Genomic DNA, 57,671 nt, shown 5'->3' on the forward strand with positions numbered 1-57,671 from the left:
TTTTTCTTTGTTGTCTTCCGTGTGACATCTACGCTTCTCAGGTGTGTCTCACGCGACAGATATATTAGAATACCACTACAATTCATAATTGTCAATAATGTTTTTATAATTTCTTCAATTCCGAATATTCTGATAATTATTTCTTACAATAAGTTCATCGTCTGATTTACACTTTTTACGCCAATTACTTCTATTCCTTCTACTTTACCAATTGATTTCAACGACACTTCCGGGACCACGCACACCTTGAATCCAAGCTTCTTAGCCTCTGCAACTCTCTGTTCAGGCATGGTTACTGCACGCACCTCACCACTGAGCCCAACTTCACCAAACACAATCGTATCTTCACTTACAGGACGATTTTTATAACTTGACGCAACTGCCATTATAATTCCAAGATCTACTGCCGGCTCATTCATACGGATTCCTCCGGCAATATTTACATACGCATCATAACCGGATAACGGCAATCCGACTCTTTTTTCCAGAACCGCCATCAGCAGATTCACTCTGTTATAGTCAATTCCTGCTGCCGTTCTTCTCGGCATTCCAAAGTTACTTTTACAAACCAGCGCCTGAATTTCCATCAGCATTGGTCTTGTTCCTTCCATTGCACAGGCAACAACCGATCCCGATGCATTTTCCGGTTTGCCACTCAGCATAAATTCTGACGGATTCTCAACTTCTACAAGGCCTTCTTTTCTCATTTCAAACACGCCAATTTCATTCGTGGAGCCAAATCTGTTTTTTACTCCTCGAAGTATTCTGTAAGAAGCATGTCTGTCCCCTTCAAAATAAAGTACGGTATCTACCATGTGCTCCAGAACTCTTGGTCCTGCAACTGTACCTTCTTTTGTCACGTGACCGACAATAAAAATCGCAATATTCATACCTTTTGCCAATTGCATAAATACGTTCGTAGATTCCCGCACCTGCGAAACGCTCCCCGGCGCCGATCCAATCTCTTCATTGTACATTGTCTGTATAGAATCAATCACTACCACATCCGGCTTTTCCCGTTCGATTGCTGTCTGGATCAGATTCAGACTTGTCTCACATAACAGATAAAGATTTTCTGAAAATTCACCCATCCTGTTCGCACGCAGTTTTATTTGTTTCAGAGATTCTTCTCCTGAAATATACAACACCTTTTTATTCATTGCAGAAAGTTTCTGACAAACCTGTAAAAGTAATGTCGATTTACCAATTCCGGGATCTCCGCCAACCAGGACCAGTGATCCTGGCACAATTCCTCCGCCAAGCACCCTGTCCAGTTCTACCAGTTCTGTTTTCATTCTCTCATCTTCGTCTGTTGTCACACTCGACAAAGTTACTGCCTGTACCTGTTTTTCCTTCGAACTTTTCTGTCCTTTTATCGATACTACCTTTTCTTCTGCAAATGTATTCCATTCCTTACACATCGGGCACTGCCCAAGCCACTTTGACTCTTCATGCCCACAGTTCTGACAGAAATATACACTCTTCTTTGCTTTTGCCATTCTAACGCTCCTACAATTTGGTAAAAAAAGAGCTGCTCTCTCGCAGCCCTTTTTGACTTTTCTGTTTCACTTTGTTTCCATCAATATCAATAATCGTTCGGGATTATTTTTTAATGATCTTAACTTTCATCGAACGCTCTGGTTCCAGTTCAGCGCTGACGCTCAGCTTACCACTCAGATTCGTCTTCATATCTCCGACATTCACATCATCCAGATATACTACATACTCGGTATCTGCCTCCAGTTCCAGTGTAAACTGAGCATCCTGCATTGCTGATACAGAAAATGTAACGACTTGTTCAGATGCATTAAAATTCGTAACTGCTGTTCCCGGTACGGATTCATATACGAACATTTCGTTCTTCTCCAGTTTGGTAATCTCAGAAAATGTCTTTACTTTGTAAATGTCTCCCTGAAATTCAAAACCGTCCAGTTTGGTCTTACTCCCTAATGTATAATCTCCAAAGCTTAATGTTCCATCATTCTCAGCTCTTAATAATTCTTTCACAGCTGCCATTTCATGTGTCCTCCTACAGTTCTTCTTTCGTATCCCTATTATATATCAAAACATTTTTATTTTGTAGCTTTTGGGATAAATTTTATTTCTTTTTTAGACATTCCGACTACTATTTCGGAGTCTTTTTTTACTTCTCCATTCAGAAGTGCTTCTGCCAGCGGTTCCTCCAGCTGGTTCTGTACCGCTCTTCTGAGCGGTCTTGCGCCATATTTTTGATCCATTCCCGTTTCTGCAATATACTCTTTCACAGATTCACGGATCGTCAGTTTAATTCCAAGCTGTTCTTTCGCACGCTTCGTAAGTTCGCGGCACATCATTCCGACAATCTTCTTGATTTCTGCTTTTCCAAGCGGATGGAACACAAGAATCTCATCAATACGGTTCAAAAATTCCGGGCGGAAGATCAGTTTGATCTCACGCATGACATTATCTTTCATCCGCTTATAATCATCGGCCGCATTTTCCTTCACATTAAATCCAAGCTTCTTCGGATCAATGATCGCCTGTGCTCCGGCATTCGATGTCATAATAATCACGGTATTACGGAAATCTACTTTTCTTCCTTGTGAATCTGTAATATGTCCATCATCTAAAACCTGTAACAATATATTAAATACATCCGGATGCGCTTTTTCAATTTCGTCGAACAATACAACCGAATATGGATGTCTGCGCACCTGCTCGCTCAACTGACCACCATCTTCATGCCCGACATATCCCGGTGGAGATCCGATTAGTTTTGCCACGCTGTGTTTTTCCATATATTCGGACATATCTACCCGGATCATAGACTCTTCACTTCCAAACATTGCTTCCGCCAACGCTTTTGAAAGCTCTGTCTTTCCTACACCAGTTGGTCCGAGGAACAAGAATGAACCGATCGGGCGGTTCGGATCTTTCAAACCGACACGTCCACGTCTTACTGCCTTTGCCACCGCCGTAACGGCTTCTTCCTGACCGACTACACGTTTATGAAGCGTTGCCTCCAGCTTCTTAAGTCTCACGCTTTCTTCTTCCTTAAGTCTGTGTACCGGGATCTTCGTCCATTCAGCTACAACATCTGCAATATCATCTTCTGTGACAGTAAATTTACTTTCCTTATTCTTCCGCCGGAAGCGCTCCTGCGTCCGTTCTAATTTCCTCTGGATCTGCTCTTTTTCCTGGTTCTTCTCTCTGGCTTCCGACATATCACCGCTGCGGATCGCATTTTCCAGATCTGTCTTTACTTTTGCAAGACGTTCCTCCAGATCATATACAGATGCCGGTGCCTTGAATCCACGCAACCGTACTTTCGCGCACGCTTCATCAAGAACATCGATGGCTTTATCCGGCAAAAAGCGATCACTGATATAGCGCTCAGATAACTTCACCGCAGCATCCAGCGCTTCTTCATCAATCTCTACCTGATGATGCTTCTCATAACCGGCTCTTAATCCTTTTAAAATCTCTGTGCACTTCTTCTCATCCGGCTCTTCAATCATAACCGGCTGGAATCTGCGCTCCAATGCAGCATCTTTCTCTATATATTTGCGATATTCAGAAATCGTTGTTGCACCAATAAGCTGCAGTTCTCCTCTCGCAAGCGATGGTTTTAAAATATTAGAAGCATCCATCGCACCTTCTGCACCGCCTGCGCCAATGATCGTATGCACTTCATCCAGAAATAAAATGATATCTCCAGCATTCTCTACTTCACGGATCAGCCGTTTCATACGTTCTTCAAATTCTCCGCGGTACTTCGTGCCTGCAAGCATTCCCGCAAGATCCATCGTATAAATCCGCCTGTTCTTCATACTTTCCGGAACAATTCCTGCAGCAATTCGGGCTGCAAGACCTTCGATCACTGCGGTCTTTCCTACCCCCGGTTCGCCGACTAGGCACGGATTGTTCTTTGTTCTTCTGCTCAAGATCTCCATCAGACGCTCAATCTCTTTCTCTCGTCCGATCACCGGATCTAATTTGCCTTCTTCTGCACGCAGTGTCAGATCTGTTCCATACTGATCCAGCACGGAATCCTTTCTTCCACCTGCATCTGCTGCCATATCCTCCATCATCTCTCTCGGATCAACACCGGATACAAGCCAGATATCCTGTGATATCTTCTGCAGACTGATATTTAACGTCTGCAATATTCTTGCCGCCACACAGTCTGCATCATGCACAAGCGCAAGGAGCATGTGTTCTGTTCCTATCTTATCTGCATGCACGCGCACTGCTTCTATCTTACTCTCTTCTAACACAAATTCCAATCTTGGACTGTTCTTAATACTTCTGCTGTCAATCGTCTGTATACCTGCAACCGGAGTTACAAGTTCATTAATAACCTGCACGAGACGTTCTTCATCCACACGGTTCATTGCCAACACCTGTCCTGCAACACCTGTAAATACTTTCTGTAATGCAAGCAGTAAATGCTCAGTTCCTATATAAGGATGATGCAGCTCCTTCGCAATTGTCCTGGACAGGCGAAGCGCCTCTTTTGCCTGTTCTGTATAAATCATTCTGTCTTTCCTTTCCCGTATTCATCAAAAATCTCATCAACCAGAGTATGAACTTCTTCTCTGGTTATATTCTTACAGCATCCCTTTGCCAGAAGGATTCTTAACTGTCCTTCCAACTTCAGAAGCGCTCTCGCTTTGTCTACGTCAATGGCGATCACAGCACCTCGTCTGCGGTCAAGCTGTATAAAGCCTTCCTGCTTTAAAATAGAATATGCCTTGTTCACCGTATGCATATTAATCCCTATATTGTCTGCAAGACGTCTGACCGACGGAAGCGTATCACCTTCTTTGATCATCTCTGTTGCAATTCCCATAATGATCTGGTTCTGCAACTGTACATAGATTGCTTCATCGCTGTTAAAATCAACTTCTATCAGCACATTATCACCTTTTTCATTTTGTTATACAACCACTATAACACAATTAAAGAGAGCTTACAATAAAAACTGTAAGCTCTCTTTCGCAACTTTGAAGGAATTAAGTTTGGAAATTTCTCTCTTATACGAGTGTATGGATATCTGCATATTCGTAGCAGTCATAACTGTCTGCAACGTTCTTACATGTCAGTTTTCCATCGTATGTATTAATTGCTGAGAAAATCACTTCGTTATCTTTACAAGCCTGCTCCAGACCTTTTCCTGCAATCTGAAGTCCATAGCTTAATGTTGCATTCGTAAGTGCAATTGTAGATGTTCTCGGAACTGCTCCAGGCATATTTCCTACACAGTAATGTACGATTCCGTCTTCAATAAAAATCGGATCATCATGATACGTAACTTTTGTTGTCTCACCGCATCCGCCCTGGTCAACTGCCACGTCAACAAATACAGCACCTGGTTTCATCTCTTTTAAATATGCTTTTTTAAACAGCTTCGGTGCAGATTTACCAGGAATCAGAACAGAACCGATTACAAGATCTGCCTCTTTTACTGCATGTTCGATATTGGAATCATTAGATGCAAGTGTCTGGATTCTTGCTCCAAAAATATCATCCAGATATGCAAGTCTCTTTAAATTGATATCAAGGATTGTTACATTGGCACCCATACCTACTGCGATCTTGCATGCGTTCGTTCCTACAGAACCACCGCCTAAGATTACAATATTAGCCTTTGGTGTACCTGGAACACCTGCCAGGAGAACACCTTCTCCGCCAAAACGTTTTTCGAGGTATTTCGCGCCTTCCTGAATACTCAGACGGCCTGCAATCTGGCTCATCGGTGCAAGAAGCGGAATACTTCCGTCACGCTCGATCAATGTCTCATATGCAACGCCTTTTACTTTTCCATTCAGGAGTGCATCTGTCTGCGGTTTGTCCGCTGCCAGATGTAAATATGTATAAAGAATCAGGCCTTCATGGAATAATGGATATTCTTCCGGAAGAGGCTCTTTTACTTTGATCATCATCTCAACGGTGTCCCATACTTCTTTTGCGGAATCAATCATGATTGCGCCCGCATCTTCATACTCTTTGTCTGTAAAGCCGGAGCCAACCCCTGCGCCTTTTTCGATATAAACTTCATGTCCTGCATTTTTGTAACTCTTTACATTGTTAGGGGTCATACCTACACGAAATTCATTGTTTTTGATTTCTTTTACGCATCCAACTTTCATTTTTACTACCTCCTGTTTTACTGATGTCGTTTCTTTTTAGTTTCCGGGATAATATTTTTCATCTTTTATTTTTTATGAAGAATATTATTCATTTATCTCTAAAATTATACTAACACAAGCCTTTCTATTATGCAATAAAAGTTATTTATTTCACGAAAGTTTTATTTTCGTTAATAATATGTCAATTGTACCGACAATTGCACTTGCATATTTAGGCTTTTCATGATTAAATTTAAGTTAGAAATATCTCATTTCTATTTATATGTAAAATTATATGTAAAAAAACTGAGGAATAGACTATGAAAGAACTAAGAGAAACAATACATAATGCAACTCTGACAAAAACGCAGAAGCTGATTGCCAAATATGTTCTGGACAATTCAGCCGATGCCTGCTTTATGACTTCAACGGATATCGCCGACACTCTTGGCGTAAGCGAATCTTCTGTCGTACGGTTCAGCCGCTCTCTGGGTTACAGTGGATTTATGGAATTCCAGAAATCCCTGCGAAAGGATTATCAGGATAAGGTGCTGAGCATTTCCAGCTCCATTACTGTACCTTCACAGCGAGTTGCCAAGCAGGCAAAATTGGAAACCAATTCAGATTATATTAAAAGACATTATAAAAATACAACGAAAAATCTGGATACTATTTTTTCGCAGAATGCAACTTCTGCTTTTGATGAAGCTGCAAATATTATTATCAACAGCAGACACAAATATATCGTTGCATCCCGCGGCAATGCATGTCTGGGCGATTATTTTCTTCTGTACCTGAAGCATATGGTACGCGGAGTGGAAAGCACTTCTTCCGCTTCCATCAGCCCGATTGATCATATGTGTAATATTTCAAAAGAGGACTGCCTGATCGTATTCAGCTTTCCAAGGTACTCTTCCATGGATAAACTTGCTGTACAGATGGCATGTGATGCCGGCGCACAGATTATTCTTTTCACAGACAAGCCAAGTGCACTTCTCGCACCTTATGCCACTGTTCTGATTACAGTTCCGGTTGACAGCAATGCTTTTTTCAATTCTCTTGTCGCACCACAGTTTGCATGTGAAGCACTGCTTGATACGATCAGCCACCATGTGAAGGGCATTGAGAAGCGGCTGAAAAAAATCGACCAGTACTTAAGTGAGCTGGGCACATATTAATATGTTTAACGTCAAAACACGCTCTGCGAGTTTTATTCGTTGATTAGCGGTCGTCAGATGCCGCCATAACAAGAAGCCAGCTTCCGGTTAGCGGATGATGTATCCTGATACAGAGACACATCATCCGCTAACCGGAAGCCGGCTTTTATGTTTTTAATAAATACTATATTTTATTTTACATTGCATCGTCAATCGCTTTACCGATATCATGACGCATATATTTGTTTGCAAATTCCACCCATTCTGTTGCTGCATAAGCATTTGCACGGGCTTCTTTTAAATCTTTTCCTTTTGCAGTAATTCCAAGAACACGTCCTCCGTTTGTGACAATCTGTCCATCGTTTTCTTTCGTCCCTGCATGGAAACAATAATATCCGTCTGCATCATCGAATTTTTCCAGACCGTGGATTGGAATTCCTTTTTCGTATTTGACCGGATATCCATCACTTGCCAGGACGACACATACTGCTGCATTGTCTTCAAACTGCAGATCTACCTGATCAAGCGTTCCATCTATGCAGGCTTCTACCACTTCCAAAATATCATTCTTCATACGTGGCAGGACAACCTGCGCTTCCGGATCTCCGAATCGGGCATTGTACTCCAACACTTTCGGACCAGCTTCTGTCAGCATGAGTCCGAAGAAAATCACACCTTTAAATGGTCTTCCTTCAGCTTTCATGGCATCAACCGTTGCCTGATAAATATATTTATTACAGAAATCTTCTACCTCTTTTGTGTAGAACGGGCTTGGCGAGAATGTACCCATTCCGCCAGTATTAAGTCCTGTATCTCCGTCTCCTGCACGTTTATGATCCTGTGCAGAAGTCATTGTCTTGATTGTATTTCCATCTACGAAAGAAAGAACAGAGACTTCACGTCCAACCATGAACTCTTCAATCACCATTTCGTTACCGGCAGAGCCAAATTTCTTATCCAGCATAATCGTCTTCACGCCTTCTTTTGCCTCTTCCAGTGTATTGCAGATCAGTACACCTTTTCCAAGTGCCAGTCCGTCTGCTTTTAATACAACCGGCATCTTTGCTGTTTTCAGATAATCAAGTGCCTTATCCGGATCTGTAAAATTCTCATAAGCAGCCGTTGGAATATTGTATTTTTTCATCAGATCTTTGGAAAATGCTTTTGAACCTTCCAGAATTGCTGCATTCTTTCTTGGTCCGAATGTACGAATACCTTCTGCTTCCAGCGCATCTACCAGTCCGCCTACCAAAGGATCATCCATTCCGACGATAACGAGATCGATGTCCTTTTTCTTTGCAAAAGCTACAATTTTGTCAAATTCCATCGCTCCGATTGGCGCACACTCTGCAATCTGTGCTATTCCTGCATTCCCCGGAACACAGTATATCTTATCTGCCTTCGGGCTCTTTGCTACACAATAAGCAATTGCATGTTCTCTTCCGCCGCTACCTACGATCAATACATTCATCTTCTCGTCCTCCACTTATTCATTCACTGTTGCAATTCTTTCTGTCACACTTACTTTTCCATTAGCGATCAGGTCAATCGCTCTTGGCAGGATCTGCCACTCTGCCTGCTCCATCACACGTCGCTGAAGTATCTGCGGAGTATCTCCATTCTGTACTTCCACCGCTTTTTGCAGGATGATCGGTCCTGTATCAGTTCCTTCATCTACAAAATGCACGGTCGCACCGACCACTTTCACACCTCTTGCAAGTGCCGCTTCATGTACTTTCAGTCCATAATATCCAGTCCCGCAAAAAGACGGGATCAGAGACGGATGTATATTAATGATACGGTGTTCATATTTACGGATCATCTCCGGTGGAATTACAACCAGAAATCCAGCCAGTACGATAAGATCCGGTTCCATCGCATCAACCACATCAAGCAGTGCCCTGTTAAATTCTGTTCTGTCTGAAAACTGCTTAGGTGAAATGCACTGCGCAGCAATACCATTCTCCTCTGCCCTTGTCAGTGCATATGCATTCTGATTATTGCTGATCACACCTGCAATCCGGGTATTTGTAATCTTGCCGGAATGAACTGCGTCAATGATCGCCTGAAGATTCGTTCCTCCGCCGGATACCATTACAACTACATTTAGCATAAGGTAACTCCTTTTTCTCCCGCTTCAATATGTCCTACAACATACGGTTCATCTCCTGCTGCCTTGATTGCTTCCATTGTCTTATCAACATCTGCCGGATCAACTGCAACGATCATACCCAATCCCATATTGTATGTATTGTACATCATCTGCTCTTCAATATCGCCTTTCTCAGCAAGCAGTTTGAAGATTGGTGGTACCGGATAGCTGTCTTTTTCTACAACTGCATGCATACCGTCAATGAGCATACGAGGAATATTTTCATAAAATCCACCACCGGTAATATGGCTGCAGGCTTTTACTGTTACACCGACATTTTTCACATTCTTCAAAGCTTTTACATAGATTCTTGTCGGAGCAAGTAACGCCTCTCCAAGCGTCTTGCCAAGTTCATCATAATAAGTATCCAGAGATTCTTTTGTCATCTCAAAAACTTTGCGGACGAGAGAAAAACCATTACTGTGTACACCGCTGGACGCCATACCAATCAGTACATCGCCTGCTTTTAAATTCTCCCCTGTAATCATATCTTTCTTATCGCAGACACCAACTGCAAAACCAGCCAGATCATAGTCATTCTCCGGCATAAGTCCCGGATGCTCTGCTGTCTCTCCACCGATCAGCGCCGCCTCTGACTGAAGGCATCCTTCTGCAACACCACTTACGATTGCTGCGATCTTCTCCGGATAATTCTTGCCACACGCAATATAATCCAAGAAAAATAACGGTTCTCCACCTGCACATGCAATATCATTGACGCACATTGCTACTGCATCGATCCCGATCGTATCATGCTTGTCCATGACCATGGCAAGTTTCACTTTTGTTCCACATCCATCTGTTCCGGATAAGAGCACCGGCTCTTCCATCTCTTTAATCTTTGTAAGAGAAAATGCTCCTGAGAATCCTCCCAGTCCGCCTAAAACTTCCGGACGCATTGTTTTCTTTACATGCTCCTTCATCAGTTCTACTGATCTATAACCTGCCTCAATATCGACACCAGCTTTTTTGTAATCCATAACTCGTCTCCTTTGTGTATGTTTTATTTATTTAAATATGCTTCGTATCCGATTTCATCCAGTTTTGCAGCTTTTGCCTGTACTGTCTCTTTCATCTCTGTTGTATAAGCTTTAAGCTTTTCAAGAAGCTCTGCGTCTGAAACTGCAAGAATCTTAGCTGCAAGAATTGCTGCGTTCATACCACCATCAATTGCTACTGTGGCAACCGGGATTCCAGGTGGCATCTGTACAATTGAAAACAGTGCATCTTCACCCGCCAAGTTCTTACCTGACATCGGCACTCCCACAACCGGCATCGGGAATAATGCCGCACACATTCCCGGAAGATGTGCTGCCATACCTGCACCTGCTATGATTACTTTAATTCCTTTTCCTTCTGCGGATTTCGCCCAGTCGAAGAAAACATCTGGTTCTCTGTGCGCTGAGATAATCGTCATCTCATAATCAATCCCTAATTTTTCCAACATCGCTGCAGCTTTGCTCATTACTTTTAAATCCGAGTCGCTGCCCATCACAATTCCTACTTTTGGCATTTTTCTCTTCCTTTCTGTTCTTCTACTATTCAAAATATTACATTATTTATCTATATTTTTCAATGGCTCATTTAAAATCTCCGTACCCGGCAGAACAAACCTTCCATGTTCCAGAAGTAAAATATGACCGCCGTCTTTTTTATTTACTTCGATCTTTCCAAGTTCTTCGTACGGAATGGTAATATCTGTATGGCAGTGATAGTACGCCTTTCCCAAATCCTCTTTTCTCTGGATTGAGACCGAATTATCTCTTGCTATGATTTCTTTCCCATTTGGATTGTAAACCGCTATATCCTCACACCAACTATAGCAGGTATCCCCCACTGCAAAATGTGGTCCCATCTTCTCTGCGATCAGAATCGGCATTTTATCCTCAATGCCATATTTTTTTGCCGCCTGATAAGCAGTCGTATTTGTTCCGATTGCGAATTCTCCAAGTGCCAGTGTGTCATGACGATATAAAACATTATCCCGGATATATTCCTTATTCTCCAGCTCGCGTTCGAAATTGCTACACCGATAATCTGCAACCATTCCATTGGAAAATGTAATTTCCAAATCTTTGTACTGTAACTCATTCAGATAAACTTTGCTCACATGCAGTACACCGTTTGTTCCTTCCAGTACCGGTGATGTAAATACTTCTCCCACCGGAATGTTCACATCAGCAACACAGTTTTCAAAAATTGTCTCTTTTTCCGGATCACTCAGCGTGTGTAGCTGTACAGTAAGGTCAGTGCGGTTCCCATTTTCCCCGCAGATATGCACGGACTCTCCTCGGTCCAGTGCATCGATCAGTGTCTGCTGAACCTGTTCATACAATCCCGCATCCAGCGTATTGATCCGGATAATCTCCTGGAATATCTCCTCGTAATCTTCTCCGATCTCCGGCACCGGATACGCAATGATCGTAAAACTTCTCTCATCTCCCGGAATATAAGTGTTCGTAAGCCGACTCTGACGTCCGTCAAAAAATACGGACAACTCCTGCTGTTTCTCGCTTAATTTCAGAGCTGTTTCTTTCTGCTCCGGCACAAACGGAACTTCTCCAAACATCTCTATGCATGCCGGTCCTGCAAAAGCTCCCGCTTCTTCTTTCAGATGTTCGTAAGTAGTCGCGATCACTTCTAATTTGCGTTCCACAAATTTCTTATCCAAAAATAACGCCTGGTCATTTCTGTGATCATACTCATATTGTTTATTTGCAATAGCTCCATAGTATCCAATCTTCAAATGCTGTCTCTTCGTCAGCATGCTGACACCACTCCGGTAAATAACCGGCTTAAGCCCCATTTTATCAAAATTCTCAATTGCTTTTTTGACAACACGTTCAAAGCCTAATACATAACGGATATTGACCGTCTTTTTCTTAGACAGATCTTTTCCGGTATTCACAAAACCGATCCGGTATCCTTCTGTGTATACATCTGCCATCTTCTGAATTGTTGTTTCATCCAGTGACAACAGATATTTTGCAGTTGTCAGCTCACTGTCACTGATATACTCTCCAAAGCGATACAGATAACGAAGATCTGCAAGATCACTTCCAAGGATCAGATCTGCTGCAAAAGACTGTGTCGCATCTACCTGCTCATGGATGCGGTCTGCCACAAAAACATCACAGTAATCGCTGGCGTACCAGTACAGGATCTCCTTTAACACATGTGGCTCCGGCATTTCTTCTTCCTCGAACTGATTATATACCTCTATAAAAAGTTCAAACAGAATATCTAAATATTCTGTTTTCTTTTCATATACATACACGATTGCTGCACGTATTTCCGCATACAGCGCACTGAGTGTGCTTCCATACGCTTCTCCAAGCTGCGCCACCGCATAATCCGGATTTGCATAGCTCTCCCGGTAATGTTCCGGAAGGATATCGCTGTAAAGCTTCTTGTTCCATGCTGCCAGTTCTTCTATCTGCATCCCATCAAATGTATGATCCTCTATTTTCTTTTTCGTCCCATCAATAAGATGAATAAATTCCGCAACTTTTACAAAATAGTCACGGAACTTCACATCCACCGTTCTTTCTTCCTTAATATCGCCAATTCTGTCTACCACCAGATTGTATCTTTCTTCCACCATCTAAACAAGCCCCCTGATAAATATTGCGCACATGCCAAGGAAAAGTGCGCTGCAGACTGCAATTCCCACTTTGCACGTAATGTAATTTTTATCTCTTTCTCTCAGTCCTGTAACGCCCTGATAAATGCCATATCCTGCCATCACCATAGTAAACAGTCCTGCAAAACCGACCAGGATATTTACATTTCCTTTTAAACAAAATGAAATCCAGATCATAAAGACCAGAAGCAGAAATGACAGCGCTGCAAGTATACATGATTTCATTCCTTTTCTGGAATGTCTCCTTGGTGACTGTCCGAATCTGGTCCGCATCATTTTTCTTTTCTGTTTATTTTTTACGACCATGTATCCTCCTTAGTGCCACACAGATGATAAATATCAGATATCCTGCCACACCGCCAAGCGTATTAAGCAACAGATCATCCACATCAAAACATCCGACTTTCGTGATCAGCTGAAAACTTTCAACGCACAAGCTCAACCCGAAACTGTAAAACAATGTAGCCAGAAAACTTCTGTGTTTGCTTGCCATCGGCATAAAAAATCCAAACGGAATAAAAATCACAACATTTCCAAACAGATTCGTAAATGTTGCAAACATGCCTACCTGATCCCGATAATACCAGAATCTTTTAATTTCTTTAAATAATACGAGATTATAATGATACTCCTGCATCTGACCGGTACGTCCGTACCAGTCAGAAAAAAGCAGGAAATAGATAATAAAAATAATATATAATACGAATAATATCTTCCCTAATATACGAATTCTCTTTCTACTGCCCGAATTCACTTTGTACACTCCCCTTATTTATCTGTCCATGCTTAAAATGTAAGCTTCTTCTTCTCTTTCAGCAGACGGGCACCGCTAATGATCGTAATAATTCCCGTGACAACACCTACCACTGCTACGATAACTCCAACTGCAATATTAGAAACTCCTGCAAAAGTCATGGATTTGTATATCTTCTCATTCATAGTGAAATCCTCCGTTATTATTTCGCTCCATATTGTTTATAATATGCGTCAATTGCTGCTTTTAATGTATCATCGATCACAATTTTTCCGTTACACTCTTTGTTATACAGACACTCTGTAACTTCTTCCATTGTAACGATCGCTGCAGTATCGAATCCGTACAGGTCTTTGATCTCGTCGAGTGCGCATTTTTCTCCGCCTTTTCCAACCTCCATACGGTTTAAAGAAACCATAAGTCCCACGATTGTAACATCAGCGGCGCCTTTTACCTTAGGAACTGTCTCTTCCATGGATTTACCGGATGTTGTAACATCTTCGATCATGATCACACGGTCGCCGTCTTTTAATTTGCTTCCAAGAAAGCTTCCTTTATCTGCACCGTGATCTTTCTCTTCTTTTCTGTCAGAGCAATAACGTACTTCTTTTCCATATAATTCACTGTATGCAATTGCAGTTACAACCCCAAGTGGAATACCTTTATATGCCGGTCCGAACAACACATCAAAATCATCTCCGTATGTATCATGGATTGCTTTTGCATAGTATTCTCCGAGTTTCTTAAGCTGGGAGCCTGTCACATATGCTCCTGCATTCATAAAGAAAGGGGATTTTCTTCCACTCTTTAATGTAAATTCTCCAAATTTCAGCACATCGCTTTCTACCATAAATTCAATAAATTCTTGCTTGTATGCTTCCATATCTCTTAAAACCTCCATATTTATGGGCTTTTTACGCCCTCATTTTCTATTTTTATCCCCTACTACACCATTTTTACACCATTTCATACTCAACTACACCTTTTCTCAAACTTTTCCATTTCTAAGAACAGCGTATCTTCTGTTACGTGGCAATACAAGTCCATTGTCATTTGTAATGTGCCATGTCCCAAGAGTTTCTGCAAGGTTTTCGGGTTCATGCCACATTCGATTGCTCTTGTGGCAAAAGTATGCCGAAGTGTGTGCAATGTAAAGGGGGAAAAATCTATACCTGCTTTGTTTATGTTCTGAATAACCAACTGCATACATTGATTGATTAAAAACTGTTGTGTCGGCTGATTATTCTTTGTAACAAAAACAAGATTTTGAAATTCTTCCTTTGCAGTTTTGCCTTTTAGAATAATTTCCTGTTTTTGCAGTTTTTGACATTTTAAACTATTGATTGCTTTTGCAGTCAATGGAATGGTTCTTTTTCCGTTATTTGTTTTGGTGTCGTGCATTTCAAATACATATTTTCCATTTTTACTGAAATAACACAATGTATGCCTTACATGGATAACTTTTTTCTTAAAATCTATATCTTCCCATTGTAAAGCTGATAACTCTCCCACTCGCAATCCTGTTTCTAACGCTAAAATAAACAAATTTTCATAAAATGTTCCTTTTGCCTGTTCCAAGAAAAACTCTGTTTCCCTTATTGTCAGAACACGCCTTTCTTTTTTCTCTTCTTTGGCAATCACAGTATTTATCTGTTTTGCGACATTCTTTACAAGTAAATCTGTGTCAACTGCCTTATTCAGCATATCTACCAGTATCTTTTTAGAATTTTTCCTTGCATTGTCTGTTTTCAATTTATTAAACGCTTCTTGCATAACAATTAGGTTCAACGACGTTAATTTTCTCCACCCTAATTCTCCTTGAATACGCTTATAGTGGGTAATATAAGAACCTTTTGTAGAACTTCTGCAATTCTTCTTACAAGTGTTTAGCCAAATATCGAACCATTCATCTAATGTCATATTTTTATCTACAACATTGATTGCTTTTTCATCATTATACTGTTCGGTTCGCAACTTATGTCTTACCTCATTTAAAGTTTTCGCATAAATTGTCTGTCTTTTACCGAAACGATTGATAAATCGGGCTTGATATAATCCGTCTTTTCTTTGAGATATACCATTCCCTAATTCTTTCCCGTTAAGTGATTTACCCATCACTGCCTCCTTTCCTAGCAAAATCGGGAAAAGAACTATTAAATCTTCTCAATTTTATCATATATTTCCTGTTATTTCAATCGAGGAACTTCCTTAAAAATGTACGAAAAACTGTCAAATAGTCCTTTTCTTACTCTACAACTTGATTATTCAGCCATTTATCTAATCTTACTTTGTGAGCATACAGACGATTTCCAATCCTCACCGTAAAATTATTATATGGATTATGTAAAAGCTCCCTTGCTTTTGTATCACCAATCCCTAGATATTCTGAAAGTTCCTTTACGTTTAATAATGCTTTCTCGATACGATTACCCCCTTTCCTCTAATCTTCTTGCTTTTATATAATCATCATACAACTGCTTCTGTGTGATATTCATTTCTCCATTTGCTACAAGATTACCGATATAATCTCTTTTCTCTATCTTTCCAACCTCAGCAAACAGTTTCAAAGACGGTGCAACATACTTTTCTAACCACTCCCACACCTTTTGCAAACTTTTCTTCTGTGGCTGTATGGTAAGTTTCACCTTGCCTATATCTTTCATCAGTTCCGCCCATGCTTGATAGGTTGGATAAAGCCTTTTTCGTGTTGTCATGCTGTCTGTCGGCTTTTCTAAAAATCGTATTTTGCTGTTTAATACTTCCATTGCCAGTCCTGCCACATCTCTATATCTCAATAATTCCTGTACGACACTTACCGCCATTTCCTGCCGAAATCTCAATTCATATCTGTTCCAATTTTCGTCTAGTTCTATTCCATACTTTTTATTCTGTTCATATCCCTTTTCATAAAATACCAATCTCAAATTACTGGCTGAACTACCGAGATAAAGACTGCCACCCTTGCTCTGAAACACTTCCTCTTTCAGTTCTCCCGAGTCGTGAAAATCTATATCCCTTAGTTTTGTAGAAAGCAATCCCTCTTTTGTCCTTACAATTAAATCGGGAATACTCAAATACGGTTTTCTATCATCTATCGCCAAATCAATCCGAGGAAAATTGATGTGATACTGACAAACTCTGTTTAAGAAATCAAACCATGTTTCCTCATTGAGTTGTAAAAAATTCTCATAGTTGCGACAGCCTTTCCCACTCATCAAAATCTGAAAGCCTTGATACTGTGCATTTCCTGTCGGCTTTAGCACCTTGATATTATCGAAGATTGCCACAACCTCATGTCCTGCAATCCCCTTTTCATAGCCTGTTACCGTCATAAGTTCCATAGGTATTCTCAGCACATCTTCTATGACCGCTTCTAACGGAACTTCCTTAATGGTTATCTGACACCAATCTATCAAGGCACTTAATTCTTCTTTCTGCCGTATTACTCCCCTGTTAGTGTAGGGGAGTTCTGGAAGAAAACTTCCGCTTCTTTCTTCCAAATTTATCAAACCTCCTTATCTGCAACGGCGTTGCCATTGCCCTGCCCTCAACCTGCCGTTTGGTACGTCAGAACGAGGACAGGAACTTTGACCGCCTACATAGTTTTGTTTGGAACAGGGCGGATACCTTTACAGGTAATCTTCTCCACTAATACAGGGAAGTTTCCTCTCTGCACATAAGGGGCATAAACTGGTTCTTCCAGTTCCACCACAGCATAAGGCTCAATCTTCGGAAGTTCCGTTGCTTCCAAGCGAATATCCACGCTGTTCCCAAGTTTCATGCTTCCAAGATGAAGTTTTAAGGCTTCCACTTCCTCTGTTTTCTTCTTACTGTCTTTATCATAGCGGTAACAGTTATCCGCACCCATGAAACGAAGTTCTCCAAAGGCTTCTTTTACCTGTTCTTTTGTCAATGTAATCTGCATACACATTCCTTTCTCCCCGTTGAACCGATAGGTCAGTTTCTCATATTTTCATTTTACTATTACGACGTCGTTTTTTAGTTCAGTTATTTCTGAACTTAATTGTATATTAGCACAGGTATATCCGTTTTGCAATATAAAGTTTAGTTTTTTATGAACTTTTTGTTTTCTTTTTTCTGAACTTGTGGTATAGTGCCCTTAGACGATAAGATATGAGAAGTTATAACGAGATATGGAAAGAGAGGTTTTTTCAGATGAATACAATCGCAGAACGGATTAAATTTGCCATGAAAGCAAAAAATAAAAAACAGGTAGATATAGTCAAAGATACCGGTATCAGCAAAGGAGCGTTCAGTTCCTACCTTTCAGGGCAGTACAACCCGAAAGCCGATAAAATGGAACTGATTGCTGACTCCTTAGATGTAGACTTGCGGTGGCTTTACGGACAAAATGTACCTATGGAACATACAAACCAAAATAACAATGCCCTGCAATATGTCTTTTATAACAACTCCTGCTCCGAGTATCTTCTTGATAATTTAGACGATATCTATATTGCCATGATGACCCAATATGCCGCCCTTATTCCACGCTTTTATGTTCTTGTCAATCGTGCTGGAAATGCAATGCACATATTACCTTTATTTTTGAAAGGGGATAGTTCCGACTTCTATGAATGTCCGTCTGATTTCTTCTATTCCGACAGGCATACTATTTTTACAAGAGATTTTGAAAGTATTCACATGGTATTAACAACCGCCACGATTTACTATTACGGAATTGATACAAAGACCTATGAACCGAAAGTTACCAAACTTGCCTACTCACAGGCTGACGATTGCTTTTATATCGACAATGAAGTACATGATTGTCACATCAAAGCATTTGAAAAGGAACTGATGAAAGAAGCACTTTACTTAAAACATAACGCCCAGTAACAGACAAGAGGACTTGCAAGGTTTCTGACCTTTCAAGTCCTCTGCTGTATCATGGTACTGTTGGCTGTGTCCGTTCTGTCAAGGACTGCCCTACGGCGTATCGGCTTCGCCTTGTTCCTTGACCTCACTACATTTTCTTTTTTTCTTGCCACAACAAAAGCCTGCACGAATTTTCTTCAATCCGACAGGCTCTCATTCTTTCACATACTCTATCAATTCTTCTATTCCACAATCCAAGTAACTGCACAGTTTACAGATTAGTTGTGCGTCTAATCTCTGAAATTCATTTCTGCAATAACGATTAAAGTTAGACCTCGGTATATCCAATTCTTTACAAATGGTATTCTTACTAATTCCTTTTTCTTTCAGCAGTTCCTCTATATGAAGTTCCAAATGTCCATACTTCATTGCCTCACCTCTACATAAAAGTATATTCAATAAATCTTTATGTAGTAATTCACTATATAGTGAGGTACTATATAATTATCCCTATAACTATATAGAAACTGAGGTATGTCAAAATGAAAAAGAAATTGTTATTTGCCACTATTGTTCTAGTCTTACTTGCAGGTGTTCTCTATTACATTAGCTTGCCCGATTATCTTGTATTTAACAGCATGTCATTCAGCAATGGGGCTAACCGTGATACCGAATTGCAAGTTATCGTATATCAATACTGGAATACCGATGAAGTGGTAGCGGAAATCGAAGCAGAACATAACCAAATCAACGGAACTACTACTACCCTTACAATCAATCTACACCGTTCTAAATGGTCTTTTCACAATGGATATGAACCATTTTATAGCACTACTATCAATTATGATTGAAAAGAAAAAGCAGACAGTCACTCCAAAAACTGTCTGCTACAAACTGCAATTTATCTTAGAAATTACAGCGATGTTATTTTGATAAACTTTCAAGAATTGAAATATCATGCTTATCTTTATCTCTTAATTCATAACCTGAATGGAAAACTTTTTGGCCTTTTAAAGATATACAAGGAATTGTTTTGCCTTCAAAAAAAACACTACCAAAGTAATCTTTTTCAAACTCATACCATCCACCCTCTAAATCAGCTTGTTTTGAAGTTCCGTCCTCATTTAAAACGAACGGGTGAATGTCTAAGTAACCAAGTTCATCACTATATAACTCTATTCTAACCGGTTTCCAGTCTGTATCAATTTTATAGCCCAGATTCAAAAGCACATTTAACAATTTTTCCGTATGTTGAGCATCAAAATTTATATCTATATCTCTATGAATTCTTGTTTGTTTACCAGCTAAAATATCTACACCCCATCCGCCATCCAACCAGTATGTAATTCCAGTATTTTCGAATAATTCTATTACTTTCATTAAATCTTCTTTTGTTGTTATTTCTTTTCTACCCATACAAAGTCTCCTTTACAACTTCTATATAATTGTTTAGTTAAGTCAATATCAATATCTAATTGCCAAGGCTCAAAATCAAAAATCATGGTCATCACACTCCTTTTTAAAATTCTAATTTGTTTATTTTCATAATATCATACTTTGTAATTATTTGCACCATTATAATTGCAAAATAACGCAGACAATATCTCTACTATCTGCGTCATTCCTTTCATGTCTTCTTGAAATATTTACTCCATTTTAAAAATCCGTTACGATATTTTGCGGTATTCTACGATACCTTTTCTTTGAAGAAAAATGTCTGCAAACCTTGATTTTAAACGAACTTTTCAATATTTCCAAGCACTTTATTCTGTTGTGAGAATTTCTTCTCAATTATTTCTGCACAATAGTAGAGAATATCTTGTCACAAGACAGTCAGTTTGATAAAATAAGACAAGGCACTACATGAGAATGGTAGGCGGTTAGTCCTTCAACAGAGGGACTGAACCCTCTGATTACATAGAAATCCTGCTTGCAGGAAATCTGGGAAAGGAGGGCTTAACTTATGAGTGATTTCGAAATGCTCTCCATCGTACTAATGATACTTAGTATTGTTGTAACGATTTTAATAGCGTATATAAATCAATCAAAAAAGTAACCGCCCTTCGCCCAAAGGATTACGGTTACTTTTTTAAGTAAAAAATAATTTGGACTAACCAACTATCAGTAGTGCCTTTTTTATATTCTTATTCTAACAAATACCTATTCAAATGTCAAATCTGACACTCTTAAAATTTTGCTATCAAATTTAATAATTCTTTCCGATTTACTACACCATTTAGTACACCATTTTCATATCAAACTATATCATTTTATGATACAATACACCACTTTACCGTTTTTCAAAATCTTGCAGAACACCAGTAAATACAAGGTTTTGAGAAGTTACATCAACTTATGGAAAAGCATTATCAGAAAATCAATAAATTCCTGTTTGTAGCTCTCCATCTTTCTATCCTCCGTATGAATGAGCAGTTTTGCTCTTACAGTTCTGCTCTTATTTTTTTAGATTATACTAAATAATAACACAATTTTTCTTTACAGGCAACGTGTGGAAAACGCGACACAAAAAAAACTGCCGTACGCGATACGTACGACAGTTTTCTTACATCCCTTTTTTAATACTAGATTGGCAGTTCAAGATAAATATCTTTTCCTTCTTTGATAGAAATAACTACCTTTCCATGTTTTACAGTCACTGCTGCACCTTCTACATTCACTTCCGGAGCAACTGCAGCTTCTTCTGCCGGTGCTTCCTCAGCCGGTACTTCTTCTGTAACTTCTTTGATTCCTTCTACGTTGTCTACAGTAAGTGGACAGAGAGAATCACTTGTCTTTGTAAGTTTTGCTCCCAATACCTGCTCGATTGTAAGACATCCATCCAGATTTAATAATCCAGAATCTACTAATTCATCAAAGATTGCCGGATCTTCCAGGTTAGCCGGTTCAATTGTAATTCCACCTTCTGCTCTGCAGCAAAGAACTGCCGGGTCTTTTGCATGCGCTTTCGCTGTTTCAGCTGTAATTGACATACTTCATTACCTCCTACATTTACATCTTCTTTTATTATAGAGCTGTCCTCCGGCAAAATCCAATTGTTTTTTTGTATAGTATTTATTGTTTTTTTCTATATTTCGACATCCGTTTTATTTTACAATCCCTACCATATCCGAAACTTTATCAAAGCCATTCTTCTCCATATATGCACGGATTCCGTCAACCACTTCTTCTGTGATATTCGGATGATAGAAATTCGCTGTTCCTACAGAAACGGCACTTGCACCCGCAAGTAAAAATTCAATCGCATCTTCCGCCGACTGGATACCCCCCATTCCGATGATCGGAATCTTCACTGCCTGTGCTGCCTGATAAACCATGCGCACAGCGATCGGATGCACGATTGGACCTGACACGCCCCCGGTCTTATTTGCAAGTGCAAATGTTTTACGGTTAATATCAATCTTCATTCCTGTTAATGTATTGATCAGAGAAATTGCATCTGCGCCGCCTGCTTCTGCTGCTTTTGCAATCTCCGTAATATCCGTTACGTTCGGTGTCAGTTTCATGATAACCGGCTGTTTTGCAATCTTCTTGATCTGGGCAGTCAGTTTTTCTACATGACCGGCATCCTGTCCAAAAGCGAGAAAGCCTGCATTTACATTCGGGCAGGAAATATTGATCTCCATCATGTCGATCGGTTCATCTGCAAGTCTTTCTACAACTGCAAGATACTCTTCCGGTGCATGTCCGCATACATTGACAATGATCTTTGTATCGTATTTTTTAAGAAACGGGATATCTCTCTCGCAGAACAGCTCAATTCCCGGATTCTGTAATCCGATTGCATTCATCATGCCACCGTATACTTCTGCTACACGCGGAGTCGGATTACCGGACCACGGTACATTTGCCACACCTTTTGTTGTTACTGCACCTAACTTATTCAAATCTACAAAATCGGAAAACTCTTCTCCTGATCCAAACGTTCCGGATGCTACAGTAACCGGATTCTTCCATTCTACTCCGGCAATATTCACTCTCATGTCCATTAGATTTCCACCTCCGTAGCAAGAAATACCGGTCCGTCTTTACAGATCCGTTTGTTATGTACATTGCTGTGTGCATCTTTTTCTTTTGATTTGCAGACGCATGCCAGACAGGCACCGATTCCGCATGCCATCCGTTCTTCTAAAGATATATAACATTCAATCTGATTTTCTGCTGCATATGCTTTGATCGCACGAAGCATCGGAGCCGGTCCACAAGCGTAAATAATCTCTGCTTCCAGAGCTGCTTCCCGGATTGCATCCATAACATTGCCCTTTGTTCCTACACTTCCGTCTTCTGTTGCAATATAAACTTCTCCGTTTGCTTCAAACTCTTCTCTCAGAAATGTCTGCGCATCCCGGTAACCGACAATGATCCGCTTCTTTTCACATTCCATTTCCTTAGCAAGCTGTAAGATCGGCGGCACTCCGATTCCTCCACCCATCAGAAATACTTTTTTCCCTTTTGCTTTCTCGAGCGGAAATCCATTGCCAAGAGATCCAACAATATCAATTGTATCTCCCGCCTGCAGTTTTGAAAACTGCTCTGTACCTGTGTTTTCTCCGGTTACCCGGTATACTACACGAAGTTTCTCACTCTCACGGTCTATCTCACAAATACTGATTGGACGCGGCAATAATTTACCTGCATCATTTGTATACATGGATATAAACTGTCCCGGTTTTGCATTTTTTGCAGCCTTTGTCTGAATCCACATACTATATATACCGGCAGCCAGCATCTCCTGAGAGATGACACGTGCCTGTTCTTTTTCCATTTTAGCCATTTATTTTCTCCTTAACCAAGTGCTCCTTTGATATCTGCAACCATGTCTTCTACTGCCGCTCTGGATGCATCTGCAAAATTCTCTGCTCCGAATTTTGCATATTTCTCCTGCTTGTATGCAGCGATGATTCCTCTGGATGAGTTCACGATCGCACCGAGTCCGTCTTCGTTAAAGAAGTGTACAAGATCTTTTCCTTTTCCACCCTGTGCACCATATCCCGGAACAAGAATGTATGCTTTCGGCATGATCTTACGCAGTACTTTACCCATCTCCGGATAAGTTGCTCCAACAACGGCTCCTACATAGCTGTATTCGTCTCCCATTGCTTCTGTGCCCCATGCGGCCACTTTCTCTCCAACCAGTTCATAGAGCGGACGTCCGTCGATCTTCTGATCCTGGAATTCGCCACTGGATGGATTGGATGTTTTAACCAGCACGAAGATTCCTTTCTTCTCTTCTTTGCATACATCCAGAAATGGATTCACACCATCAGATCCAAGATATGGATTCACTGTTGCAAAATCTTCATCAAATGCTGCATAGCTCTTGCTTCCGACTGCAACTTTTCCAAGATGTCCGACTGCATAGGCTGCGGATGTTGATCCGATATCGCCACGTTTGATATCTCCGATCACTACAAGTCCTTTCTCTTTGCAGTAATCTACAGTTTTCTTGAATGCCTGCATTCCCGGAATGCCAAACTGCTCATACATGGCAATCTGCGGTTTTACAGCCGGGATCAGATCATAAGTATTATCTACGATTGCTTTGTTAAACTGCCAGATTGCTTCTGCTGCACCTTCCAGCGTCTCTCCGTATTCAGCAAATGCTTTTTTCTGTACTTGCTCCGGAATATAATTTAACATTGGATCAAGCCCTACTACGATCGGTGCCCCTGTCTTCTTAATGTTTGCTACTAATTTGTTGATCATCCTCTTATTCCTCCTATATTCTCTGTACTGTTACACATCGTAAGATACTCTGCCCTAACACTTGCATGCTGTTGCATACTACGCCTTTCTGGTATCCCGATACTCATATACGATTTCACCATCCGCCAGTGTATATTCTACCCGGCCGTATACTTCTCTTCCGTCAAACGGCGTGTTCTTCCCTTTGGAAAAGAATGTATTCTTATCAATCTTATAGTTAGCATCCGGATCAAAGATTACAAGATCCGCAATCTTTCCTTCTGCCACTGCTCCTTTTTCAGTAAGCCCCAATATCTGCGCCGGATTATAACTCATCTTCTCTGCCATATCCATAATACTGAGCACACCTGTCTTCACCAGTTCTGTATAAGTAAGCGCTGCCGAAGTCTCCAGACCTACGATACCAAAAGATGCTTTCTCAATGGAACGGTTCTTCTCTTCTTTAGAATGTGGTGCGTGGTCTGTAGAAATCACATCCATAATTCCATTCTTAAGTCCCATGCGGAGCGCTTCAACATCTTCTCTGCTGCGCAGCGGCGGATTCATCTTGAAGTTTCCATCATCTTCTTTGATATCATCTGAAGTCAGTATAAAATGATGCGGACATACTTCTGCCGTTACCGGAAGTCCTTCTTTTTTCGCCATCTCTACCATCGTCACACTGTCCTTTGTAGAGCAGTGGCACAGATGCAGACGTACGCCTGTCTCTTTCGCCAGCAGGATATCTCTTGCAACGATCACATCTTCTACAGAGTTTGTAATTCCCTTAAGTCCGAGACGCTTCGCATTCTCATCTGCATTCATCACGCCTCCTTCGACCATGGTAATGTCCTCGCAGTGTGCAAATACACTGATTCCTGCCTTCTTCGCTTCTTTCATCCCTTTACGGTATAAAGATGCATTCATTACAGATTTGCCGTCTTCACTGATCGCATGGCATCCTGCCGCTGCCATTCCTGCAATATCAGCCAGTTCTTTTCCTTCCTGTCCACAGGTAACTGCGCCAAGCTGGATAACATGTGCCGGTGATTCTTTCACGGCTCTTTCATGCACAGCTTCTACTTTCTCCCGGCTGTCGATCACCGGTTTCGTATTCGGCATCGCACAGATTGTCGTCACACCACCGTGTACCGCCGCTCTTCCGCCTGTCTCCAGTGTTTCCTTGTATTCCAGTCCCGGATCTCTGAGATGTACATGCAGATCAATAAATCCCGGCAACACATAAGTTCCTCTTGCATCGATCACTCTGTCCGCTTTCTCATCAATCTTCTCTGCAATTTTCTGAATTTTCTTTCCTTCTACCAACACATCGTATACTCCATCTTTTTTTGTGAGTGGATCTACAACATGTCCATTTTTAATTAAAACTGTCATATCTATAATCCTTTCTTCCGGAAATGATTTCCCAGGATTTCATTTAGAAAAATTTTCGTTTTTATTCTATCACATGGCATGTTAAAAGGGAATGCCCAAAAAGCATTCCCTTTATTTTCATCGATTATTTTATTTTGTCTTTTACAACAGACACCGCTTTATCAAGCTGATTGTCTGCCTTTGGATCTTTGGCATTATATTTATATTCGATCTTTACATCCGGCGTGATTCCTTTGCCGTCAATGTTGCGGCCTTTCGGTGTAAAATACTCGGATGTCGTTAATTTTACGCAGGTACCATCTTTCAGATCAAACAGATTCTGTACCACACCTTTTCCGTAGGTTTGTGTTCCTATAATCTCAGCTTTGCCATAATCCTGTACTGCTCCGGCAAAAATCTCTGATGCGCTTGCACTCTGACCATTTACCAGCACAGACATTGGAAGGTTTAACCGGTGTTTTTCATCCGATGTATATTCTTCTTTCTTTCCATTCTTATCCTTCGTGTAAACGATCAGTCCTTTTGGGAGGATGCTGTCAAGAATATCACACACCGTAGAGAGACTTCCTCCCGGATTGTTTCTTAAATCTACGACCAGTCCTTCTATATTCTTCTTTTGCAGCTGTTTCAATGCTTTTGCGAACTGAGCACCTGTCACAGAATCAAACTCTGAAATGGAAATATATCCAATCTGATTTTCCAGCACTTTATATTTCACCGTCTCAACATTAATCACGTCACGTGTAGCTGTCACTTTGATCTTATCACTGTTCGTTCCACGAAGCAGTGTCAGATTGACCTTTGTTCCTTTCTTACCTTTGATCCACGAAACAACTTTGTCCAGATCTTTTCCTGTCACCGTTTTCTCTTCTACTCGGTACAAGATATCTCCAGTCTTAATTCCTGCTTTCTTTGCCGGCGAATCATCGTATACCCGTGTGATCGTAATCACTCCGCTGCTGGCATCCTGCGTCATAACAGCACCGATACCACTGAAAGAACCATCCAGGCTTTCCGTCAACTCTTTTGTTTCCTTTTTGTCATAATAAGCAGAATACTGGTCTCCCAGTCCTTCTACATAGCCTTTGTAAATGCCTTCATTGAGATCTTTCTCTTTTACGTCATGCAGATATGTCTCATCAATCAGTTTTTTCAAATAAGATAACTTTGTCTCTGTATCAGATGATATAATTCCTTCATTGATATGCTGCAGTCCACAGGCTGCAAGGCTCACAACTAATAATGTCAGAAGGGCGCCCGTAAGCGCCCCTTTTATAAATCCTTTTTTATGTTCCACAATCGTCAGTCCTATTCTATAAATATTTCAACGGGTTCACCGGTACTCCGCCGGACATAACCTGGAAATGCAGGTGTGGTCCTGTTGAATTACCCGTTGTTCCTACAATTGCTATATTCTGTCCTTTGCTTACTTTCTGCCCTGCCCGGACATAAATCTTGTGGCAGTGCATATAGTAAGTAGATAACCCGTTTCCATGATTGATTACAATCAGGTTACCGGCTTTGCCACTGTATCCGGCAGATACTACAGTACCTCCTGCCGCCGCATAAATCGGCGTACCGGTCGGCGCCGCAAAATCCATTCCTTTGTGATTTGTGCTGGCTCCGGCAAGTGGCTGTTCACGATATCCGAAATAACTGGATATGCGACTGTATCCCGGACAAGGATGTGTAAAAGTTCCATTGCCGGATACGACAGACGCACCCGCTCCGGATGAATAAGAACTCGCTGCTTCCTGCTTCTTTCTTGCAGCATCTGCCGCTGCCTGTTCAAGCGCGCTCAGCTTGCTTGCATTCTTTTTAATATCCTTTTGGATTCCGGCAATCTCATTCTTCTTATCCGAAAGCATCTGTTTTACAGTACTCTGCTTTGCGATCAGATTATCCTGCATCTTTTCCAGTTCGGCATTCTCTTTTTTCAAGGCTTCTTCCTGCGCCTGCACATTCTTTACAACTTTCTGGAACTTTTTCAACATAGTTCTGTCATATGAAGAAATCGTCGATATGTACTCTGCATTATTCAGAAAGTCACTCAACGACTTCGACTGGCAAAGAATCTCGATGAATTTAGCATTGCCATTCTCATACATATATTTGATACGTTTCTTCATGTCTTCATACTGATTGTCTTCATCTACCTGCGCAATCAGTAGTTCATCTTCTTTTTTACTGATCTCATCTTCTTTGGCAGTGATCTTCTTCTTTGTTGTTTCCATCTCATCCAATACAGATTCCAACTGCTCCAGAAGTTTTTTCTTCTCTGCTACTGCCTCTTTTTTCTTCGACTGTAACACCTGCGCTTTTTTCTTAGCGGCACTGATCTTTGATGCCTGTGCCTGCCCTGTCATGCTGAAGCACAGAACACATACCAATAACAGACTGAGGATTCTTTTTCTCTTCTTCATCTGTGTCTCCCTTATTAATTACACCCTTGTGCTATCTGAAGAACCTGTCACTGACAGCTTCTTTCGTACGCTAAAGCAACTAAACTTTCAGATGTTTGCGGATTGTAAATGTACTTCCAAGGAAACCGATACCTACTCCAAGAGCAATACCGACCGGTAAAAGTGTACGGTATACTCTCATTACCGGGAGGAAGTCCACGATATTATTCAGCAGACTGTATCTTGTCATCACATAGCTTACTGCTTTATCATACATAAAATATAACATTACCAGTGGAATGATCGCACCGATCACACCAATCAGAAGACCTTCAAATACGAACGGTGCCCGCACAAAACCGTCCTTCGCTCCGATGTATTTCATGATCGCAATCTCTTCCCGTCTTACTGTAATACCCATTGTTACTGTATTACTGATCAGAAAGATAGATACAGCCAGCAGGATCAAAATAATCGCTGCCGAAATGATACCAACCAGTTTGTTCACACTTGTCAGAGTCTTGGCTACCGTATCTGACTTGTTGACTTTCCGCACACCGTCCAGTTTCTCTGCATAAGATACGACCTGTTTCTGCTTGGATACATCTGACATGTATACTTCATAGTTGTCTGAATTTGCCAGTGGATTATCATTTTTAAATCCCTCTGCCGCTTCTTTGGAGTCTCCAAAGTAGTCATCCTGGAACTTATTCCATGCTTCTTCTGCACTGATATAGTTCACTTCCAGAACTCCGTCTTCCTTCTTCAGATCCTCTCCGATCTTATCTTTCTGTTCCTGTGTTGCATCCTCGCTAAAAAATACTGTAATTGCAACTCCCTGCTCTGCTTTGTCTACAATGTAATTAAAGTTCATTACAATCGAATAGAATAATCCAAAGAGGAAAATACAAGCTGACATCGTTGCAATGGATGCCATGGAGAACATCTTATTTCTGCCGATGTTCTTCACACCCTGTTTCATCGAATATCCAAATGTACTAATTCTCATTATTATACCCACCTTTTTTCTCGTCGCTGACGATGACACCCTTCTTCATCGTTACAACGCGCTTTTTCATCTCGTTTACAATCTCCTGGTTATGTGTAACAACAAGTACAGTTGTTCCACGGTCATTCGCCTCTTCAAGAAGCTTCATGATTTCCCATGAGTTCGTCGGATCGAGATTACCGGTAGGCTCATCCGCCAGAAGGATTGCCGGTTCATTCACGATTGCTCTCGCGATTGCAACGCGCTGCTGCTCTCCACCGGATAATTCCTTCGGGAATGATTTGTACTTCTGTGCAAGTCCTACAAGGGACAGCGCAGCCGGCACTTTTTTCTTAATAATTCTTGTCGATGTCTCGGTTACTCTCTGGGCAAACGCAATATTCTCATAGATATTTCTATCCTTCAAAAGGCGGAAATCCTGAAATACAACGCCCAGTTTTCTCCGGTACAACGGAATCTTTTTATGTTTCATACGGTTCAGGTTATGTCCATTTACAATGATCGTGCCTGAAGTAGGATCTAACTCCTTCATAATCAGACGAATCAGAGTAGACTTACCGGAACCACTGTCTCCAACAATAAAGACAAATTCGCCCTGTTCAATCTTAAGATTGATACCATTAAGGGCTGCAACCCCTTTTGAGTACTCTTTCGTTACTTCTCTTAATTCAATCATATGTTCCTCCTAATTATTATACTCCAGCAATTTAATATTCCAGCGACTCCATATATTTCATGTATTTTACAACCATCAGTGCAATCTTGAATGTAATAGCATCCTCGAATACACGAAGATCAAGTCCCGTACTTTTCTGAAGTTTATCCAAACGGTAAACTAATGTATTACGGTGAATATAGAGCTGTCTTGAAGTCTCTGACACATTGAGGTTATTCTCAAAGAACTTATTGATCGTAGTCAATGTTTCCTCATCAAAATCATCCGGTGATTTCCCCTCAAAAATCTCACGGATAAACATCTTGCACAGAGGAATCGGAAGCTGATAGATCAGTCGCCCAATGCCAAGCGCACTGTATGCGATAATATTCTTCTCACCAAAAAAGATCTTACCCACATCAAGCGCCAGTTTGGCTTCTTTGTAAGACTTCGATACTTCTTTGATGTCACTGACAACCGTACCATATGCGATCAGAATGTCCTCTTCTCCGTCATTGCGGAGCAGATTATAGAAATTCTGCGCAATCCTCTCCAATTCTGCATGTCCGTCATTCGGCTCCAGTTCCTTCACAACTATAATATTCTTCTCATCTACCGCTGTTACAAAATCCTTGGCTTTACCGCCAAGAAGTGAGCGCACATTATCAAGGGCACTGCTGTCCTTCTCGTGTTTTGTCTCAATAATAAAGATAACACGTCTTACTTCCGTGTCAATATGTAATTTTTTGGCACGATTGTAAATATCCACCAACAACAGGTTATCAAGCAACAGGTTCTTTATGAAATTGTCTTTGTCAAACCGTTCTTTATATGCTACCAGAAGATTCTGGATCTGGAACACTGCGATCTTGCCCACCATATAGACATCTTCTCCGCCGCCGTTCGCGAGCAGGATATATTCCAGTTGGTGTTCATCAAAGATCTTAAAGAACTGATATCCCTGTACTACCTGACTGTCTGCCGGAGATTCCACAAAAGACAGAATCTCGTCTTCGTAATTCTCCTGTTTTGAAAATGTACTTGCAAGGGCCTTACCATCTGTATCCATAATACAAAAGTCAATTCTAGTAATCCCTTTCAATCCTTCAATCGTGTTTTGAAGTATTTGATTAGATATCATAGGTTATCTCCTCCACTCATTTCAATATGCATTTTCTACAACAAAATTACTCTATCTTAAGTGAATTTGCATATTACTAGACCTATATTAATATATATCAACAAAAAAATAAAGAGGAAATCACAATTTTTTGTTGATTTCCTCACTTTTTTCTTTCTGTATCTGTATGTCTTTTAAATGTCTGCCCCGACATTCCTGTCGCTCTCTGCCTTTTGCTTTTCCATCTCTTTTCTGAAAATTCTCCGGGTAAAGAATCGGGTGACTTTTTCCTTTCCAAAGCTGGTCTCTTTCCACGGCGGAGCTGCTTTTCCCATACCGAAAAGAATTCTCGTATTGAGAAGTGCTCTGTTCTTTGCCGCAAAATCTTCCTGAAGCGGCGAACATAACATAGAAAGTACACAGTCTGTCTCTGCACCATTGATCGCATTCACCAGCATATCATCCGCTCTGTTTTCTGCAGAAACTTTCGCCATCCCAACAATCTGGATTCCTCTATAATAGTGTTCCAGATATTGAAAAAATGCTTCTCCCTCTTCCTGTGTCTCAACAAGAAGATATACCCGCTTATGGTTCTTATGCAAATATCTCAGGAACATCTTCATAAATAAATGATTCTCTGTCTCCTGCAGACAACGCTTCTCTTCCACATCCGCTGCTTCCAGAATTGTCTTGTCTCCTGCCAGCACAAGATCGAAACTTCTAAGCTGTTCCTTCGTCTCCTGCTGCAGATCTACATCCATCACTGCATCTACTGTAAGAAGTTCTACAATATTAACCGGATCAGACTCCATGTATCCGACCGCTTCTTTCATAGCTTCTTTGCCTGTGTAATTGTCTATATATATACCTAAAACATTAATCTTGCTGTCCATCTTCTCTGCACCCGCTATATCCCGAATCTTTTACTCTTCTAATCAAGCTTTTCGATTATAGCAAAAGGGCTTTCTGTTTTCAAGCTTTCCCTGTAAATGTTCATACTAATTAACATTCGTAATACTTTTGTTACTTTTACTCCTCTTTCACAGCGCTTTGCTGCTGCCGACGCCTGCGTCCTGCCAGCTTCCCGCCAATCCGTCCGGTTTCCTTGGATGATAAAGATTTCCATCCCTCTGCCAGCACTTTATCAAGCAGTCCCAGCTCCTCTGCTACTTCATATTTCATTTTCTCTTCCGGCGTGATCTGATCCAGCCGTATCGGATCTTTCTTTTTTGCAGTCATAATATTACCCCTTTCATTATTTTGAAAGTATTTCCATAACATTTTTAAAATATTCGTGTAATAACTTTTTTCTATAGTCTGCCAAAAAAGATTCTTATTAGTGTGGAACTTATATACCGTGCTATAATAATGTCAGATAGAATTGTGGAATACGAAGTACGGAACAATTCGTATGGCATCTTTTGACCCTGACATCATTATAGCAATAACATCCAGGAGGTATATATATGACACAGGAACAGGCATGGACATTATTGAAAGAATATAATCAGGATGAATTTCATCTGGAACACGCAGATATTGTCGGAAAAACAATGCGCTATTTTGCAGAGAAACTTGGATATGGTGATGAGAAAGATTTCTGGGAAGTCGTAGGGATCCTGCACGACCTGGATTTTGAGAAATATCCGGATCAGCACTGCATCAAAGAGCAAGAAATCTTAAAAGAAAATGGCGCAGATGAAAAAATCATCCACGCCACAGCAAGTCACGGTTATGCAATTACTGTTGACATACAACCGGAACACGAAATGGAAAAGGTGCTTTATGCCGTTGACGAGCTGACCGGACTGATCGGTGCAGTCGTTGTTATGCGACCGTCCAAAAGCGTTCAGGATCTGACTTTAAAATCTGTTAAGAAAAAATACAAATCCAAAAATTTTGCAGCCGGATGTTCCCGCGAAGTAATCGAACGCGGTGCTGATATGCTCGGCTGGACTCTGGAAGATCTGATTGCCCAGACCATCGAAGCACTGAAAACATTCCGTCCTTAATTGTAAACTTTTTATTTTCTTTTATGGCAGATGAATTTCTTCGCCAAGGGTAAAGGAATAGATGATCTTTTCTTTTACGGTTTTACCGGTCGCCTGTTCCAGTGCCCTGGCGTAGTAATCAAGCTGTCCATGATAACGTTCTACAAGTTCTCTGCTTTCACGGACACGGTCTGTCTTATAATCCAGCACAACCAATCCGTCCTCTTCTTCAAAATACACATCTATGATTCCCTGAACAAGAACAAGTTCGCCTTCCTCTTCTTCCTTCCACAGATCCGTTGCCGGCACTCCGAGTACGAATGGCTGCTCTTTAAAGAGGCGGTTTTGTTTTGCACATACCTGCATCCGTTTTCCGCTGTCTGTCTGTAAAAATTTCAAGAAATCCCGAATGCAGACAGCCTTTCGCATCTCGTCCGTCATCTTCCCATCTTCTGTAAACTTCCTAAGGCAATTTTTCAGTTTCTCAGTATCATAGTCTTCTGCAAAATTCAGGAGCTCCAGTGCACGGTGATAAGCGGTACCTCTGGATGCTCCTGTAAGCGGCACCTCTTCCTCCATAAATTTCGGAAGGATCGGCTGCAGTTCCGTTTCTTCGTAAAGCTGCTCGCTGTCCTCCATTTCTCCGGATTCCTGTAAATAAATCCGTTTCTTTAATTCCGAAACGGAGAATTTCAACTTTCGTGTCTGGCTGTTTTCATGTGGATATCTGTACGCAAACTGATTCCTAAGATTTTCATGCATCTCTTCATCATATACACGCTCTGTATCCCAGTCTTCCAGTACACTTCTTTCTATCTGACTCTTCACCTGCGCTTCTGCCTGTCCCGCAATGATGTCATACATATTCAGCACTTTCAGTCTGAGCGGTACAGACCGCGGAGCCCGTAATACTGCCGGCAGTACAAAATCCCAGTACGTTGTCGCTTTGCTCAGACGTAGGAAATCAAATTTCATATCCGACTCTTCCTGCACACTTTCATATTCTGCCTGCTTCTTTTCCAGATTAGACATCGTTCCTGTGATGATCAATTTCTCTTTTGCCCTTGTATAGGCAACATAGAGAACTCGGAGTTCTTCTCCAAGCGAATCCAGTTTTTCTTCCTGCCGGATCGTTTTCTTTAACAGGCTCGCCCGCTTCGTCCGCTGCTTCAGATCTACAACTTCCAGACCCACACCGAATTTGGAATTCAAAACAACACGGCTGTTAATATCCTGCATGTTAAATCGTTTCCCCATACCGGCTACAAATACAACTGGAAATTCCAGTCCTTTACTTTTATGGATTGTCATAAGACGCACAGTATCTGCCTGCTCTTCCTCGACATTCGCCTCTCCATAATCCACTTCATATTTCTGCAGCTGTTCCATATAGCGCACAAAATGAAACAGCCCTTTGTAACTGGTGCTTTCAAAAGCTTTCGCCTTTTCCATCAGCATATCAATATTGGCTTTTCTCTGGATACCTCCCGGCATTGCTGACATATACATTGCATATCCGGTATCATCCAACACACGCTGTAATAATTCATGCATCGGTGTATACGGCACGATCTCACGAATTTTCTCCATCACCGAAAGGCAGTTTTCCAGTTTGTCTCTAAGCTCTTCTTCCGTTCCTTCTGCTCGGTATCTGCGCACTGTTTCATAAAATGGTTCTTCCGGACATGAGCTACGAATCAGTGCAAGCTCTTTTGCACTGCATCCACCGATTGGTGACGTCAACACTGCCGTCAGTGGCAGATCCTGTCTTGCATTATCCAGCACACGCAGATAGTCCAACAGTACTCCGATCTCCTGTGTGGCAAAATATCCTTCTTTTGTTCCCGCAAACGCCGGGATTCCTTCCTGCCCGAGGCTTTCCACAAATACATCTGAAAATCCTCTCGAACTTCTTGTCAGGATCACAATATCGCGGTACTGAAGCGGGCGAAGTTTTCCACTCTCTTTATCTGTCACGCGGAAGTTATCCTCCATCATGGAACGGATTTTCCCCGCAATTGCTCTTGCTTCTATCTCCCTTTCATTGATCCCTTTTACTTTCTTATGATCATTGTCGCGAATATCAGTATCGACAACAAGCACTTCCGTCGCATTTTCTCCGGTCTTTTTATAGTCAGCTCCTACATTTAGCGCTGCATCGTCGTCATAGTCGATCCCTCCTAATTTTTCCGTCATAATCTGACGGAAAATAAAATTCACACTGTCCAACACTTCCTTACGGCTTCGGAAATTCTTATGCAGATCGATCCGCTGTTTTTTACTTTCGTATTTATTGTATGTATTATATTTATTCATGAAAATCTCCGGTCTGGACAGACGGAAACGATAAATACTCTGCTTTACATCACCAACCATGAAAATATTATACTTATCTTCCCATATTGTAGAAACACTTGTAAGAAGCGCTTCCTGGATTAGATTGCTGTCCTGGTATTCATCGATCATGATTTCCACAAACTGTCTCTGGTACTCTTTTGCGATCGGTGACGGCACAAGTCTGCCATCCTTTTCTTCTGTCAGAATCTGCAGGGCATACTGCTCCATATCGGAAAAATCAATCATATTTTTGCTTCGTTTTTTCTCTTCAAAGCGATCTGCAAATTTGCATACCAGATCTGCCAGTTCTTCCATCATCGGCGCACTGGCATTTAAGTCTTCCAGCAATTTAAAAGACGGTGCATAGAAGAACTGCTCTTTCATTTCTTTTATGATCTTCTTTGCCGTATCTCTTAAATATTTTACCTGGTTTGCTTTATTCTCAGATACGTTTTCATCTCTGTTGCCCGGAAGCCTTGTCCATTTATAATCCTTGTCCAGCACCGTTGACATCTCAAGAAATGTATCTTTTGATCTTAAACTTTGAATCAACTGCGAATCATTTACCAGCGCCGTCTCATACATATATGGTCCATCAGCTTCCCCGGTACAGATCTTCATTGCCTGCCGGATTTTATTCGCCGCATCCTTAAGATAACGGCTCACCTGATCTTTGATGACACGGATAAATTCTGTCTCTTCCAGTGCATCAAAATCTTTAACCCGGTAGCTTTCTGCACAGTCATGTATCCATTTTTTTGCATCCGGATAACTTCTGGAATATTCGTATATTTTAAGGATCAGTTCTTCGATCTTCTTATCATTCTTTCCATCTCCATATGCAGTCGTAAAATCCAGGAAACGCTGTCTCCCCTCTGTGTATTCTTCTTCCAGCACTTCTCCGAGCACATCATGACACAGAAGCTTAAGCTCCCCTTCCTCTCCGATCCGGAATCCCGGATCCAGATGGATTGCATAAAAATGATCCTTGATCACAGACAGGCAGAAGCTGTGGATTGTCGTAATACGTGCATTATGAATCAGTGTTGCCTGCCGTTTCAGATGTTCATTATCTGGCTCTTCTTCCAATTTCTGCTCTATGGCCGCACGGATTCTTTCTTTCATCTCCGCTGCCGCCGCCTCTGTAAATGTCACAACAAGTAGCTGATCTACATCGATCGGCGGCTCATCTTTCGTCAGCATCGTTATGATCCGTTCTACCAGAACTGCCGTTTTCCCGGAGCCTGCTGCCGCCGACACAAGTATATTCCGGTTACGCAAATCAATTACTTTCTGTTGTTCCGGCGTCCATGTCACACCCATTACTGCTCCTCCTTGCTGTTCTTTTCTTTATCTGGCTGTTCTTCTTTCTCTGCCATTCCAGTTTTTTTAGATTTTTCCGGCTGTTTTAAACCAGTCCCGACTTCTGCGGTCATTTTCTGGATTGCTTCTTCTTTTGATAATTTTTCCAGATTCCGATAATGATAACCCGGAACTTTCAGGTCAAATCCGCAGATGTGCCGATATTTACAATAGTCACATCCTGTCTCCATTCCCTGACGGTACGGCAGAGCAGCAACTTCACCATCTGCAATTTTCTGATGGATCTCTTCCACTTTCTTCTGGGCATATCGCATCAATGTATCAAAATCTGTCTCTGAAGCCACTTTGGATGTTTTGGAAAGCGATCCCGATTTTGTATATTTAACCGGAACTGCAACAGAATCACCAGACTGTATTTTCTGTAAATGTTTAAGATTCTCACCGGACAGATTGACCAGACCATCCGGACGGAGTACTTTTAACATCTCCTTTTCCATTTGTTCTTTCTTTTCCTCTTCGGTTCCACGCAGAATTTCATCCATGACTTTTCCATCCAGAAGCGGATCCTGGATGCGATAATAAAATACGCCTGATGGTACGATCTCTTTACCTGGATGTCTTTTCTCTTCTCTTTCCACTGCCGCCTTTATATAAACCATCAGCTGAAGCTGCAATCCCTGATACAGCGAAACTACATCAAATTCTTTGCTGCCGGTTTTATAGTCCATAACTTTCACATAAACTTTATCCTCATCCTCACAGGTATCGACACGGTCAATTTTACCATTTGTAAAGCGGACTTCATATGCAGAAGGCGCAAAATCCCCCTGTGCAAGCTGTTCTGTCAGTGCCCAGATTGTGCGTTCCAGCATTCTCTTCATACGCTCTACAAGATATTCGTTCCGCGATGAACTGTAGAGAACCGAATTGCCATAGTCTGTAATTGCCTCATCCACCGACTCATCAATATATTGCTTTCTTATTTTATTTTCAACTTCTGTCCAGCTCTCTCCGGTGTGCTCCAGTTTTCTTGAGTACAGTTCCAGTGCACGGTGACACACATTTCCAAAATCCACAGACTGGAAATCATATTCCGACCGTTCTTTCAGACGGAGCCCGTATGTCAGAAAATGTGCGAATGCGCAGATACTGAACCGCTCCATTCTCGATATACTATCTGTAAAATATTTTCCATATAACTTCTCTGCCACCTGTCTCGTAAGTCCATCCATCGGCATACGGTAATAGCCGGCTTCCAGTAAGCTTTCTACTGTCTGCTGCCATTCTGGATGTTTCTTATACCAGGTGTACAGTTCACACCAGAGTGGATCAAGTTCTCCATTACTTTCCTGCAGCCCCCGTATCAGACAGGTGATTCCCAGCTTCTCGGTAAATTCCCTCTCTGCGAAGCTTTTTTCTTCTTCCTCTATGATCTTCATGTCCGGATACATTTTTCTTAAATCTTGCATCAGATACGCCGGTCGCATATTTTTACCATCGGAAGATACCTTGCTATAGAATATATCCAGCTTTTCCGATGGTTTTGTAAGATTCATATAGAGATAATACTTCTGTACATATGCCCGCTCTTTTCCACCCGGAGCCAGAGCCAGCTTCTGGTTCTGGAACTGTTCCCTGTCCGGCTCTGACAACAGACCGGTACGCAGAAGATTTCCCGGAAGATGCAGATCATTTGCCCCGACAAAGAGAAGTGCACGGATGTCTTTCAGACGCGTACGCTCCATATCTCCGATCACAACCTGGTCAATACTTGGCGGGATGACACCGACACGTGCCTCTTCCAGCCCTGCATCCAGCAATTTGCAATATTCATTCAGGCTCACCTGTTCATCACCGAGAAGCTCGACAAATTTATCAATCAGTTCGATAACAATCCGATAAACCTGTGCATATTCCTTCGCAAGTGCCAGTTCACCATTCTCACGGAATTTCTGCTCCTGCTCTGCGATCCGCTCCTGCAACTGCTCCTGCACCATAAATTCATACAATGCCATTGTAATATCTTTGACAGTTTTCCTCCGCTGCTTTAATACAAAGACGAAATTATCCACTTTTTCTACGAATCTGGTGCGGTAATGGTTCAGTCGTTCCAGATCCTCTTCTTTCATATCTTTTAATCTGCGGATCCATTTCTCCTGCCACCGTTTATAGCCTTTGATTCCCATACCGATGACATAATTTTCCAGTTCGTCCACTTCATCATGGGTAAATCCCGCCAGATTCGTACGCAGAAAACGAAATACACTTTCATATGTAAAATTCTGTTCTGCCATTCCAAGGAGACTTCGTATATACTCTACGAATGAATTTAACAGGATACTTCTCTTGTGATCCATAAATACCGGGATCTCATACAGCGCAAATGCCTGTTCCAGTGCCTCGGCATACATCTCCATATCGCTGACGATCACAGCAATTTCACGGCAGCGATATCCATTCTCCCGCATATAAGCGCGCACCTGCTGCGCCGCCGCCAGTGCTTCTTCCCCCGGCTCTCTCGCCACATGGATCTTAACCGCATCCTGCTCTCCTTCATAAGTTTCTTTCCGATAGCGGAAAAGATTTCTTTCCAGAAATGCAAGTGCCGGATTATCACGGAAACGATACGGGATCTTATCAAACAGCTCCATGGGCTCTTCGATCTCGATCTGATTTTCTTTCGCCAGCTGTATCATGGATGTAACCATATGTTTACTAAGCGCAAATAACTGATATGGATGTTCATAGCGGTACGGATCTTCCGCCGGATCGATCGTTACAGTGATCATAACTTTCCGACAATGCTTCATCAATTCTCCAAGCAAGCGGTTCTGTACCGGTGTAAATCCGGTAAATCCATCCAGAACGATCGTACTGTTTTTTAATATTTCCGATTTACATACGACACGGCTTAATACGTCCAACAGTTCTTCCTTGGAAATATACCGTTCTTTCAGATAGTCCTGAAACCCGCGGTATAGAACTTTCATGTCTGCCAGCTTATAATACAGTCTTGACTCTCTGCCGGCATTTTCCATCACACGGTCAATCTCTTCTTCCCCGATATCATACTGTGCAAATTCCGACAGCACCGATTTGACTTCACTGATATATCCAAGCTTGCGAATGTTGCCGCGGAGCATCTGTAATTCATTTTCATGATTGCCTGCAATCTTACGCAGGATCAGATTTTTTCCCTCATCATCCAGCACCGGAAGTGTACCGGCTCCTGTCTCTTCAAATATACGGTATGCAAGACGCACAAAACTTAATACATCGATGTTCATGATTGCGTGTCTGTCATGCATCGTCACAAGATCTTTTTGCGTCTGCATCGTAAACTGCTCCGGTACAAGAACAATAAAATTCTCCTCCGGATGCGCTTTCGACTCAGCGATCACATTCTTATATAATTGATAAGTTTTTCCGGACCCCGATGGTCCCAATACAAATTTTAAAGGCATAGGTTTTCCTCCTATGCCTTAGTATATCTTATTAGATGGTACAAATCTACCCCACACATTTTTATAAAGCTCTTAACTTCTCTGCAAATTCATTGCTCAGAGTCATCTTCGCAACATAGAAAACATCTCCTGTCATATAGACATTCCAATCATCTTCTACTTCTACCTGTAATTCTCCACCCGGCATATGCACGATCACTTTGCTGTTCGTCATGCCCAGTTTGTATGCAACTCCGGCTGCCGCACACGCTCCTGTTCCGGATGCAAGTGTGTAACCTGCGCCTCGCTCAAAGATTTCAATCGCAATATTTTCTTTGTCGATCACTTTCATAATCTGTGTATTAATACGATTTGGAAAATATCTTGCGATCTCTGCATAGTCACCAATCTTCGTAACAAGTGGTTTGGAGATCTCGCGCATCGGAATTACACAGTGCGGATTACCGATATTTACACAGGTAACCGGATATAACGTACGTCCGAATACCATATCTTCATTAATGACTTCTCTTCGTTCTCCAGTTACCGGAATATCATCACTCCAGAATGAAAGTTTTCCCATGGAAACGCGAAGTCTGCTACCATCTTCATTTAAAAATGTTACTTCAACCGGTCCGTTTCCTGTATATAATTTAAAATTCTTTTTCTGTACATAACTTGCATCTTTGAGATATTTTGCAAAAATACGGACACCATTTCCACTCGTCTCGGATTCGCTTCCGTCTGGATTCCATACTTTCACATACATTCCGTCTTCTTTTAAAATCGGTCCCTCCAGAACTCCGTCAGAGCCAAGTCCCGCATTTCTGTCACAGATCCTCCGGACATTTCTTTCATTTAATTCCAGCTCATTTTTATTTGGATCAAACACAACATAATCATTTCCAAGTCCATGATAACGCTCTAATACAACTTTCATAACATACCTCCGGTTTGCAGAAATCTTGTGATTTCTTTTTCTCATAGCTTCTGTACTCATCATAGCAGGCATGATTTTCCTTTTCAACGCAAATATTGCTATTTGCATTGCAAATCGTGCTATTTTATTCTATGATATAAGAAAAAACGACAAAAGGAGCATTTCTCCATGGACACATATATGAAAAAAGGCTATCTGAACAGTGAATTCCGGCTTTTTCACCTGACGGACCGTGAGACGAAGGAAGTCGAATACCATTATCATGACTTTAACAAGATCACGATTTTTATTAAAGGAAAGGTCAACTATATGATCGAAGGAAAATCCTATGATTTAAAACCTTATGATATCGTTCTAGTCAATCATAATGATATTCATAGACTCGAAGTGGATAATTCGGTTCTTTATGAACGTATTATTGTTTATATTGCACCGGGATTTATCCAAGCTTATAAAAATAAGGATTATGATCTGAGTTTCTGTTTTCAGCGTGCCGCAAAAGAACATTCTAACGTGCTTCGTATTCCATCACTCGAAAAAAGCTCTCTTTTCCGCTCCATTACCCGGCTGGAGAAATCTTTCTCTGATGATAGTTATGCTTCTGGTCTGTACCGGCAGGTATTATTTCTGGAATTTATGATCCACTTAAACCGTGCCGCCCTGAAAAACAGGCTGGAATTTATTGATACAGATAACTGCAATGCAAAGATCATCCATATTCTTGACTACATTAATAATCATCTGAGTGAAAATTTGAATATTGATATTCTTGCTGAACATTTTTATATCAGCAAATATTATATGATGAGACAGTTCAAGCAGGAAACCGGTTATACCATCGGGAATTACATTACCCAGAAACGGCTCCTGCTCGCAAAAGAAATGCTCCTGTCCGGCACTCCTGCCGCACAGGTATGTTATGACTGCGGTTATCACGACTATTCCACGTTCCAGCGTGCATACCGCAAATTATTTTCTGAATCTCCGAGTCAGACAGTGACTCTCGAGTAAAGTTCTGCCGGGACATAGGCTCTTACAAAGATACCATCCTCTTGATACTTCTCTTCCAGCAGCTCTCCGTACTTGCGGATGAGCTGGATCTTTGCCGCATCCCGGTACTCATACAGGCATTCAAGAAATACTTTCTGCTCTCTTAACACCGCTTCAATCGTATCTGTCAGGTCGGTAAGTCCGGCTCCTGTCTTTGCTGAAATTTTAACCGTATAATCTGCTTTAAAATCCCGGATCAACGGTGCATCTTCTAACTTGTCCTGTTTATTGAACGCCGTGATAATCGCTTTGTCTTTTACACCAAGGTTCGATAATGTCTCATACACGGTGTACATCTGACTGTCCATCTGTGGACTGGATGTGTCTACTACATGCAGGATTACATCCGCATATTTTGCTTCTTCCAGTGTACTCTTAAATGCTTCGATCAGATGATGTGGAAGTTTTTTAATAAATCCGACTGTATCTGTCAGAAGTACTTCCTGACCTCCCGGCAATTTTAAACCTCTTGTTGTCGGGTCTAATGTTGCAAACAGCTTATCTTCCGCCAGAATATCCGCTCCCGTCAGCCGGTTAAGAAGTGTAGACTTTCCGGCATTCGTATATCCAACGATTGCAACTACCGGCACATAACTTTTGCTTCTCTGCTCCCTTGTCACTTCACGGTGGCGTTTTACTTCTTTTAATTCCCGGTTCAATGCTGCAATCCGGCTTTTAATGAGACGTCTGTCCATCTCCAGTTTCTTCTCTCCCGGTCCTCTCGTTCCGATACCGCCGCCAAGTCTTGACATTGCCGTACCAAATCCGGTCAGCCTTGTCTGCCGGTACTTTAACTGTGCCAGTTCTACCTGAATCTTACCTTCACTTGTAGAAGCTCTGGCTGCAAATATATCCAATATAAGAAGTGTACGATCCATCACCTTCACATTCAGTTCATCCTGCAGATTCTTCATCTGTGCCGGTGAAAGTTCGTCATCACAAATAATACCTGTTGCTTCCAGTTCCCATAACAGGTCTTTGATCTCTTCTATCTTTCCTTTCCCAACATAAGTCCCCGGATGCACCTGCTCCCGGTTCTGGATCACACGACCGACCGTTTCTGCACCTGCTGTGGTTGCCAGTTCAGAGAGTTCCGAAAGCGAATCTTCCATGCTTTCTTCTCCCGGAAGTTCCACTCCTACCAGGATCACTCTCTCTTTATCCTGTTTTAATTCTATCATACGAAACCTCTATTTTATCTGGTTCTATAACTGATTATCTTGTTTCCAGAAATTCCACTTCTTTTTTTGCTGTTTCATCATCCGGATATTTTTCCAGATATTCATTCAGTTTTGACTTTGCTTTTTCCCAGTTCTGCATCTTCTCATAGGAAACAATAACATTGTATTCCATTTCCTTTTTCAACTCATCTGAACTTCCGGATGCTGCCAGACCTTTCTCATAATAGGAAAGTGCACTCTTTCCATCATCAAGTTTCAGTGCACAGCCACCCATCAAATTATAAAGTGTGGCATTTTCTTTTGTTCCTGCTTTAACTGCATTTTTAAATGCTTTTAATGCAGCCTTATATTCCTTCTGCTCCCAGCAGGCAATTCCGATTCCACGGTATGCATCTGCTGTATTCTTGTCCTGTTTCACTGCTTCTTTGAAGCTTGCTTCTGCCTGTTTATATTCTTTGGACTCTAACTGGCTGACACCCTCTTTGTAAGGATTGCCGGAACATCCTGCCAGCGCAAGTCCTATACTTGCTGTCAATATCACTGCTGCCAATCTCTTCATTATGATCTGTCTCCTTTTGCTTTCCTACATGTTTATATGCAAATAGTGATTCTCTCTCAAAATATATTCCACAGTCTATGCATAATATTTCACGACATAGACTGCGTTCATAATCGCTGCAAATACAACGCCGACTTCTGCAACGATCGCTTCCCACATTCCAAAGTATCCAACCAGTGCAAGCAGTACAATGATCACTTTCACTGCAATCGCAAAAGCAATATTCTGGTTTACTACCCGGAGTGTTTCTTTGGAAATTTTGATCGCATCTACGATTTTCGGCAATTCATCTTCCAGTAAAATAATATCTGCCGCCTCAATTGCCAGCGCAGAACCTAACGCTCCCATCGCGATTCCGATATCTGCACGTGCCAGTACCGGGGCATCATTTACACCGTCTCCGACACAGACCAATTTCTCCATATCATCCTGGATCGTCAGGAAATCTTCCAGCTGCTCTAATTTGTCTGAAGGCATCAGATCTGTATATGCATAATCCATCTTCAGTTCTTTTGCCACCGCATATCCTGCGCTCCTTGTATCACCAGTCAGCATAACAAGCACAGCTTTACACTTATCTTTCAGATATTTCATCGTCCACTTCGCACGATATTTAATCGCATCTTCAATGATGATCGCACCCATATATTCTGTTCCCACGCTGACATAGACAACCGTTCCTGTACTATCAAATTCATCTACTTCAATATCATATTTTTCCATCAGCCGGAAGTTTCCGACATGGATTCGCTTTCCATCATAATCTCCGGAAAGACCATATCCCGGAATCTGCTTAATATTGGATACGAGATCTTTGTCAATCTCGCCATCATAGGCATTCAGGAGTGACTGTGCGATCGGATGATTGGAATAGCTTTCCACATGCGCCGCAATCTTTAAAAGTTCCTCTTCTGTTCCCTGCTCTGCGTAAATCTCCTGAACCGAAAATTCTCCTTCTGTCAGTGTTCCTGTCTTATCAAATACAAATGTATCTGCCTTGGAAAGGTCTTCCAGATAGTTGGCTCCTTTGATTACGATTCCCTGTCTTGCCGCCGATGCAATTCCTCCTAAGAACGCGATTGGAATCGACATTACAAGTGCTGTCGGGCATGCCACGATCAGGAAAATAAGTCCTCTGTAAATCCATATATTCCAGTTATGATAAGAAAATGTAAGCGGCGGATAGATCATAACAAAGAGTGCTAACAGCACCATTGCCGGTGTGTATATTCTTGAAAATCTGGAAACAAAACTTTCGCTCTCGGATTCCTTATTCTGTGCTTCCTCTACCAGTTCCATGATCTGTGCGACTGTCGAATCACGATATACTTTCAGAACCTTTGCCTCTACTGCACCGCTTAAGTTAATACATCCACTGTAAATCTTATTTCCTTCAGAAACTCTTCTTGGCATAGACTCACCGGTAACCGCTTTCATGTCAAGAAGCGTAGATCCAGCTTCTACTATTCCATCAACCGGCACACGTTCTCCCGGCTTGATCACAATGATATCTCCAACCTGAAGATCGATCGGATCGATCTGTTCTTCTCCGCCATCTGTCTTACGGATTGCAAATGCCGGACGAATATCAATCATCTCTTCAATGGATCGTTTGGCATTGTCTGTGGAATATGCTTCAAAAATAACTCCCAGCTCAAAAAGGATCATGACAAGTACACCTTCTGTATATCTTCCAATACCGAAAGCTCCGATCGTCGCAACCGTCGTCAGCGTATATTCTGTTAAAAATTTCAGTTCCAGAATCCTGTCTCGAAGTTTTTTAAATACATCAAAACCGACGATCAGATATGCGATCAGAAACCAGACGAATTTAATCTCATCTTCTATCGTAAAATTCGATGTCACAATAACAGCCGCCAGATAAATAACAACGCCGACTCCATATATCATACTTTGTTTTTTTAATTGCTCTGTCATATCATTTTCCCTTTTCTTTTTCCACTAAAAAGCCTGTAAAAACTACTCCATAATATGTTCCATTCCTTGGCTGATAATATTCTGAATATGTCCATCCGCAAGTGAATAATAAACTGTTTTTCCTTCTCTTCTGTTCTTCACCAGCTTCATCTGCTTTAATACACGAAGCTGATGTGAAATCGCCGACTGCGTCATCCCCAGCATCTCTGCCAGGTCACACACACACATCTCTGATCGGAGCAGCACGCATAAGATCTTGATTCTTGTTGCATCTCCGAATACTTTATAAAAATCCGCCAGTTCATTCAGCAATTCTTCCGCCGGCATCTTCTCTTTTACTGCCTCTATAATCTGGTTGTGCACGCATGTAACATCACAGCATTCTACTTCTATCTTTTTCATGGTCTGTCCTCCCATCGATTCAAGAGATCCATAACCTATGAAAATATGAACCATCTCTCATCTGATATATTATGCCAAAACAAAACCGGCATTTCAACTGTTTGCAACAAAATACAAGGAAAATTAAGAAAATTGTAACGATTTATATTCGTAAGAAGGCTCTCACTGCCGCTAACAGCAGTGAGAGCCTTCTTCTCTTCTAGCATCAACATTCTCCTATCACTTCTTCCGCCTACTCAATCTGCCAGTCAATTGGCTCGATCCCATGTTCCTTCAGGAAATCATTCGTCTGACTGAACGGCTTGCTCCCGAAGAATCCACGATATGCCGACAGCGGACTCGGATGCGGTGCCTTTAAGATTAGGTGCTTCGGATTATCAAGCATTCTGGCTTTCCGCTGTGCCGGAGCGCCCCATAAAATAAATACAATCGGACGATCCTGACTGTTAAGCGCCATGATCGCCGCATCGGTAAATTCTTCCCAGCCGATCCCGCGATGGGAATTTGCCTGATGTGCGCGCACAGTCAGTACTGTATTCAGCATAAGTACGCCTTGCTCTGCCCACTTCGTAAGGCATCCGTGATTTGGAATTGTGCATCCAAGATCATCGTGCAGTTCTTTATAAATATTCACCAGTGACGGTGGTACTTCCACACCTTTTTTCACCGAAAAGCAAAGTCCATGTGCCTGTCCGTTGTTATGATACGGATCCTGCCCAAGAATTACAACCTTTACCTTACTGAGCGGTGTCAGATGAAATGCATTGAAAATATCATCTGCCGGCGGAAAGATAAGCCTCGTCCGGTATTCTTCATTCACTTTATTAAATAATTCTTTATAATAAGGTTTCTTAAATTCCCCTTTTAACGCATCTAACCAGTCATTGTTAATCGCAGACATACTCTTTTCCTTCTTTTCTCTTACTGCTATATGGCAGTTTCATTTCTTATGTATTTTCCTATATATTATTCAATATCATCTGTCCGGCTCCTGTGCCTACAAACGCACGGATACGCCTTTCTCTCGCAGATACTGTTTTACTTCTTTGATCTCCAGTTCTTTATAATGGAACAATGAAGCCGCCAGTGCTGCATCTGCCTTTCCATCCGTCAGTGCTTCATAGAAATGTTCCAGCGTTCCGGCTCCACCGGATGCGATTACCGGAATATTTACCGCTTCCGCAATGGCTCTTGTAAGCTCCAGATCATATCCTGCTTTTGTTCCGTCGCAGTCCATGCTCGTCAAAAGAATCTCTCCGGCTCCAAGGCTCTCTACTTTGTGCGCCCATTCCAACGCATCAATTCCAACGTCTACACGGCCACCGTTTTTATAAATATTCCAGCCACTTCCATCTGCCCGCTTCTTTGCATCAATTGCAACAACTACACACTGACTTCCGAACTTGTCTGCCGCTTCAGAAATGAGATTCGGTGTATTTATTGCCGAAGAATTGATGGAAATTTTGTCTGCTCCCTCGCGCAGAAGTGCCTTAAAATCGTCCACGGTACGGATTCCACCGCCAACTGTAAATGGAATAAATACATTCTCAGCAACTTTTCGCACCATATCTATGACCGTTCCACGATTATCGGAAGATGCCGTAATATCCAGAAATACCAGTTCATCTGCTCCAGCCTGATCATACGCTTTCGCAATCTCAACCGGATCTCCGGCATCTTTCAAATCTACAAAATTCACACCTTTTACTACCCGACCGTTATTTACATCCAGGCATGGAATAATTCTCTTTGTATACATCCAAATTACCTCCGCTTATAATTCCACAAAATTTTTCAGAATCTGAAGTCCGATATCACTGCTCTTCTCCGGATGGAACTGACATGCAAATACATTGCCTTTCTCCACCGATGCATGAATATGTGTGCTGTATTCGGTTGTCGCAGTTACAATATCTTCCTCAGCCGCCTTCAGGTAATAAGAATGTACAAAATATACATATGGATGTTCCGGAAGATTCTTGAACAGTCTTCCATCATTCTGAAAATCCAGGGAATTCCAACCCATATGCGGTATCTTAAGTCCCGGGTGATCCGGAATTCTTAAAATCTCACCTTTCAAAATGCCAAGTCCTTCCACTCCAGGTGTCTCATCACTTCGTTCAAACAAGAGCTGCAAGCCAAGACAGATTCCGAGAAACGGCGTTCCTCTCTCCACTACTTCATGGATCACCGACTCCAGTCCGTACTGACGAATCTTTCCCATTGCATCGCCAAAAGCTCCCACACCCGGAAGAATAACTTTGTCTGCTGTAAGAATCCGGTCTTTTTCTCTTGTAATGCAGACGTCCTGTCCCAGACGGATCATTGCCTTCTCTACACTTTTAATATTACCGGCATCATAATCAATAATTGCTATCATATGTTTTTACTCCTAATCAGTATATTTTACCATTTTATCACTTTGCCACGTTAAAATAATAGCACATCCCTTATAGCTTGTCGATATGAACCTTTCCTACTTCCGATCCAGTGTAAACCAGAATTCCACGCCATTTTCATAATTCTTCACACCATACTCCTGATGGAAGGATTCCATGATCGCTTTTACAATAGAAAGACCGATTCCATTACCACCATACTCTCTTGTATGCGCCTTATCCACTTTATAAAATTTATCCCAGATATGGTTAAGATCTTCTTCCGGGATCGGCGATCCTGTGTTAAACACTGTTACTTTCGCTCTGCTTTCCTCCATATAAATCTTTACTTCCACAATCTTCTCTCCGTTCAGATGGTGGAAAGCATTGCTCATATAATTACGAATTACCTGTTCTACTTTGAATTCATCTGCCCATACATAGACCGGTTCATCCCGCCGGAAGTTCACCGTAGCATTACCCTGCTGTGCCATGATATCCATACTCTGGATCACGCCTCTGATTACTGCTGTCAAATCAAAACGTTCAAAAGTAATATCCTCATCGCCAAATTCCAGCTGGTTAAGCGTCAGCAGATTACGAACCATATTATTCATCTTGCTAGCTTCGTCAATAATCACATCACAGTAAAAATCCATGCTTTCCGGATCGCTGGTCACGCCGTCCTTCAATCCTTCGGCATATCCCTGTATCAACGCCAGCGGCGTCTTTAATTCATGGGATACATTTCCCAGAAAATCATTACGCATCTGTTCCAGTTTTTCTTTCTGTTCAATGTCTTTCTGCAAATTATTATTAGCACTCTTTAAGTCCGAAATCGAGCGTTCCAGTTTCCACGACATCTGGTTAAAATTCTCGCCCAGTTCCGCGATCTCACTAGGTCCTCCTCCGGTATACTTCGCTTCAAAATCCTGATTTGCCATCTTCTCTGATAATGTAGCCAGTTCTCTTACAGGCGCCGTCAGACGCTTTGAGAAAAACCATACAAGAATTGCACAGATAATAAGCGCAGCAGCTCCGATGTAAAGGAGAAACCGATTCGATAGCTGTACGCTTTCTTTGATACTCTCCAATGGACTCCGAATCAGGAAAGTCTCACCGTCTGAGAATGTTCCCCACATTTCAATATACTCGGTCTGCGTCCACGGCTCTTTTGTCTGCCGGATCTGATAATTCTTTTTCTTTAAAAGAACCTTACCATTTTTCTGTGCCTGATTAAGAAGGTATCCCATCAGCTGCTTCCGAAGCAGATCTTTATCATGTACATTCGTTATAATACTCACATCATCCGAATCGGAATTCCTGTTATCCAACACCAGAAATGATATATTATTCTTTTCTGCCATTTTCTGAATACGGTTAGATACCGTATTGTCTGTAATGTTGTCTTTTTTTATCGCCGTACGAAGTTCCTTGTACATTTTGATAAATTCAGTCTGCTTATTTCTTACATAATAAGGTTCCAGGAAACGTACATTTGTGATCCACATTGCGCCAATCATACAAACGATCATGCATATAAATACAGCAATCATCTGCCTTTTAATCGACTGTTTTTTCATCTATTCCACCTCGAATTTGTAGCCCATACCCCAGATGGTTTTGATATAATTGCCTTTGTCGCCTAATTTATTCCGAAGTTTCTTTACATGCGTATCAATCGTTCTTGCATCTCCGAAATAATCATAATTCCACACATTGTTCAGGATTTTCTCTCTGGACAACGCAATTCCCTGATTTTCTACAAAATAAGTAAGTAATTCAAATTCTTTGAAACTCAGGTCGATCTCTTTGCCATCGATCTTGACCATATGTGCCGATTTATCAATCTCAATTCCGCCTGCATCCATTACAGAAGAAGCATCTATGCCATGTGTTCTGCGAAGTACCGCTTCTACACGGGCAACGAGGATCTTCGGACTGAACGGTTTGGAAATATATTCATCAATCCCGAGATCAAATCCCTGCAGTTCATCCCGCTCTTCCGATCTTGCTGTCAGCATAATAATCGGCACTTTGGAACTCTGTCTTACTTCCCGGCATACCTGCCATCCATCCATCTTCGGCATCATCACATCCAGAATAATCAGAGCAATCTCTTTCTCTTCATAGAAAATCTCCATCGCTTCCATTCCGTCTCCGGCTTCGAGTACTTCAAATCCTTCTCTTTCAAGAAAGTCTTTTACAAGCTTCCTCATCCTGCTCTCATCATCTACTACCAGTATTTTAATCTTATCCATCAAAAACCCTCCTTCTTTGTATCTTATACTACCAAAAAAGTTTGTCTGTTCTGTGAATTAATCTTCCTGTATTCCAAGGATCTCCGCAAGTACTTCAATAATGATCTCATTCGTGCAGGACTTGATATATCCCATCATATGAAGAGAAATCTCATCCTGTTTCTGCGCCTCTGAAAGAGAATCATCATGCTTCGTCTGATCGATGAGCTGGATGAGCTGCGGTGTCAGATCTTCGTAAATATCCAGCGTCTTCTGTGTTACCATTTTCCGTAAATCTTCTTTTTTTACCGGTACCATTCGTGTTCCTCCCTTTCGTGCACTATACGCGAAGATTCCGCACTTTGAAATCTCTCTGCGCTTCTCTCTTCTGGTCTTTCTTCGCAATATCCTGTCGTTTATCGTACAGTTTCTTACCTTTGGCAAGACCGATTTCTACTTTTACAAGACTGCCTTTGAAATAAACTTTGAGCGGCACGATCGCCATTCCTTTTTCTTTTGTCTTACCGATCAGTTTATTGATCTCTGATTTGTGCATCAGAAGTTTCCGTACACGAAGCGGATCTTTATTAAAAATATTTCCCTTCTCATATGGACTGATATGCATGCCGTAAATGAACACTTCTCCGTTTTCAATACGGATAAAGGATTCTTTGATACTGCATTTTCCCATACGCAGGGACTTTACTTCTGTTCCATGAAGCGCAATTCCTGTTTCAAAATTCTCTAATATAAAATAATCATGGTATGCTTTTTTATTATTGGCAATCATCTTGCCATTTGTCTTAGCCATCCTGTTTTTCCCTTTCCCTTGCAAATTTGAAATCGATTGTCCGTAAGAATCTGTCTGTATCCAGTACACAGATTCTCACACGCTGTCCCAGCTTATAAGTCTTTCCTGTATGCATGCCGACCATCTCATGCCGTTCTTCATAATACTCATAATGATCGTCTGTCATGTTTACGACATGTACCAATCCCTCTATCGTATTCTCCAGTTCTACATATACGCCCCATTTCGTAATACCGGAAATCACACCTTCAAAATATTCTCCGATATGTTTTTCCATGTATTCCGTCTTTTTCAACTTGACTGTCTCGCGTTCTGCCTCTTCCGCTCTTCGTTCCATTTCACTGGACTGTTTTGTCACTTCTTCAAGGATTGCTTCATAATGTGTACGTTTTTCCGGTGTCATCCTGCCTCTTAAATTATCCTTGATGATCCTGTGGATCTGAAGATCCGGATATCGCCTTATCGGTGACGTAAAATGTGTATAATAGGAAGCTGCCAGCCCGAAATGTCCGGCATTTTCCGGTGTATATTTTGCCTGTTTCATAGACCTTAATGCCAGACGGCTGATCAGTGGCTCTTCCGGTGTGCCTTCAACTTTGCCAAGCAACTTTTGTATTTCTTTTGGTCGAATTTCATTTACGCCAAGATGCATGGAATATCCAAAATTATTGATAAACAGCGCAAGTGCCTGCATCTTTTCCTCATCCGGTGCTTCGTGCACACGGTATACAAATGGCAGCTCCTGCCAGTAATAGTCTTCTGCCACTGTTTCATTTGCCAGCAGCATGAAATCCTCAATCAGCTTCGTAGCCACATTTCTCTCATATGCACGAATCTCAACCGGTCTGCCTTTTTCATCCAGAATTACTTTTGCTTCCGGAAAATCAAAATCAATCGCTCCACGCTGTTTTCTGTGTGCTCTTAAGATTCCCGATAACGTTTCCATCTGTCTGAACATCGGGACCAGTTCTTCGTATTTCCTGCACTCTTCCTCGTCCTCTTTTGTTAGGATCTTATTTACACTGGTATAACTCATTCTCCGGTCTACATGGATCACCGTCTCAGTGATTTCGTGATCAATCACAACACCCTTCGGGCTGACTGTCATAATACAGCTCAGTGCCAGTCTGTCTTCTCCTGCATTCAGCGAACAGATCCCATTGGACAATGTCTGTGGAAGCATCGGTATCACACGGTCTGCCAGATATACACTTGTTCCACGCTTCAAGGCTTCTCGATCCAGTGCACTGTTCTCCTGCACATAATTTGTCACATCTGCAATGTGAACGCCGAGAATATAATTCTCTCCTTCTTTTACAAGCGAAACTGCATCATCCAAATCTTTCGCATCTTCTCCATCAATGGTAACCATCTGCCAGTTTCTTAAGTCCTTGCGCCCCACGCGATCTGCCTCACTGACCGGCTTAGCCACGCGCTCTGCCTGGTTCAGCACTTTCTCCGGAAATTCTGTCGGCAGATTGTAGCCTTTGGCGATCGACAAAATATCTGTTCCCGGCTCATTTGCATAGCCAAGAACTTCTGTAATCTCTCCTTCCGGTTTATGTCTATCATCCCCGTAGGAAGTAAGCTTCACGACAACCTTCTGTCCATCCAATGCACTTTTATCCTTTTCCGCCGGTACAAATATATCCTTTAATATCTTCAAATTATCCGGAAGCACAAATCCATAGCTTTTTCCTTTACGCTTATGATAAAGCCCTACGACGGTCTTAAGCTCATGCTCCAGAACTTTTGTGATCTTGCCTTCCTTACTTCGCCCCTGCGGAGAACGGATAATCGTAAACTCAACCATATCGCCGTCCAGCGCACCACCTGCATTCTCCTCAGCGATAAACGTATCGTCCGGATCGTCTTCTACTACAACAAAGCCGAAGCCACGCTGATTAGCACGGTATCTTCCTGTCAGTTTCTTCGCCTCTCCTTTGCAGTATTTCCCACGCTTGGAAAGATATATTTTTCCTTCTTCTTCCAGCTCTTCCAGAATCATACGAAGAGCATCTCTGTCCTCTTTTGCAACTTGCAGAAGGACTGCAAGTTCTTTAAATTTCATAGGTGTATACAAATCGTCACAGATCAGATCGTGCACAACCTTTTTTCTTTTTTCAAATGTTTTATCCACGTCTTACAAATCCTCCATAAATCCATTTAATATTAGAAAAAAGGCACCCCCATACAGGAGTGCCCTACCCATTCATTCTCATCATCTGCAATCTACGCAAATACTTTTAAATTCAACACTGCTGCCAGCACAATAAAAAGAATCGCAAGCATCTTCGTACCTCTTACAAGTGCTCCTTCCATAGAACGTCCCTTGTTCTGTCCCCAGTATGTGTCTGTTGACATACCTCCGATGGAACCAAGTCCCTGTGTCTTACCTTCCTGCATCAACACGATAGCTGATAATGCGATACAATCTATTGCAAATATAATCATTAAAATCGTTTTTAAAATATCCATCCCTTTACACCTCCTGCGGATAAACCATGTATATTTTATCATAGAGGCGGTAGATTCGCAAGCTTTATTTTCCGGTTTTCCTGTGATTAATTCCGCGTTTTTGTAGGATACTGTGCAATCTCTCCCAGCCGTTCCTCAATCCGCAGTAACTGGTTATATTTTTCTACCCGCTCCATTCTGCACGGTGCTCCGGTTTTAATCTGTCCTGCCTGAAATGCAACCGCAATATCTGCGATCATCGTGTCCGCAGTTTCTCCTGATCGGTGTGATATGATTGTCTGATATCCGGCGCGCTTTGCCAGTTCAATCGCATCAAACGCTTCTGTTAGCGTCCCGATCTGATTTACTTTGATCAGAATCGCATTTGCAACTTTTTTCCTGATTCCTTTTTTCAGCCTCTTCGTATTTGTCACAAACAAGTCGTCCCCCACAAGCTGTGTATGAAGCCCAAGCCTTGTCGTAATCAGTTCCCAGCCATCCCAATCTTCTTCGTCCAGTGGATCTTCCAGTGATACAATCGGAAAACGTTCCAGAAGCTCTTCGTAATAATCAATGAGTTCCTCAGATGACCGGACGCAAGGTTTCCCCTGCATCTTTCCTTCTCCTTCAAATACATACTTCTGAAAAGTAGAATCATACAGTTCGCTCGCTGCCACATCCAGTGCAAACGTAATATGCTGTCCCGGTTCATATCCGGCACGCCGCACTGCTTTTTCCATCCATTCCAACACGGTCCCGGCATCCGGAAGATTCGGTGCAAACCCGCCTTCGTCACCGACCGCAGTGCTTAATCCTTCTTCTTTCAGGATCTTTTTCAGCATCTGATATACTTCCGCACACATCCTTAGTCCTTCCTTATATGTCTCTGCTCCAGATGGTACGATCATAAATTCCTGGATATCGATCGTATTGTCGGCATGTTTTCCCCCATTCATAATATTCATCATCGGAACCGGAAGCATCTTCACATTTACACCGCCCAGATATGAATACAGCGGTATGCCAAGTGAATTTGCAGCCGCTCTTGCAACTGCCATGGATACTCCAAGCATTGCATTGGCTCCCAGATTGGATTTATCTTTCGTTCCGTCCAGTTTTTTCAGCATCTCATCGACTGCTGCCTGATCAAAAACATTCATCCCAATCACCGCCGGTGCAATTCTGGAATTTACATGGTCTACTGCCAGCTCCACTCCCATACCGCCGTATCGTTCTTTTGTATGTTTTATTCCCGGTTTCTTTTCCAGGTTCTTCTCCCTTTGCCTGCCATCCCTTAGTTCCACGACCTCATAACGCCCGGTCGATGCACCGGACGGCACAGACGCCCTGCCACAAAATTCATCCGCCGCAAGCACTTCTACTTCTACAGTCGGATTACCTCTGGAGTCCAGGATTTCTCTTGCGTACAAATCCGTGATCGGTAAATATTTGTACATGTTTTTTCCTCCTTACAGAGGATATTATGCACCAGTTTTACGTTTCTGATACACCCGGACGTGCATGAACTTTCCGTCGCACAAAATAAAAACAGATGACCTGAAGCACAATCGTTATCATCCATGATACCGGATAAGAAATAAATAAAATATCCAGTGAACGATGGTTCGGGAAGATTCCAAAGATCCATACAATTCTCGTACCTACTGTTCCTATGATTGACAGGATCATCGGCACAGATGAATATCCCATACCACGAAGGGCTCCCGGAAGGAGATCCATGATACCACACAGAAAATAAGTAAGTGTCGTATAAGTCAGAACTTCCATTCCACAACTGATAACCCGCGGATTCGTTGTATATATTTTCAGTACCTCCGGTCCGAAGAAATACATTCCACCGCCAAGAGTCAGCATAACTGCAACCGATAAGATTATACAGTCAAACAGTACCCGATCCATTCTCTTCCATTTACCGACTCCGTAATTCTGGCTTGTAAAACTCATGCATGCCTGTGTGATCGAGTTCGTTGACACATACAGGAATCCAAATAAATTGTTGGCTGCTGTATACCCTGCCATTGCAATTGAACCAAAAGAGTTTACCGAAGATTGTAATAATGCGTTGGAAAAATTAATAACTGTGCTCTGGATTCCCGCCGGCAGTCCTACCTGGAAAATCTGCCGCACATAGCAGCCACGGATCTTAAGATCTCTGAAACGTAACTGATAACTTGCCTGTGACCGTTGCAGACAGCGAAGCACAAGCGCACAGGAAATTCCCTGCGCAGTAACAGTTGCGATTGCCACTCCGGCAACGCCCAGATGAAAAGCAATAACGAGAAAAAGATTCAGACACGCATTGACAACACCTGATACGATCAGGAACAACAATGGCCGCTTTGTATCTCCAACTGCACGAAGGATCGCCGCACCATAGTTATACAGCATAAAAAATGGCATCCCGGCAAAATAAATCCGCATATATAAAGTGGACTGACCGATAACATCATCCGGTGTTCCCATAAGTTCCAACGCACCTCTGGCAAAAAAGATACCGACAAACAGCATTACTACACCGCTTATAAGCGCCAGCATAATCGCTGTATGTACCGTTTCCGACATTTCTTTATCTTTTTGTGCTGCATAGAATCTTGCTGCGAGCACATTTGCCCCAAGTGATATTCCGATAAATAAATTCGTAAAAATATTGATAAGTGCTGTTGTTGAACCGACAGCTGCCAGTGCCTGACTTCCGCTGAATCTTCCAACCACAATAATATCTACCGCATTAAACAAAAGCTGTAAGATTCCGGACAAAATTAACGGCACAGAAAAAGAAATCAATTTGTCCATAATGGTTCCATTGCACATATCAATCTCATATTTATTCTTTTTCAATTGATTCACCTCTCCTTTAGATTTTCAATTACTCATACCGCGATAAGTATAACACTTCTGTTTTACTTCTGTAAACCAGTGTCACTTGTTCACACTTTAACCGGTCAGCACATGATCCAGCCGGTGTAACTTCCCGAGGTGAAAAATTTCCTACTGTTGCGATAAAAAACTCCACTCCTAAAAGCGCCGACATATTTTAACGCTCCTTTTTGTATCCACGATACCACAAAAAGGAGCGTTATAGATAAATCTTTCCCAGTCCCTTCTTTCGTCGAGGCGATTCCAAGACAGTTTCTTGTAAATACCGGAAAGCCACGTTAATTCTCCACTTCTTTGATCGCATTGGAAAGGCTGGGTTGTGAAATATGCAATTCCCGCGCGGCTTCACTGATCGAGCCTTTCTCTGCCACTGCAAGAATATATTTTAAATGTTGTAATGTCATATTATCCTTCCCTGCAGATTCCTACCACGCCAAATGCTCCCGGACCTCCGTGACAGGTGATCACACCCCCGGTACGCACCCATGTGATTTTCTTCACGCCACACTCTTTTGCGGCATTTTCTGCAATTTCTTTTGTATGTTCATCCATTCCCGGAGACCAGATCAGATACAATTCACTAAGATCCAGTTTCTGTTCTTTGATATATTCCGGGATTACTTTTACTGCAATCTTCTTCATTTTGCCACGATGCTTCTTCGTTGCCTGCAAATATCCATCCAGAATCTCAATCTGTGGATGCAGTTTTAACAACTCTCCTGCAATTGCCGCACCATTGCTGACTCTTCCGCCTGCTCTTAAGAATTTCAATGTATCAGGTATA

The 57,671-nt window shown here is 41.7% G+C and carries 56 protein-coding genes and 1 pseudogene (1 of these 57 running past the window's edge); 5 read left to right on the forward strand and 52 right to left on the reverse strand.

The genetic code is table 11. From position 1 onward, the window contains the following. Nucleotides 1–143 precede the first annotated feature (143 nt). From radA to ald, 5 genes are all read right to left on the reverse strand, one after another. Nucleotides 144–1,499 (reverse strand): DNA repair protein RadA, encoded by a 1,356-nt coding sequence (gene radA / locus DWY31_RS11490; RefSeq protein WP_118520657.1) that lies wholly within the window; start codon nucleotides 1,497–1,499, stop codon nucleotides 144–146. Nucleotides 1,500–1,602: 103 nt separating this feature from the next. Then, a complete protein-coding gene (locus tag DWY31_RS11495) occupies nucleotides 1,603–2,016 on the reverse strand; it encodes an endosialidase (RefSeq protein WP_118520659.1) in 414 nt (137 codons plus the stop codon). Nucleotides 2,017–2,072: 56 nt separating this feature from the next. Continuing rightward, nucleotides 2,073–4,517: an ATP-dependent Clp protease ATP-binding subunit gene (locus tag DWY31_RS11500; RefSeq protein ID WP_118520661.1), complete on the reverse strand. Its 2,445-nt coding sequence runs from the start codon at nucleotides 4,515–4,517 to the stop codon at nucleotides 2,073–2,075. Further along, nucleotides 4,514–4,897 (reverse strand): GntR family transcriptional regulator, encoded by a 384-nt coding sequence (locus tag DWY31_RS11505; protein WP_118520663.1) that lies wholly within the window; start codon nucleotides 4,895–4,897, stop codon nucleotides 4,514–4,516. Before DWY31_RS11505 ends, DWY31_RS11500 begins: the two co-directional genes overlap by 4 nt. A gap of 118 nt (nucleotides 4,898–5,015) precedes the next feature. Then, entirely contained in the window at nucleotides 5,016–6,131 is a 1,116-nt protein-coding gene (ald, locus tag DWY31_RS11510; RefSeq protein WP_021861354.1) for an alanine dehydrogenase, read from the reverse strand. Between the two features lie 299 nt (nucleotides 6,132–6,430). Here ald and DWY31_RS11515 point away from each other — a divergent pair, with 299 nt between their 5' ends. Continuing rightward, on the forward strand, nucleotides 6,431–7,288 hold the full coding sequence (locus DWY31_RS11515) for a MurR/RpiR family transcriptional regulator (RefSeq protein ID WP_117538417.1): 858 nt from the start codon (nucleotides 6,431–6,433) through the stop codon (nucleotides 7,286–7,288). Nucleotides 7,289–7,463: 175 nt separating this feature from the next. Here the strand turns inward: DWY31_RS11515 and purD are convergent, their stop codons facing one another. From purD to DWY31_RS11575, 13 genes are all read right to left on the reverse strand, one after another. Further along, entirely contained in the window at nucleotides 7,464–8,738 is a 1,275-nt protein-coding gene (purD, locus tag DWY31_RS11520; protein WP_021861352.1) for a phosphoribosylamine--glycine ligase, read from the reverse strand. Nucleotides 8,739–8,753: 15 nt separating this feature from the next. Further along, nucleotides 8,754–9,380, reverse strand: coding sequence for a phosphoribosylglycinamide formyltransferase (gene purN, locus DWY31_RS11525; RefSeq protein ID WP_117538416.1), 627 nt, complete (start codon nucleotides 9,378–9,380; stop codon nucleotides 8,754–8,756). Beyond that, the gene (purM, locus tag DWY31_RS11530) at nucleotides 9,374–10,399 is read right to left on the reverse strand and encodes a phosphoribosylformylglycinamidine cyclo-ligase (RefSeq protein ID WP_117538415.1); all 1,026 of its coding nucleotides are present in this window, start codon (nucleotides 10,397–10,399) and stop codon (nucleotides 9,374–9,376) included. Before purM ends, purN begins: the two co-directional genes overlap by 7 nt. A gap of 23 nt (nucleotides 10,400–10,422) precedes the next feature. Then, entirely contained in the window at nucleotides 10,423–10,932 is a 510-nt protein-coding gene (purE, locus tag DWY31_RS11535) for a 5-(carboxyamino)imidazole ribonucleotide mutase (protein ID WP_021861349.1), read from the reverse strand. A 42-nt stretch (nucleotides 10,933–10,974) separates the two neighbouring features. Then, complete coding sequence (locus DWY31_RS11540; protein WP_118520665.1) at nucleotides 10,975–13,023, reverse strand: aminopeptidase; 2,049 nt, start codon at nucleotides 13,021–13,023, stop codon at nucleotides 10,975–10,977. Next, nucleotides 13,024–13,368 carry a DUF6142 family protein gene (locus DWY31_RS11545; protein ID WP_021861347.1) on the reverse strand — a complete coding sequence of 115 codons (345 nt, stop codon included), beginning with the start codon at nucleotides 13,366–13,368 and terminating at the stop codon, nucleotides 13,024–13,026. It abuts the gene before it with no gap. After that, the gene (locus tag DWY31_RS11550) at nucleotides 13,352–13,816 is read right to left on the reverse strand and encodes a VanZ family protein (RefSeq protein WP_021861346.1); all 465 of its coding nucleotides are present in this window, start codon (nucleotides 13,814–13,816) and stop codon (nucleotides 13,352–13,354) included. Before DWY31_RS11550 ends, DWY31_RS11545 begins: the two co-directional genes overlap by 17 nt. Nucleotides 13,817–13,848: 32 nt before the next feature. Continuing rightward, on the reverse strand, nucleotides 13,849–14,001 hold the full coding sequence (locus tag DWY31_RS14055; RefSeq protein ID WP_021861345.1) for a hypothetical protein: 153 nt from the start codon (nucleotides 13,999–14,001) through the stop codon (nucleotides 13,849–13,851). 17 nt (nucleotides 14,002–14,018) lie between these two features. Then, nucleotides 14,019–14,699 carry an orotate phosphoribosyltransferase gene (gene pyrE, locus DWY31_RS11555; protein ID WP_118520667.1) on the reverse strand — a complete coding sequence of 227 codons (681 nt, stop codon included), beginning with the start codon at nucleotides 14,697–14,699 and terminating at the stop codon, nucleotides 14,019–14,021. 89 nt (nucleotides 14,700–14,788) lie between these two features. Beyond that, nucleotides 14,789–15,931, reverse strand: coding sequence for a tyrosine-type recombinase/integrase (locus DWY31_RS11560; protein WP_118276833.1), 1,143 nt, complete (start codon nucleotides 15,929–15,931; stop codon nucleotides 14,789–14,791). Between the two features lie 130 nt (nucleotides 15,932–16,061). Then, on the reverse strand, nucleotides 16,062–16,238 hold the full coding sequence (locus DWY31_RS14560; protein WP_073963352.1) for an excisionase: 177 nt from the start codon (nucleotides 16,236–16,238) through the stop codon (nucleotides 16,062–16,064). Nucleotides 16,239–16,242: 4 nt separating this feature from the next. Continuing rightward, entirely contained in the window at nucleotides 16,243–17,325 is a 1,083-nt protein-coding gene (locus tag DWY31_RS11570; protein WP_118276832.1) for a replication initiation factor domain-containing protein, read from the reverse strand. A gap of 86 nt (nucleotides 17,326–17,411) precedes the next feature. Further along, on the reverse strand, nucleotides 17,412–17,741 hold the full coding sequence (locus DWY31_RS11575) for a hypothetical protein (protein ID WP_015543380.1): 330 nt from the start codon (nucleotides 17,739–17,741) through the stop codon (nucleotides 17,412–17,414). Between the two features lie 251 nt (nucleotides 17,742–17,992). Between DWY31_RS11575 and DWY31_RS11580 the strand changes: the two genes are divergently transcribed. Next, complete coding sequence (locus DWY31_RS11580; RefSeq protein ID WP_118276831.1) at nucleotides 17,993–18,676, forward strand: helix-turn-helix domain-containing protein; 684 nt, start codon at nucleotides 17,993–17,995, stop codon at nucleotides 18,674–18,676. Between the two features lie 192 nt (nucleotides 18,677–18,868). Here the strand turns inward: DWY31_RS11580 and DWY31_RS11585 are convergent, their stop codons facing one another. Continuing rightward, nucleotides 18,869–19,084, reverse strand: coding sequence for a helix-turn-helix domain-containing protein (locus DWY31_RS11585; RefSeq protein WP_004611575.1), 216 nt, complete (start codon nucleotides 19,082–19,084; stop codon nucleotides 18,869–18,871). Between the two features lie 113 nt (nucleotides 19,085–19,197). Here DWY31_RS11585 and DWY31_RS11590 point away from each other — a divergent pair, with 113 nt between their 5' ends. Next, the gene (locus DWY31_RS11590) at nucleotides 19,198–19,506 is read left to right on the forward strand and encodes a hypothetical protein (RefSeq protein WP_118276830.1); all 309 of its coding nucleotides are present in this window, start codon (nucleotides 19,198–19,200) and stop codon (nucleotides 19,504–19,506) included. Between the two features lie 73 nt (nucleotides 19,507–19,579). Here the strand turns inward: DWY31_RS11590 and DWY31_RS11595 are convergent, their stop codons facing one another. The 13 genes and pseudogenes from DWY31_RS11595 to DWY31_RS11655 form a co-directional block, all read right to left on the reverse strand. Next, on the reverse strand, nucleotides 19,580–20,071 hold the full coding sequence (locus DWY31_RS11595) for a nucleotidyltransferase domain-containing protein (protein WP_009263190.1): 492 nt from the start codon (nucleotides 20,069–20,071) through the stop codon (nucleotides 19,580–19,582). A gap of 1,169 nt (nucleotides 20,072–21,240) precedes the next feature. After that, nucleotides 21,241–21,645 (reverse strand): annotated as a pseudogene (locus tag DWY31_RS11600) (sugar transporter); the annotation flags it as partial. A 114-nt stretch (nucleotides 21,646–21,759) separates the two neighbouring features. After that, nucleotides 21,760–22,662, reverse strand: coding sequence for a dihydroorotate dehydrogenase (locus tag DWY31_RS11605; protein ID WP_021861342.1), 903 nt, complete (start codon nucleotides 22,660–22,662; stop codon nucleotides 21,760–21,762). After that, nucleotides 22,662–23,447, reverse strand: a complete 786-nt coding sequence (locus tag DWY31_RS11610; RefSeq protein WP_117538411.1) for a dihydroorotate dehydrogenase electron transfer subunit — start codon at nucleotides 23,445–23,447, stop codon at nucleotides 22,662–22,664. Before DWY31_RS11610 ends, DWY31_RS11605 begins: the two co-directional genes overlap by 1 nt. An 11-nt stretch (nucleotides 23,448–23,458) precedes the next feature. Then, a complete protein-coding gene (gene pyrF / locus DWY31_RS11615; protein WP_021861340.1) occupies nucleotides 23,459–24,379 on the reverse strand; it encodes an orotidine-5'-phosphate decarboxylase in 921 nt (306 codons plus the stop codon). Between the two features lie 78 nt (nucleotides 24,380–24,457). Beyond that, the gene (locus DWY31_RS11620; protein ID WP_118520671.1) at nucleotides 24,458–25,753 is read right to left on the reverse strand and encodes a dihydroorotase; all 1,296 of its coding nucleotides are present in this window, start codon (nucleotides 25,751–25,753) and stop codon (nucleotides 24,458–24,460) included. 124 nt (nucleotides 25,754–25,877) lie between these two features. Further along, entirely contained in the window at nucleotides 25,878–27,050 is a 1,173-nt protein-coding gene (locus tag DWY31_RS11625; RefSeq protein ID WP_021861338.1) for a S41 family peptidase, read from the reverse strand. A 16-nt stretch (nucleotides 27,051–27,066) separates the two neighbouring features. Continuing rightward, on the reverse strand, nucleotides 27,067–28,176 hold the full coding sequence (locus DWY31_RS11630; RefSeq protein ID WP_118520673.1) for a murein hydrolase activator EnvC family protein: 1,110 nt from the start codon (nucleotides 28,174–28,176) through the stop codon (nucleotides 27,067–27,069). 79 nt (nucleotides 28,177–28,255) lie between these two features. Next, nucleotides 28,256–29,164 carry a permease-like cell division protein FtsX gene (gene ftsX, locus DWY31_RS11635; protein ID WP_118520675.1) on the reverse strand — a complete coding sequence of 303 codons (909 nt, stop codon included), beginning with the start codon at nucleotides 29,162–29,164 and terminating at the stop codon, nucleotides 28,256–28,258. Beyond that, nucleotides 29,154–29,840, reverse strand: coding sequence for a cell division ATP-binding protein FtsE (ftsE, locus tag DWY31_RS11640; protein WP_021861335.1), 687 nt, complete (start codon nucleotides 29,838–29,840; stop codon nucleotides 29,154–29,156). Before ftsE ends, ftsX begins: the two co-directional genes overlap by 11 nt. 31 nt (nucleotides 29,841–29,871) lie before the next feature. After that, nucleotides 29,872–30,960, reverse strand: a complete 1,089-nt coding sequence (locus tag DWY31_RS11645) for a PucR family transcriptional regulator (RefSeq protein ID WP_117538406.1) — start codon at nucleotides 30,958–30,960, stop codon at nucleotides 29,872–29,874. 173 nt (nucleotides 30,961–31,133) lie between these two features. Next, nucleotides 31,134–31,832: a WecB/TagA/CpsF family glycosyltransferase gene (locus DWY31_RS11650; RefSeq protein WP_117538405.1), complete on the reverse strand. Its 699-nt coding sequence runs from the start codon at nucleotides 31,830–31,832 to the stop codon at nucleotides 31,134–31,136. Nucleotides 31,833–31,968: 136 nt separating this feature from the next. Then, complete coding sequence (locus DWY31_RS11655; RefSeq protein WP_118520677.1) at nucleotides 31,969–32,178, reverse strand: small, acid-soluble spore protein, alpha/beta type; 210 nt, start codon at nucleotides 32,176–32,178, stop codon at nucleotides 31,969–31,971. Nucleotides 32,179–32,405: 227 nt separating this feature from the next. On the opposite strand from DWY31_RS11655, the gene DWY31_RS11660 reads away from it, so the two are divergent. Further along, nucleotides 32,406–32,951, forward strand: a complete 546-nt coding sequence (locus tag DWY31_RS11660) for a hydrolase (RefSeq protein WP_117538404.1) — start codon at nucleotides 32,406–32,408, stop codon at nucleotides 32,949–32,951. 21 nt (nucleotides 32,952–32,972) lie between these two features. Here DWY31_RS11660 and addA read toward each other — a convergent pair whose 3' ends face one another. The 3 genes from addA to dapF all read right to left on the reverse strand — a co-directional run bounded on the left by addA (nucleotide 32,973) and on the right by dapF (nucleotide 40,973). Continuing rightward, nucleotides 32,973–36,590, reverse strand: coding sequence for a helicase-exonuclease AddAB subunit AddA (gene addA, locus DWY31_RS11665; protein WP_118520679.1), 3,618 nt, complete (start codon nucleotides 36,588–36,590; stop codon nucleotides 32,973–32,975). Next, nucleotides 36,590–40,054, reverse strand: coding sequence for a PD-(D/E)XK nuclease family protein (locus DWY31_RS11670; RefSeq protein ID WP_118520681.1), 3,465 nt, complete (start codon nucleotides 40,052–40,054; stop codon nucleotides 36,590–36,592). Before DWY31_RS11670 ends, addA begins: the two co-directional genes overlap by 1 nt. Before the next feature lie 61 nt (nucleotides 40,055–40,115). Then, on the reverse strand, nucleotides 40,116–40,973 hold the full coding sequence (gene dapF / locus DWY31_RS11675; RefSeq protein WP_021861328.1) for a diaminopimelate epimerase: 858 nt from the start codon (nucleotides 40,971–40,973) through the stop codon (nucleotides 40,116–40,118). 168 nt (nucleotides 40,974–41,141) lie between these two features. Here dapF and DWY31_RS11680 point away from each other — a divergent pair, with 168 nt between their 5' ends. Then, on the forward strand, nucleotides 41,142–41,984 hold the full coding sequence (locus DWY31_RS11680) for an AraC family transcriptional regulator (protein ID WP_118520683.1): 843 nt from the start codon (nucleotides 41,142–41,144) through the stop codon (nucleotides 41,982–41,984). On the opposite strand, the gene hflX is transcribed toward DWY31_RS11680, so the two are convergent. From hflX to DWY31_RS11765, 17 genes are all read right to left on the reverse strand, one after another. After that, nucleotides 41,963–43,204, reverse strand: a complete 1,242-nt coding sequence (hflX, locus tag DWY31_RS11685) for a GTPase HflX (protein ID WP_118520685.1) — start codon at nucleotides 43,202–43,204, stop codon at nucleotides 41,963–41,965. The genes DWY31_RS11680 and hflX overlap by 22 nt on opposite strands. A gap of 34 nt (nucleotides 43,205–43,238) precedes the next feature. After that, entirely contained in the window at nucleotides 43,239–43,763 is a 525-nt protein-coding gene (locus tag DWY31_RS11690; protein WP_118520687.1) for a tetratricopeptide repeat protein, read from the reverse strand. A gap of 75 nt (nucleotides 43,764–43,838) precedes the next feature. Further along, complete coding sequence (locus tag DWY31_RS11695) at nucleotides 43,839–45,701, reverse strand: heavy metal translocating P-type ATPase (RefSeq protein WP_021861324.1); 1,863 nt, start codon at nucleotides 45,699–45,701, stop codon at nucleotides 43,839–43,841. 42 nt (nucleotides 45,702–45,743) lie between these two features. After that, on the reverse strand, nucleotides 45,744–46,103 hold the full coding sequence (locus tag DWY31_RS11700) for an ArsR/SmtB family transcription factor (protein ID WP_118520689.1): 360 nt from the start codon (nucleotides 46,101–46,103) through the stop codon (nucleotides 45,744–45,746). A gap of 232 nt (nucleotides 46,104–46,335) precedes the next feature. Then, a complete protein-coding gene (locus tag DWY31_RS11705; protein ID WP_021861322.1) occupies nucleotides 46,336–47,004 on the reverse strand; it encodes a uracil-DNA glycosylase in 669 nt (222 codons plus the stop codon). 96 nt (nucleotides 47,005–47,100) lie between these two features. Next, on the reverse strand, nucleotides 47,101–47,862 hold the full coding sequence (gene hisF / locus DWY31_RS11710; protein WP_118520691.1) for an imidazole glycerol phosphate synthase subunit HisF: 762 nt from the start codon (nucleotides 47,860–47,862) through the stop codon (nucleotides 47,101–47,103). Nucleotides 47,863–47,877: 15 nt separating this feature from the next. Further along, on the reverse strand, nucleotides 47,878–48,483 hold the full coding sequence (hisH, locus tag DWY31_RS11715; RefSeq protein WP_118520693.1) for an imidazole glycerol phosphate synthase subunit HisH: 606 nt from the start codon (nucleotides 48,481–48,483) through the stop codon (nucleotides 47,878–47,880). Nucleotides 48,484–48,579: 96 nt separating this feature from the next. Further along, nucleotides 48,580–50,064 (reverse strand): sensor histidine kinase, encoded by a 1,485-nt coding sequence (locus tag DWY31_RS11720; protein WP_021861319.1) that lies wholly within the window; start codon nucleotides 50,062–50,064, stop codon nucleotides 48,580–48,582. Then, entirely contained in the window at nucleotides 50,065–50,742 is a 678-nt protein-coding gene (locus DWY31_RS11725; protein WP_117538396.1) for a response regulator transcription factor, read from the reverse strand. A gap of 57 nt (nucleotides 50,743–50,799) precedes the next feature. Then, entirely contained in the window at nucleotides 50,800–51,039 is a 240-nt protein-coding gene (locus DWY31_RS11730) for a hypothetical protein (RefSeq protein WP_117538395.1), read from the reverse strand. Between the two features lie 22 nt (nucleotides 51,040–51,061). Further along, entirely contained in the window at nucleotides 51,062–51,532 is a 471-nt protein-coding gene (smpB, locus tag DWY31_RS11735) for an SsrA-binding protein SmpB (protein ID WP_117538394.1), read from the reverse strand. Further along, nucleotides 51,525–53,672 carry a ribonuclease R gene (rnr, locus tag DWY31_RS11740; RefSeq protein WP_118520695.1) on the reverse strand — a complete coding sequence of 716 codons (2,148 nt, stop codon included), beginning with the start codon at nucleotides 53,670–53,672 and terminating at the stop codon, nucleotides 51,525–51,527. Before rnr ends, smpB begins: the two co-directional genes overlap by 8 nt. A gap of 92 nt (nucleotides 53,673–53,764) precedes the next feature. After that, a complete protein-coding gene (secG, locus tag DWY31_RS11745) occupies nucleotides 53,765–54,010 on the reverse strand; it encodes a preprotein translocase subunit SecG (RefSeq protein ID WP_117538392.1) in 246 nt (81 codons plus the stop codon). An 86-nt stretch (nucleotides 54,011–54,096) separates the two neighbouring features. After that, nucleotides 54,097–55,446 (reverse strand): phosphopyruvate hydratase, encoded by a 1,350-nt coding sequence (gene eno, locus DWY31_RS11750; protein ID WP_118288777.1) that lies wholly within the window; start codon nucleotides 55,444–55,446, stop codon nucleotides 54,097–54,099. Between the two features lie 37 nt (nucleotides 55,447–55,483). Beyond that, nucleotides 55,484–56,821 (reverse strand): MATE family efflux transporter, encoded by a 1,338-nt coding sequence (locus tag DWY31_RS11755; RefSeq protein WP_117538421.1) that lies wholly within the window; start codon nucleotides 56,819–56,821, stop codon nucleotides 55,484–55,486. Nucleotides 56,822–57,165: 344 nt separating this feature from the next. Beyond that, nucleotides 57,166–57,291: a LysR family transcriptional regulator gene (locus DWY31_RS11760; RefSeq protein WP_330411918.1), complete on the reverse strand. Its 126-nt coding sequence runs from the start codon at nucleotides 57,289–57,291 to the stop codon at nucleotides 57,166–57,168. A gap of 1 nt (nucleotide 57,292) precedes the next feature. Continuing rightward, nucleotides 57,293–57,671 carry the 3' portion of a DegV family protein gene (locus DWY31_RS11765; protein ID WP_021861311.1) on the reverse strand. The gene runs 485 nt beyond the window's last position, so 379 of the gene's 864 nt are visible here — the last part of the coding sequence; its start codon lies beyond the right edge, outside the window; the stop codon is at nucleotides 57,293–57,295.

The organism is Dorea sp. AF24-7LB, from assembly GCF_003478575.1.
Lineage (GTDB): Bacteria > Bacillota > Clostridia > Lachnospirales > Lachnospiraceae > Dorea_D > Dorea_D hominis.

Bases quoted from the DNA above. Each gene is read 5' to 3' on its own strand.
- radA (WP_118520657.1), bottom strand. From the start codon at position 1,499: ATGGCAAAAGCAAAGAAGAGTGTATATTTCTGTCAGAACTGTGGGCAT.
- DWY31_RS11495 (WP_118520659.1), bottom strand. From the start codon at position 2,016: ATGGCAGCTGTGAAAGAATTATTAAGAGCTGAGAATGATGGAACATTA.
- DWY31_RS11500 (WP_118520661.1), bottom strand. From the start codon at position 4,517: ATGATTTATACAGAACAGGCAAAAGAGGCGCTTCGCCTGTCCAGGACA.
- ald (WP_021861354.1), bottom strand. From the start codon at position 6,131: ATGAAAGTTGGATGCGTAAAAGAAATCAAAAACAATGAATTTCGTGTA.
- DWY31_RS11515 (WP_117538417.1), top strand. From the start codon at position 6,431: ATGAAAGAACTAAGAGAAACAATACATAATGCAACTCTGACAAAAACG.
- purD (WP_021861352.1), bottom strand. From the start codon at position 8,738: ATGAATGTATTGATCGTAGGTAGCGGCGGAAGAGAACATGCAATTGCT.
- purN (WP_117538416.1), bottom strand. From the start codon at position 9,380: ATGCTAAATGTAGTTGTAATGGTATCCGGCGGAGGAACGAATCTTCAG.
- purM (WP_117538415.1), bottom strand. From the start codon at position 10,399: ATGGATTACAAAAAAGCTGGTGTCGATATTGAGGCAGGTTATAGATCA.
- purE (WP_021861349.1), bottom strand. From the start codon at position 10,932: ATGCCAAAAGTAGGAATTGTGATGGGCAGCGACTCGGATTTAAAAGTA.
- DWY31_RS11540 (WP_118520665.1), bottom strand. From the start codon at position 13,023: ATGGTGGAAGAAAGATACAATCTGGTGGTAGACAGAATTGGCGATATT.
- DWY31_RS11545 (WP_021861347.1), bottom strand. From the start codon at position 13,368: ATGGTCGTAAAAAATAAACAGAAAAGAAAAATGATGCGGACCAGATTC.
- DWY31_RS14055 (WP_021861345.1), bottom strand. From the start codon at position 14,001: ATGAATGAGAAGATATACAAATCCATGACTTTTGCAGGAGTTTCTAAT.
- pyrE (WP_118520667.1), bottom strand. From the start codon at position 14,699: ATGGAAGCATACAAGCAAGAATTTATTGAATTTATGGTAGAAAGCGAT.
- DWY31_RS11560 (WP_118276833.1), bottom strand. From the start codon at position 15,931: ATGGGTAAATCACTTAACGGGAAAGAATTAGGGAATGGTATATCTCAA.
- DWY31_RS11575 (WP_015543380.1), bottom strand. From the start codon at position 17,741: ATGCAGATTACATTGACAAAAGAACAGGTAAAAGAAGCCTTTGGAGAA.
- DWY31_RS11580 (WP_118276831.1), top strand. From the start codon at position 17,993: ATGAATACAATCGCAGAACGGATTAAATTTGCCATGAAAGCAAAAAAT.
- DWY31_RS11585 (WP_004611575.1), bottom strand. From the start codon at position 19,084: ATGAAGTATGGACATTTGGAACTTCATATAGAGGAACTGCTGAAAGAA.
- DWY31_RS11590 (WP_118276830.1), top strand. From the start codon at position 19,198: ATGAAAAAGAAATTGTTATTTGCCACTATTGTTCTAGTCTTACTTGCA.
- DWY31_RS11595 (WP_009263190.1), bottom strand. From the start codon at position 20,071: ATGGGTAGAAAAGAAATAACAACAAAAGAAGATTTAATGAAAGTAATA.
- DWY31_RS11605 (WP_021861342.1), bottom strand. From the start codon at position 22,662: ATGGACATGAGAGTGAATATTGCCGGAGTAGAATGGAAGAATCCGGTT.
- DWY31_RS11610 (WP_117538411.1), bottom strand. From the start codon at position 23,447: ATGGCTAAAATGGAAAAAGAACAGGCACGTGTCATCTCTCAGGAGATG.
- pyrF (WP_021861340.1), bottom strand. From the start codon at position 24,379: ATGATCAACAAATTAGTAGCAAACATTAAGAAGACAGGGGCACCGATC.
- DWY31_RS11620 (WP_118520671.1), bottom strand. From the start codon at position 25,753: ATGACAGTTTTAATTAAAAATGGACATGTTGTAGATCCACTCACAAAA.
- DWY31_RS11630 (WP_118520673.1), bottom strand. From the start codon at position 28,176: ATGAAGAAGAGAAAAAGAATCCTCAGTCTGTTATTGGTATGTGTTCTG.
- ftsX (WP_118520675.1), bottom strand. From the start codon at position 29,164: ATGAGAATTAGTACATTTGGATATTCGATGAAACAGGGTGTGAAGAAC.
- ftsE (WP_021861335.1), bottom strand. From the start codon at position 29,840: ATGATTGAATTAAGAGAAGTAACGAAAGAGTACTCAAAAGGGGTTGCA.
- DWY31_RS11645 (WP_117538406.1), bottom strand. From the start codon at position 30,960: ATGATATCTAATCAAATACTTCAAAACACGATTGAAGGATTGAAAGGG.
- DWY31_RS11650 (WP_117538405.1), bottom strand. From the start codon at position 31,832: ATGGACAGCAAGATTAATGTTTTAGGTATATATATAGACAATTACACA.
- DWY31_RS11655 (WP_118520677.1), bottom strand. From the start codon at position 32,178: ATGACTGCAAAAAAGAAAGATCCGATACGGCTGGATCAGATCACGCCG.
- DWY31_RS11660 (WP_117538404.1), top strand. From the start codon at position 32,406: ATGACACAGGAACAGGCATGGACATTATTGAAAGAATATAATCAGGAT.
- addA (WP_118520679.1), bottom strand. From the start codon at position 36,590: ATGGGTGTGACATGGACGCCGGAACAACAGAAAGTAATTGATTTGCGT.
- DWY31_RS11670 (WP_118520681.1), bottom strand. From the start codon at position 40,054: ATGCCTTTAAAATTTGTATTGGGACCATCGGGGTCCGGAAAAACTTAT.
- dapF (WP_021861328.1), bottom strand. From the start codon at position 40,973: ATGAAAGTTGTATTAGAGCGTTATCATGGACTTGGAAATGATTATGTT.
- DWY31_RS11680 (WP_118520683.1), top strand. From the start codon at position 41,142: ATGGACACATATATGAAAAAAGGCTATCTGAACAGTGAATTCCGGCTT.
- hflX (WP_118520685.1), bottom strand. From the start codon at position 43,204: ATGATAGAATTAAAACAGGATAAAGAGAGAGTGATCCTGGTAGGAGTG.
- DWY31_RS11690 (WP_118520687.1), bottom strand. From the start codon at position 43,763: ATGAAGAGATTGGCAGCAGTGATATTGACAGCAAGTATAGGACTTGCG.
- DWY31_RS11695 (WP_021861324.1), bottom strand. From the start codon at position 45,701: ATGACAGAGCAATTAAAAAAACAAAGTATGATATATGGAGTCGGCGTT.
- DWY31_RS11700 (WP_118520689.1), bottom strand. From the start codon at position 46,103: ATGAAAAAGATAGAAGTAGAATGCTGTGATGTTACATGCGTGCACAAC.
- DWY31_RS11705 (WP_021861322.1), bottom strand. From the start codon at position 47,004: ATGTCTGCGATTAACAATGACTGGTTAGATGCGTTAAAAGGGGAATTT.
- hisF (WP_118520691.1), bottom strand. From the start codon at position 47,862: ATGTATACAAAGAGAATTATTCCATGCCTGGATGTAAATAACGGTCGG.
- hisH (WP_118520693.1), bottom strand. From the start codon at position 48,483: ATGATAGCAATTATTGATTATGATGCCGGTAATATTAAAAGTGTAGAG.
- DWY31_RS11720 (WP_021861319.1), bottom strand. From the start codon at position 50,064: ATGAAAAAACAGTCGATTAAAAGGCAGATGATTGCTGTATTTATATGC.
- DWY31_RS11725 (WP_117538396.1), bottom strand. From the start codon at position 50,742: ATGGATAAGATTAAAATACTGGTAGTAGATGATGAGAGCAGGATGAGG.
- DWY31_RS11730 (WP_117538395.1), bottom strand. From the start codon at position 51,039: ATGGTACCGGTAAAAAAAGAAGATTTACGGAAAATGGTAACACAGAAG.
- smpB (WP_117538394.1), bottom strand. From the start codon at position 51,532: ATGGCTAAGACAAATGGCAAGATGATTGCCAATAATAAAAAAGCATAC.
- secG (WP_117538392.1), bottom strand. From the start codon at position 54,010: ATGGATATTTTAAAAACGATTTTAATGATTATATTTGCAATAGATTGT.
- eno (WP_118288777.1), bottom strand. From the start codon at position 55,446: ATGTACAAATATTTACCGATCACGGATTTGTACGCAAGAGAAATCCTG.
- DWY31_RS11755 (WP_117538421.1), bottom strand. From the start codon at position 56,821: ATGTGCAATGGAACCATTATGGACAAATTGATTTCTTTTTCTGTGCCG.
- DWY31_RS11760 (WP_330411918.1), bottom strand. From the start codon at position 57,291: ATGACATTACAACATTTAAAATATATTCTTGCAGTGGCAGAGAAAGGC.